At 47.3% G+C, this 54,575-nt stretch carries 53 protein-coding genes and 2 riboswitches; of the genes, 14 read left to right on the plus strand and 39 right to left on the minus strand.

What is annotated here, in order from left to right:
- Window positions 1-48: 48 nt before the first annotated feature.
- The 3 genes from ODZ53_RS28210 to ODZ53_RS28220 all read right to left on the minus strand — a co-directional run bounded on the left by ODZ53_RS28210 (window position 49) and on the right by ODZ53_RS28220 (window position 3,654).
- The gene (locus ODZ53_RS28210) at window positions 49-1,590 is read right to left on the minus strand and encodes a flotillin lipid rafts scaffold protein FloT (RefSeq protein ID WP_015893079.1); all 1,542 of its coding nucleotides are present in this window, start codon (window positions 1,588-1,590) and stop codon (window positions 49-51) included.
- Window positions 1,590-2,129 (minus strand): NfeD family membrane protein, encoded by a 540-nt coding sequence (locus ODZ53_RS28215; RefSeq protein WP_372681628.1) that lies wholly within the window; start codon window positions 2,127-2,129, stop codon window positions 1,590-1,592. Before ODZ53_RS28215 ends, ODZ53_RS28210 begins: the two co-directional genes overlap by 1 nt.
- 91 nt (window positions 2,130-2,220) lie before the next feature.
- Window positions 2,221-3,654, minus strand: a complete 1,434-nt coding sequence (locus tag ODZ53_RS28220; RefSeq protein WP_372681630.1) for an aminotransferase-like domain-containing protein — start codon at window positions 3,652-3,654, stop codon at window positions 2,221-2,223.
- Window positions 3,655-3,806: 152 nt separating this feature from the next.
- Here ODZ53_RS28220 and ODZ53_RS28225 point away from each other — a divergent pair, with 152 nt between their 5' ends.
- Complete coding sequence (locus tag ODZ53_RS28225) at window positions 3,807-4,748, plus strand: DMT family transporter (protein WP_372681632.1); 942 nt, start codon at window positions 3,807-3,809, stop codon at window positions 4,746-4,748.
- Window positions 4,749-4,800: 52 nt separating this feature from the next.
- On the opposite strand, the gene ODZ53_RS28230 is transcribed toward ODZ53_RS28225, so the two are convergent.
- From ODZ53_RS28230 to ODZ53_RS28255, 6 genes are all read right to left on the minus strand, one after another.
- Window positions 4,801-5,265 (minus strand): NUDIX domain-containing protein, encoded by a 465-nt coding sequence (locus ODZ53_RS28230; RefSeq protein ID WP_026133939.1) that lies wholly within the window; start codon window positions 5,263-5,265, stop codon window positions 4,801-4,803.
- A 16-nt stretch (window positions 5,266-5,281) separates the two neighbouring features.
- Window positions 5,282-5,818, minus strand: coding sequence for a suppressor of fused domain protein (locus tag ODZ53_RS28235; protein WP_173604856.1), 537 nt, complete (start codon window positions 5,816-5,818; stop codon window positions 5,282-5,284).
- Window positions 5,819-6,601: 783 nt separating this feature from the next.
- Window positions 6,602-9,199: an FtsX-like permease family protein gene (locus ODZ53_RS28240; RefSeq protein WP_372681635.1), complete on the minus strand. Its 2,598-nt coding sequence runs from the start codon at window positions 9,197-9,199 to the stop codon at window positions 6,602-6,604.
- On the minus strand, window positions 9,196-9,879 hold the full coding sequence (locus tag ODZ53_RS28245) for an ABC transporter ATP-binding protein (RefSeq protein ID WP_016739677.1): 684 nt from the start codon (window positions 9,877-9,879) through the stop codon (window positions 9,196-9,198). The genes ODZ53_RS28240 and ODZ53_RS28245 overlap by 4 nt, the downstream gene beginning before the upstream one ends.
- Window positions 9,880-9,964: 85 nt before the next feature.
- Complete coding sequence (locus ODZ53_RS28250) at window positions 9,965-10,966, minus strand: sensor histidine kinase (protein ID WP_372681637.1); 1,002 nt, start codon at window positions 10,964-10,966, stop codon at window positions 9,965-9,967.
- Window positions 10,959-11,645, minus strand: coding sequence for a response regulator transcription factor (locus ODZ53_RS28255; protein ID WP_087343427.1), 687 nt, complete (start codon window positions 11,643-11,645; stop codon window positions 10,959-10,961). The genes ODZ53_RS28250 and ODZ53_RS28255 overlap by 8 nt, the downstream gene beginning before the upstream one ends.
- A 297-nt stretch (window positions 11,646-11,942) precedes the next feature.
- Here ODZ53_RS28255 and ODZ53_RS28260 point away from each other — a divergent pair, with 297 nt between their 5' ends.
- Window positions 11,943-12,260, plus strand: a complete 318-nt coding sequence (locus ODZ53_RS28260) for a hypothetical protein (RefSeq protein WP_199926659.1) — start codon at window positions 11,943-11,945, stop codon at window positions 12,258-12,260.
- Between the two features lie 50 nt (window positions 12,261-12,310).
- On the opposite strand, the gene ODZ53_RS28265 is transcribed toward ODZ53_RS28260, so the two are convergent.
- Both ODZ53_RS28265 and ODZ53_RS28270 read right to left on the minus strand, forming a co-directional pair.
- Complete coding sequence (locus ODZ53_RS28265) at window positions 12,311-12,646, minus strand: hypothetical protein (RefSeq protein ID WP_372681640.1); 336 nt, start codon at window positions 12,644-12,646, stop codon at window positions 12,311-12,313.
- Between the two features lie 229 nt (window positions 12,647-12,875).
- Window positions 12,876-13,340: a hypothetical protein gene (locus tag ODZ53_RS28270; protein ID WP_372681642.1), complete on the minus strand. Its 465-nt coding sequence runs from the start codon at window positions 13,338-13,340 to the stop codon at window positions 12,876-12,878.
- A gap of 78 nt (window positions 13,341-13,418) precedes the next feature.
- Between ODZ53_RS28270 and ODZ53_RS28275 the strand changes: the two genes are divergently transcribed.
- The gene (locus ODZ53_RS28275; RefSeq protein WP_372681644.1) at window positions 13,419-13,838 is read left to right on the plus strand and encodes a hypothetical protein; all 420 of its coding nucleotides are present in this window, start codon (window positions 13,419-13,421) and stop codon (window positions 13,836-13,838) included.
- A 319-nt stretch (window positions 13,839-14,157) separates the two neighbouring features.
- Here ODZ53_RS28275 and sufB read toward each other — a convergent pair whose 3' ends face one another.
- The 10 genes from sufB to ODZ53_RS28325 form a co-directional block, all read right to left on the minus strand.
- Window positions 14,158-15,555 (minus strand): Fe-S cluster assembly protein SufB, encoded by a 1,398-nt coding sequence (sufB, locus tag ODZ53_RS28280; RefSeq protein WP_015893091.1) that lies wholly within the window; start codon window positions 15,553-15,555, stop codon window positions 14,158-14,160.
- 39 nt (window positions 15,556-15,594) lie between these two features.
- Window positions 15,595-16,032 (minus strand): Fe-S cluster assembly sulfur transfer protein SufU, encoded by a 438-nt coding sequence (gene sufU, locus ODZ53_RS28285; RefSeq protein ID WP_007726380.1) that lies wholly within the window; start codon window positions 16,030-16,032, stop codon window positions 15,595-15,597.
- A complete protein-coding gene (locus ODZ53_RS28290) occupies window positions 16,019-17,245 on the minus strand; it encodes a cysteine desulfurase (RefSeq protein ID WP_007726378.1) in 1,227 nt (408 codons plus the stop codon). Before ODZ53_RS28290 ends, sufU begins: the two co-directional genes overlap by 14 nt.
- Entirely contained in the window at window positions 17,245-18,543 is a 1,299-nt protein-coding gene (gene sufD, locus ODZ53_RS28295; RefSeq protein WP_372681647.1) for a Fe-S cluster assembly protein SufD, read from the minus strand. The genes ODZ53_RS28290 and sufD overlap by 1 nt, the downstream gene beginning before the upstream one ends.
- Window positions 18,544-18,564: 21 nt before the next feature.
- Window positions 18,565-19,353 carry a Fe-S cluster assembly ATPase SufC gene (gene sufC / locus ODZ53_RS28300; RefSeq protein ID WP_017251436.1) on the minus strand — a complete coding sequence of 263 codons (789 nt, stop codon included), beginning with the start codon at window positions 19,351-19,353 and terminating at the stop codon, window positions 18,565-18,567.
- A gap of 469 nt (window positions 19,354-19,822) precedes the next feature.
- Entirely contained in the window at window positions 19,823-21,406 is a 1,584-nt protein-coding gene (gene pckA, locus ODZ53_RS28305) for a phosphoenolpyruvate carboxykinase (ATP) (RefSeq protein WP_372681650.1), read from the minus strand.
- Window positions 21,407-21,697: 291 nt separating this feature from the next.
- On the minus strand, window positions 21,698-22,840 hold the full coding sequence (locus tag ODZ53_RS28310) for a M20 peptidase aminoacylase family protein (RefSeq protein ID WP_372681652.1): 1,143 nt from the start codon (window positions 22,838-22,840) through the stop codon (window positions 21,698-21,700).
- Window positions 22,841-22,898: 58 nt separating this feature from the next.
- A complete protein-coding gene (locus ODZ53_RS28315; protein WP_087343449.1) occupies window positions 22,899-23,240 on the minus strand; it encodes an SCP2 sterol-binding domain-containing protein in 342 nt (113 codons plus the stop codon).
- A 445-nt stretch (window positions 23,241-23,685) separates the two neighbouring features.
- Window positions 23,686-24,078, minus strand: coding sequence for a VOC family protein (locus tag ODZ53_RS28320; protein ID WP_007726371.1), 393 nt, complete (start codon window positions 24,076-24,078; stop codon window positions 23,686-23,688).
- 22 nt (window positions 24,079-24,100) lie between these two features.
- The gene (locus tag ODZ53_RS28325; protein WP_007726368.1) at window positions 24,101-24,541 is read right to left on the minus strand and encodes a hypothetical protein; all 441 of its coding nucleotides are present in this window, start codon (window positions 24,539-24,541) and stop codon (window positions 24,101-24,103) included.
- 304 nt (window positions 24,542-24,845) lie between these two features.
- Here ODZ53_RS28325 and ODZ53_RS28330 point away from each other — a divergent pair, with 304 nt between their 5' ends.
- Window positions 24,846-26,900 (plus strand): methyl-accepting chemotaxis protein, encoded by a 2,055-nt coding sequence (locus ODZ53_RS28330; RefSeq protein WP_372681655.1) that lies wholly within the window; start codon window positions 24,846-24,848, stop codon window positions 26,898-26,900.
- Between the two features lie 54 nt (window positions 26,901-26,954).
- Here the strand turns inward: ODZ53_RS28330 and gcvH are convergent, their stop codons facing one another.
- From gcvH to ODZ53_RS28365, 7 genes are all read right to left on the minus strand, one after another.
- Window positions 26,955-27,335, minus strand: coding sequence for a glycine cleavage system protein GcvH (gcvH, locus tag ODZ53_RS28335; RefSeq protein WP_007726364.1), 381 nt, complete (start codon window positions 27,333-27,335; stop codon window positions 26,955-26,957).
- Between the two features lie 59 nt (window positions 27,336-27,394).
- Window positions 27,395-27,847 (minus strand): redoxin domain-containing protein, encoded by a 453-nt coding sequence (locus ODZ53_RS28340; protein WP_064201510.1) that lies wholly within the window; start codon window positions 27,845-27,847, stop codon window positions 27,395-27,397.
- 33 nt (window positions 27,848-27,880) lie between these two features.
- On the minus strand, window positions 27,881-29,071 hold the full coding sequence (locus tag ODZ53_RS28345; protein ID WP_041749626.1) for an aminotransferase class I/II-fold pyridoxal phosphate-dependent enzyme: 1,191 nt from the start codon (window positions 29,069-29,071) through the stop codon (window positions 27,881-27,883).
- Window positions 29,068-29,433 (minus strand): arsenate reductase family protein, encoded by a 366-nt coding sequence (locus ODZ53_RS28350; RefSeq protein ID WP_372681658.1) that lies wholly within the window; start codon window positions 29,431-29,433, stop codon window positions 29,068-29,070. Before ODZ53_RS28350 ends, ODZ53_RS28345 begins: the two co-directional genes overlap by 4 nt.
- A gap of 123 nt (window positions 29,434-29,556) precedes the next feature.
- The gene (locus ODZ53_RS28355) at window positions 29,557-30,339 is read right to left on the minus strand and encodes a hypothetical protein (protein ID WP_372681660.1); all 783 of its coding nucleotides are present in this window, start codon (window positions 30,337-30,339) and stop codon (window positions 29,557-29,559) included.
- 83 nt (window positions 30,340-30,422) lie between these two features.
- Complete coding sequence (locus tag ODZ53_RS28360; RefSeq protein ID WP_372681662.1) at window positions 30,423-30,614, minus strand: hypothetical protein; 192 nt, start codon at window positions 30,612-30,614, stop codon at window positions 30,423-30,425.
- Between the two features lie 46 nt (window positions 30,615-30,660).
- Window positions 30,661-31,473, minus strand: coding sequence for a DUF2797 domain-containing protein (locus ODZ53_RS28365; protein WP_372681664.1), 813 nt, complete (start codon window positions 31,471-31,473; stop codon window positions 30,661-30,663).
- A gap of 141 nt (window positions 31,474-31,614) precedes the next feature.
- Here ODZ53_RS28365 and ODZ53_RS28370 point away from each other — a divergent pair, with 141 nt between their 5' ends.
- Complete coding sequence (locus tag ODZ53_RS28370; RefSeq protein WP_372681666.1) at window positions 31,615-32,316, plus strand: polysaccharide deacetylase family protein; 702 nt, start codon at window positions 31,615-31,617, stop codon at window positions 32,314-32,316.
- A gap of 59 nt (window positions 32,317-32,375) precedes the next feature.
- Here ODZ53_RS28370 and ODZ53_RS28375 read toward each other — a convergent pair whose 3' ends face one another.
- The gene (locus ODZ53_RS28375) at window positions 32,376-33,104 is read right to left on the minus strand and encodes an amino acid ABC transporter ATP-binding protein (RefSeq protein ID WP_372681668.1); all 729 of its coding nucleotides are present in this window, start codon (window positions 33,102-33,104) and stop codon (window positions 32,376-32,378) included.
- A 207-nt stretch (window positions 33,105-33,311) separates the two neighbouring features.
- On the opposite strand from ODZ53_RS28375, the gene sppA reads away from it, so the two are divergent.
- From sppA to ODZ53_RS28400, 5 genes are all read left to right on the plus strand, one after another.
- The gene (gene sppA / locus ODZ53_RS28380; protein ID WP_064201516.1) at window positions 33,312-34,277 is read left to right on the plus strand and encodes a signal peptide peptidase SppA; all 966 of its coding nucleotides are present in this window, start codon (window positions 33,312-33,314) and stop codon (window positions 34,275-34,277) included.
- A gap of 29 nt (window positions 34,278-34,306) precedes the next feature.
- Window positions 34,307-34,798, plus strand: a complete 492-nt coding sequence (locus tag ODZ53_RS28385; protein ID WP_372681670.1) for an RDD family protein — start codon at window positions 34,307-34,309, stop codon at window positions 34,796-34,798.
- A gap of 117 nt (window positions 34,799-34,915) precedes the next feature.
- Complete coding sequence (locus ODZ53_RS28390) at window positions 34,916-35,926, plus strand: CAP domain-containing protein (RefSeq protein ID WP_372681672.1); 1,011 nt, start codon at window positions 34,916-34,918, stop codon at window positions 35,924-35,926.
- A 270-nt stretch (window positions 35,927-36,196) separates the two neighbouring features.
- Window positions 36,197-37,423 (plus strand): DUF4280 domain-containing protein, encoded by a 1,227-nt coding sequence (locus tag ODZ53_RS28395; RefSeq protein ID WP_372681674.1) that lies wholly within the window; start codon window positions 36,197-36,199, stop codon window positions 37,421-37,423.
- 15 nt (window positions 37,424-37,438) lie between these two features.
- Window positions 37,439-37,948 (plus strand): DNA polymerase III, encoded by a 510-nt coding sequence (locus tag ODZ53_RS28400; protein WP_372681676.1) that lies wholly within the window; start codon window positions 37,439-37,441, stop codon window positions 37,946-37,948.
- Between the two features lie 467 nt (window positions 37,949-38,415).
- Here the strand turns inward: ODZ53_RS28400 and ODZ53_RS28405 are convergent, their stop codons facing one another.
- The 7 genes from ODZ53_RS28405 to ODZ53_RS28435 all read right to left on the minus strand — a co-directional run bounded on the left by ODZ53_RS28405 (window position 38,416) and on the right by ODZ53_RS28435 (window position 47,135).
- Window positions 38,416-39,600 (minus strand): MFS transporter, encoded by a 1,185-nt coding sequence (locus ODZ53_RS28405; protein WP_372681678.1) that lies wholly within the window; start codon window positions 39,598-39,600, stop codon window positions 38,416-38,418.
- A gap of 28 nt (window positions 39,601-39,628) precedes the next feature.
- Window positions 39,629-41,713 (minus strand): ABC transporter ATP-binding protein, encoded by a 2,085-nt coding sequence (locus ODZ53_RS28410; RefSeq protein WP_372681680.1) that lies wholly within the window; start codon window positions 41,711-41,713, stop codon window positions 39,629-39,631.
- Window positions 41,714-41,732: 19 nt separating this feature from the next.
- Complete coding sequence (locus ODZ53_RS28415) at window positions 41,733-43,475, minus strand: ABC transporter ATP-binding protein (RefSeq protein ID WP_372681682.1); 1,743 nt, start codon at window positions 43,473-43,475, stop codon at window positions 41,733-41,735.
- Window positions 43,476-43,610: 135 nt separating this feature from the next.
- The gene (locus tag ODZ53_RS28420; RefSeq protein WP_372681684.1) at window positions 43,611-44,186 is read right to left on the minus strand and encodes a GNAT family N-acetyltransferase; all 576 of its coding nucleotides are present in this window, start codon (window positions 44,184-44,186) and stop codon (window positions 43,611-43,613) included.
- 98 nt (window positions 44,187-44,284) lie between these two features.
- Complete coding sequence (gene mtnA / locus ODZ53_RS28425; RefSeq protein ID WP_064201524.1) at window positions 44,285-45,325, minus strand: S-methyl-5-thioribose-1-phosphate isomerase; 1,041 nt, start codon at window positions 45,323-45,325, stop codon at window positions 44,285-44,287.
- The gene (gene mtnK, locus ODZ53_RS28430; protein ID WP_372681687.1) at window positions 45,322-46,551 is read right to left on the minus strand and encodes an S-methyl-5-thioribose kinase; all 1,230 of its coding nucleotides are present in this window, start codon (window positions 46,549-46,551) and stop codon (window positions 45,322-45,324) included. The genes mtnA and mtnK overlap by 4 nt, the downstream gene beginning before the upstream one ends.
- 183 nt (window positions 46,552-46,734) lie before the next feature.
- Window positions 46,735-46,880, minus strand: a riboswitch (SAM riboswitch).
- 96 nt (window positions 46,881-46,976) lie between these two features.
- Entirely contained in the window at window positions 46,977-47,135 is a 159-nt protein-coding gene (locus ODZ53_RS28435) for a hypothetical protein (protein WP_372681689.1), read from the minus strand.
- Between the two features lie 140 nt (window positions 47,136-47,275).
- A riboswitch (SAM riboswitch) is annotated at window positions 47,276-47,452 on the plus strand.
- An 86-nt stretch (window positions 47,453-47,538) separates the two neighbouring features.
- Between ODZ53_RS28435 and ODZ53_RS28440 the strand changes: the two genes are divergently transcribed.
- Genes ODZ53_RS28440 through ODZ53_RS28455 form a run of 4 tightly spaced genes read left to right on the plus strand, consistent with a single transcriptional unit; the run spans window position 47,539 to window position 50,604 of the window.
- On the plus strand, window positions 47,539-48,753 hold the full coding sequence (locus tag ODZ53_RS28440) for a 2,3-diketo-5-methylthiopentyl-1-phosphate enolase (RefSeq protein ID WP_372681691.1): 1,215 nt from the start codon (window positions 47,539-47,541) through the stop codon (window positions 48,751-48,753).
- Window positions 48,750-49,418, plus strand: coding sequence for a 2-hydroxy-3-keto-5-methylthiopentenyl-1-phosphate phosphatase (locus ODZ53_RS28445; RefSeq protein WP_372681693.1), 669 nt, complete (start codon window positions 48,750-48,752; stop codon window positions 49,416-49,418). Before ODZ53_RS28440 ends, ODZ53_RS28445 begins: the two co-directional genes overlap by 4 nt.
- 3 nt (window positions 49,419-49,421) lie before the next feature.
- Complete coding sequence (locus tag ODZ53_RS28450; RefSeq protein ID WP_372681695.1) at window positions 49,422-50,078, plus strand: methylthioribulose 1-phosphate dehydratase; 657 nt, start codon at window positions 49,422-49,424, stop codon at window positions 50,076-50,078.
- Between the two features lie 13 nt (window positions 50,079-50,091).
- On the plus strand, window positions 50,092-50,604 hold the full coding sequence (locus ODZ53_RS28455; protein WP_015893125.1) for a 1,2-dihydroxy-3-keto-5-methylthiopentene dioxygenase: 513 nt from the start codon (window positions 50,092-50,094) through the stop codon (window positions 50,602-50,604).
- A 53-nt stretch (window positions 50,605-50,657) separates the two neighbouring features.
- On the opposite strand, the gene ODZ53_RS28460 is transcribed toward ODZ53_RS28455, so the two are convergent.
- Genes ODZ53_RS28460 through ODZ53_RS28470 form a run of 3 tightly spaced genes read right to left on the minus strand, consistent with a single transcriptional unit; the run spans window position 50,658 to window position 54,417 of the window.
- Entirely contained in the window at window positions 50,658-51,776 is a 1,119-nt protein-coding gene (locus ODZ53_RS28460) for a Ger(x)C family spore germination protein (RefSeq protein WP_372681697.1), read from the minus strand.
- Window positions 51,773-52,873: a GerAB/ArcD/ProY family transporter gene (locus tag ODZ53_RS28465; protein WP_372681699.1), complete on the minus strand. Its 1,101-nt coding sequence runs from the start codon at window positions 52,871-52,873 to the stop codon at window positions 51,773-51,775. Before ODZ53_RS28465 ends, ODZ53_RS28460 begins: the two co-directional genes overlap by 4 nt.
- Complete coding sequence (locus tag ODZ53_RS28470; protein WP_372681701.1) at window positions 52,873-54,417, minus strand: spore germination protein; 1,545 nt, start codon at window positions 54,415-54,417, stop codon at window positions 52,873-52,875. Before ODZ53_RS28470 ends, ODZ53_RS28465 begins: the two co-directional genes overlap by 1 nt.
- Between the last annotated feature and the right edge of the window lie 158 nt (window positions 54,418-54,575).

Raw genomic sequence — 54,575 nt, forward strand, 5'->3', positions numbered from 1 at the left:
AAAAAGTGCCCCTCGCAATAAGGGGCACTTCTTCTCCGATCGATTTGATTATTTCGTTTCGTTCTCCAAAATTGAATCCGTCTCTACCTGAACTTTCACGGGTACAGGCTGTTGCTTCGCAGGCACGGTATCATCCTTTTTCATAAAATCTGCGATCATTTTGTTCATATCCAATCCGGATACGTCTTTCAGCATCTCAGGAAGTTGGGCCATCAGCTTCGTAACATTCCCGCTCAGACGATTGACGCCATCTCCCTGACCGCCTCCCGCATCCACGATCGTTACTTTGTCGATTGCCTTCATCGGCTCGGCAATTTTCTCAGCCAGCTCAGGGAGCATTTTCGCAATAATATCGAGAACAGCCGCATGGCCGAATTTTTCAAATGCTTCAGCCAGCTTCTCTTTCCCTTCCGCTTCGGCTTCGAGCTTGAGTCGCGTGACTTCTGCCTCAGCGCTACCACGGGCTCTTTCAGCCTCGGCAATCGCCAAGCCCTCCAGGCGCTTCTGCTCGGCATTTGCTTTTGCCTCAGCTTCAATGCGGTACTTGATCGCGTCTGCTTCTCTCAGCTTCTTCGCCTTTTCCGCTTCTGCCGCCTGTTCCACTGAGTAGCGGTCGGCGTCGGCCTTTTTCTTCACTTCCGCATCATATTGCTTTTCGCGGCGAAGAATTTCTTTTTCCTCCAGCTCGATTTCCTTCTGCTTGCGGACGAGATCGACCTTCATCTCTTCTTCTGTCACCTGCTGCTTGGCGACAGCTTCTTGCAGCTTGTAGGCTTGGTCCGCACTCGCCTTCGCTTTGTCCTGCTCTTGCTTAAACGCCGCTACCTTCAGCTCTTTTTCCTTTTCAGCTTCGGCAATGTTCGTTTCCTTCAGCAGCTCTGCCTTGCGTGCCTCTTCCTCTGCCTGTGCCTGCTTGATCCGCGCTTCTTTGTCCGCATCTGCCTGTGAAATGGTCGCATCGCGCTTCACTGCAGCGATTTGCGGTATTCCAAGCGCAGCTAAGTAGCCGTTTTTGTCCCGGACATCCTTGATGGTGAAGCTGACAACGGACAGCCCCATTTTTTTCAAATCCTTTGTTGCTACAGCTTGCACCTCTTGTGCGAATCGCTCACGGTTCTTGTAAATTTCCTCTACCGTCATACTGCCGAGGATTGCCCGCAAATATCCTTCGAGGACCTCCTGTGCTTCTCCGCGCAGCGCCTCGTCACTCTTACCCATAAATTGCTCGGATGCGGTCGCGATATCTTCAATCGAGCCGCCTACCTTGATGATTGCAACGCCATCTGCCATGACAGGAACGCCCTGCTCGGTGTACACCTCAGGAGTCGATACGTCCAGCTTATGAGACAGAAGACTCAGAAAGTTTGCTTGTTGAAAAATAGGGAGGATAAATGCGCCGCCTCCGCGGACGATCTTCATTTTGCGCCCAGATTCGTCACTGAGTACGTTTTTCGAGCCGAGATAGCTACCCGTCACGATCATGGCTTCATCTGCACCCACTGTTTTGTAACGGGCCCAAAAAGCAATACCCAACACGAGAAAGACTGCGACGACAACACCTACTATGGTCAAAACGCCAGGATCTAACATCATTTCCCATCTCCTTCGCCAGATTCAGTGTAAAAGGGGATCACATACAAGACATGGTCACGGACCTCGACTACGACGACACGGGCTCCTTGCGGGATAATCTGGCCCTCAAGACTCGCTGCCATATGGTAAGTGGTTCCACTAATCATCGGCAGCAGAACCTCTCCCAGGCCTTCTGCAGGGATCGTCGTCCCGACTTCTCCCAGCTTCCCTCCTAGTTGATTCATGGAATAGCTCGTGGAATTTTCCGCATGGCTCATCGGCTTTACCCACAGGAAGTAAGAAACAAGAGCCAAAGCGATACCAATGACAGCTGCCAGCATCAACACGACAAACGTACCGAGAGAAGTGTACCGAGATAACAGATACCCCGCTCCGCCAAAGGCAGTCATGCCGCTGACCAACAAAATAGGCTGTGCAAAAGGCAGATGCAGATGTCCCAGCCAATCCGAGAGCGCATCGCCAAACAACAGTGAGATGAGCGCGTAGAGTAGACCAAGTACAAGGCAGACTATGTAGACGGTTTCAAGTACGCCCACGACTGTCCCCCCCTTTCTAAAATTGCCTCTATAGTGCATACGAGTGAGGTGGAAAATAGTTTCATAAATAAGGAATTAATCCCTTTTCTTATCACCTTTTCTGCTGAAGAACTCTTTGGATGCGTCGAACTCCTTCCTCGATGTTCGCCGGGCATTCCCACGAATAGGTCAGGCGCAGCCACCCCGCTTCCGCTCCATAGACGCTGCCGGGTGTAAAAACAACGCCCTCTCTGATCGCATCATCCAGCAATTCTTTTTCGTCCCTGAGAGCAAGCAACCGACACCAAATATGATAGCTGCCACCCGGCTCATTCCATACCGCGTAATCGGAGAGATGCTTGTGCATAGCGCGTACCATCGTTTGTTGTTGCTCCAACAAGTAACGAGACATCCGCTCCTGCTGATTGTTCCAGCTCTTTCGCTCAACAAATCGCCGGGCGAATTGCTGGGAGACGCTGCTCGTGCCAAAATCCATTTGCTGCTTGGCATCGGCTAGTCTTTCTACGACAGATCTTGGTCCCACCAGCCAGCCAATTCGCAAGCCTGGCGCAATCGTTTTCGAAAGACTCCCGACGTACAGAACAGCCCCCGTCTTATCGATGGCTTTGATCGGCTTGGGTGGTTTAGGGCTTCCAGCCAGTGTAAGTGCCCCGTAAGCGTCGTCCTCCACGAGTGGCAGGCGCAGCTCCTGACAAATATCGAGTAGCTCGGATCGCCGTGCCTTGCTTAAAATCGTCCCGGTTGGATTATGATAGGTCGGGTTCACGAAAACCATGCGAATGCGATGCTCCCGATGCAATTCGTAGACAGCCTCGGGTACAATTCCGTTCTCATCCATCGGCAAGCGAAATAAACGCAGGCCAGCTGAACTAAATAAAGGCAAGGAATACGAATAAGAGGGTCCCTCCATTGCGATTGCATCTCCAGGATTCAAAAGACATAGTGTAATGAGATGCAATGCCTGCTGCGCCCCTGACGTCACCAAAATTTCATCAGGGGAAGCGTGAATGCCGTAGTTTTCTTGCAGATGCACAGCCAGTGCCTCACGCAGACGCGGCTCCCCCTTTGGATGCGCGTAGCCCAGCTCAAGCCTGATCTCGTTTTCTTCCCCCGGCGTCGTTGGTATCAAAGACGGGATCATCGTCGTTGCCAATTCTGCCTTTGCCAGATTGATGATCGAGGTATCGAAGCATGCATCCTGAATGCGTTTCGCGAGTGGATAGGCTGGCAAGAATGCCCCGCCATTCGTGTAGGTGTACCAGTTTGGCATTTGTTTGACGCCCCACAGATCACGACTGACCCAAGTCCCGCTCCCTTGCCACGATTGTAAAATACCTTTTGCCCGCAATTCTTCGTACGCTGCCGATACCGTCCCACGATTGACGCCAAAGCGTCGTGCCAACACTCTTTCCGGCGGTAGAGATGTACCCGGGGACAGCACTCCTTGCACAATCTGTCGTTCCAGCTCTTTGGCGATTTGTATATAGATCGGAACTCCCGCATCTTTGTCCGGCTTCCATTCCATCCTGATCCGTCCTCCACACTTCCTGTTTTCATTTTCCTCCCTTTCGACAAATTGGCTTACTGCTCCTGCTACCAATTGGCTCTAGCGTTTATACTCGGTCGCCTCTAAGATGAAACAACACAAACTTTTAATCGACAAAGGATGGGATTCGGATGAGCACACAGCTTCCTATCGAGAAGCAAGTCCTACAAAAAGAGCAGCCAATCACTCCTGACCAGCTGCATACAGAGAAAATGGGCTTGCTGTATGGCTTCATCGGGGTGATTAGCTTCAGCTTGACCTTGCCTGTAACGAAGATGGTTGTTACCGTGCTCTCTCCCCTCTCGGCAGGGCTGGGACGAGCGTTGATCGCGGCTGTACTGGCTGCTTTGGTGCTCCTACTAAAACGAGTACCGTTTCCTACCTGGCAAGAGACCAAGAAACTGTTTCTCGTATCCACCGGAGTAGTAGCAGGCTTCCCGTTTTTCTCGTCGTGGGCGATGGAGAGAGTACCCGCTACGCATGGCGCAGTCATCATCGCCCTATTGCCATTGGCCACAGCTGGCGCAGCGATATTTTTTTCAGGAGAACGCCCTACCCGGAAGTATTGGATTTCTAGTGTGATCGCCTGCGTGACGATTCTCGCCTACGCGATCAGCTCTGGCTTTGGTGCCCTCCAATGGGCGGATCTCGCCTTGCTCGGGGCGGTCATCAGTGCGGCTATCGGATACGCTGTCGGCGGTGAGCTCTCCAAGACAATGGGTGGTTGGCAGGTCATCAGTTGGTCGTTGATCTTTGCCTTTCCTTTTCTCGTCGTTCCGCTCACAGGTCCTCTACTCACTGACTTAAAACAAGCCACTTGGCCTGTCTGGATCGGTTTTGGCTATATAAGCGTAATCAGTATGTTTCTCGGTTTTTTCGCCTGGTATCACGGCCTGGCAATCGGCGGCGTCTCCAAGGTCAGTCAAATTCAATACCTTCAACCCTTTTTATCAATCATCGCAGCCTGGCTCCTCCTATCAGAGCCATTGACACCCGGCGCTGTTCTCTCCGCTGTCATCGTCGTGTTGGCTGTCGCAAAAGGAAGAAAAGCTTCCGTACAGCAAAAAGCGTAAGAAAAAGAAACACCGCTCCTCTTCACTAGGAAAAGGGCGGTGTCTCTTGTTTTTATTCTGCTCGGCTCAGCATATTTCCCAAGTACATCGGTTGATAAGTGGGATCAGACAAGACTTGCTTGACTTGATCCGGGCGTGTTTTGTGGTCGTTCGGCAGTTGCTTCCACTCGTCTAGCGTGACCCAGCCAGCCCATTCGATCTCTTCATCGACAATACCACCTGGCGTTGGGTTTGTCTCTTCACCGACGAGCTTCGCCAGAACTCCTACTCCGACTGTATGCTTTCCGTTCCCTTCCTGATCGATCCGATCGTCTATCCAGATCAATCGCTCCATTTCCACGAGGAGTCCGGTCTCTTCCATCACTTCTCTTTTCGCCGCGTCTGGAATCGCTTCTAAATATTCTACGATTCCCCCTGGCAGGTTGTAAAAGATGCCTCGTTGTGTCTGCTCACGGATGAGGAGGACTTTCCCTTCGTGTTCAACTACTACGGTGACTCTCAAGCGAATCGCTGACATTTCGCTCGCTCCCTTCTCAGATGGCAGGCGTACGCGTAACATTCAGGGAATCGACACCGGAGTGCGCTAACCATTCCTGTAATGCTATAAGTCCATATTGTTCCAAAAACTTTGCTTCAGAATCCGCGATGGCATGAAGCATCATGAACCTGATTACGTCCTTGCCGTTTGTATAATATTCAAGTCCAGCCTCTTCATAATAGGCAGGGGTCAGTACCATATGATTCAAAACCGATTTTTCCACGATTGTATCCCCGAGCGAAAAGACGCTCCCAGACTCCAAGCGGGTAGATTGACTCTCCCACTGACGAATTACCTGGGCTGCTATTCTTGCCAAATGCGTGATCATTCTCTGCTCAAACTGATAGGAATAGGCGAGGTACTCTGTAGCCCCCATCTCGTGCAGCTCAAGCGTGGCGTACGTCCACCATCCTCGCTTGCGCGTAGCCGGATAGACGGCAATCAGGATATCCGCATCCTCGGATTGATACAGATCACCTTGACTCCCAAAAAAGCGGTGGCAATGATCCATTAATTGCTTTACCACTATCATATGTGCAACCCCGCTCCAGTAAGTATGAAAACCTTTACAGCTACCTATTCAAAGAAGAGCAACAGCGCATTTGTAAAAGGTTTGTGCTCGCCCGAAAAAAGCATGCCTGGATACGTAGGCATACTTCGTTGATGGTAGGCAGCTTTATCTTGTATATACGAACATTTTATCATTGTGTGGGGTGAATGTACATGTTTGAACACGCACAAAAAAGCCCCCGGTTATCCCGAGGGCATTGTTCTTGTTTATTTCGTGACTTTCACCAAAACCGTCATGCTTTTTCCTTGGTACTTCACCTTGAGCTTCGTTGCCATCGACGTAAATCTCATACAGCTTAAAGTAGAATGTCTATTCATTCGTCGTCTAACTAAAGTTAATGGCGGGTAACCAATATTACCCATTTACGTAATAAAACGTGAAGGAGTGAATTCCGCATGTCTGACTTCGTATCAATCCTACTGATAGCACTGCCCCTAATTAGTTGGGGTTTTATCGTAAATTCCCAGTCCCTTCGTAAAAGATGGCTGTATGTATTGTTCACATTCATCATTTTTTGGGGGATTGTCGGATTAGATTATTACTTTGACCCCCCATCCCCTCACTATGAGTAATCTATGAACTACGGTGCGATTTTCCCATAGTAAAACAGCGCCATAAGTGAAACTGACTCGATCATTACGACTAGTTAATAAAAAATACGTATCTGAACGAATCAGACACGTATTTACACGTTACAAAACAATTATCCGATAGAACCTTCTATCTCGAACTTGCATTCTTCGATCAAATGTTTTCGTTCTTCAACGAGTTAACGATACTGTATTCTTTGTATTTTCTATTTGCATAAAAGATCGTCGTCCCCACAATAAAAAACACACCTACCCCTGCAATGATAAGATCCGCCCAAGGCACTGTAAAAGCGAATTCAAAATTACGGCTAAGGCTCTTGTAGATGAAAAACATTACGCATAAACTAATCGGTAAACCGTAAATAAGCGACTTCATTCCATAAAAAAATCCTTCGAAGCGTAGCATTTTCTTCATGCCCTTTGGCGTCATACCAATGGAAGCCAACATCGCAAATTCACGTTTTCTCAAGGCCATCCCTGTCGAAATCGTGTTGATAATATTTGCCATACAAATGAGTCCGATGAGAACCACAAACCCATAAAGGAATACGGATGTGACTGTGGCGCGATTCATTGCATCCTGACGCTCCTCAATCAGATTGTTCGTATAGACATGTACATCTGGATATTTGTTAATAATCGGGTTTATTTCATTTTCCAATGCCGCAGACTGCTCTGTTGTAAATTGAACTTCGCTGGTAACTTGCTCAGACAGCATAGCATTACCTCGTTCTCGGAACTTGTCAAAGCCTCGTTCAGAAACAACAAATGTAACCGTAAAAGCATATTCCTGGTATCGTAGCATAAAAGGTGGACGTTTATCCGTGATAGAAGCAATTCGGACTTTAGCGCCTTCATTCAAAGTGAGAGGTAGTTCTGATCCCTCTTGGACTGTTAGTTGAGAGATATCTGTAAAATTATGTTCTTCCTTCAAGGTGAATCGATTGACAAGTATTGCAGAAATCTCGTCACCTTCCAATTTCTTTGCATCAATCCCCGCGGATTGCAGGTACGCTGCAAAAGAGGCCTCATCAAGAGAAACAATGTCTGCAGACATGAAGTATTTCCCATCAGGATTAAGAGTATGGCGACTGGAGATGTCTGTGGTAACCTCGTTTTCGTTGAGGATTAGATCAGCACCGATAAGTTGGGTCTTCACTTTTGTTGTTGCGTTCTTGACGGACATCAATTCATTTGTTAATGACCTTACCCTTTCCAGATCGGCTCCCCTTGCGTTTACTGACAAATCATAGGGTAGCGGTGCTTGTGCCATATTATAGGACTTATCCATATACAACGAAAAAGAAGAAGCTGCTAGGTACAGGATTACACTGATCGCAAGAGAAAAGACAGTTGAGCGATAGTGATGTTTATTCCTTTTCAGATTTTTTAATCCTAGTTCCGCTTCAAATCCAAACAACTTCCGGGTCATATTGGATGTACGAACATCTTTTCCTTTTATCTCGATATCCTTTGTCTGGCGGATTGCAGTTATCGGTGTAATTTTCGATGCCCTCACTGCTGGTAACCATGCAGAAATGAGCAATGTCAAAATGGAAAACAAAACGACCGCAATCATACTGTACGGCTCTATCACCAATCGTATCGGTTCACTAACAAAAAGCATTTTTTGAATGAATGGACTGAGCAAATGGAAAGTAACACCAATGCCAATGGACCCAAAAAACAACCCAGCTGGAATCGCTATGACCCCGATCACAGCAGCTTCAAAAAATACGGAAGCCCTTTTTTGTTTTTTGGTTGCCCCTACGCTAGATAACATCCCTAAAGTACGACTACGCTCAGAAAGCGAGATCGCAAACGCGTTGTAGATGAGTGAGACAGATCCAATCAGAATGATAATTCCAACGGAAAGAACTGCCAGGTACATCGTGTTAAGAAAGTGGGAATCGTTCGAAATCCCGGAATAAAGCAACAGGTCCCGATTGTACTTGATTTTTACTCCATTCGATTTAACTTGATCCTTTACTCCGCTTACCTTACTCGCAATCGTGTTACTCGTTTCGTAAATGTCATTCCCTAAACCTTTAAAATCCTTATATTCAACACTTACCGTGTAGGGAGAACCCTCCTCTAAATCACCCTCGGAAAGACCGCTAAATGCACGGTATGCAGCCATTACTTCCTGCTCTTTAGCTGGTGCTTGAACAATCCCGGTAATCGTGTATGTTTTCGTATTTGTAGGCGTAAAGACTTCCTTTGATTGGTAGACATCATTGTCGCCCAACGTCTCGCTCTGCCCATCTACATTCAAGCTACGATCACCAAAATTTAAAGTGACTACATCTCCAACCTTCAAGCTTACACCTGCGGTTCGAATATACTCCGATGAAAGTGCCAGTTCATTTTCATTCTGAGGCAACCGCCCATCAAGTAGGCTCACCCCTACTACATCGTGATTACTGTGTCCCGTAATAAACAAATAGGGCTTCACGCTGTTTGGAGAGTTAGAAAGTCGTGCAAATCCAAGTCTCTGGTCAATATCGTATCTTTCAATGGCTTCCGTATTTGTAATAACCGCAACATCTTCTCCTGTAACATTGAGAAAAGCTGCCTGCCACTTACCAGAGTAGGTAATCGCGTTTCTTTGCATCATATCCATGAAAGAACTACTAATCGAAAATACTGCTGTAAGCATTGCGACAGAAATGACAACCCCAATGATTGTCACAAGGGTACGGCTCTTATTCTTCTTCATGTAACGTAAGGTGAGCTGATTTACGATATTCATCGCCGGATCACCTCATCTCTAGAAATCCTGCCATCCGATATGCCAATGATACGGTCCGCTTGCAAGGCAATGTTTTCGTCATGTGTAATAACAATCAGAGTTTGATGCCGTTCTTTGTGTAATTTTTTCAAGAGCTTCACAATCTCAGCACTGTTTTTGCTGTCCAGATTCCCCGTAGGCTCGTCAGCCAATACAATGGCGGGACTGCTAATCAAGGCACGGCCAATAGATGCACGCTGCTGCTGTCCTCCAGAAAGCTGGTTTGGCAGATGCTTTAATCGCTGTTGAAGACCTAGAGTCTCTACGATACCGGAAAAGATATCTTGATTTACTTCTCTACCGTCCAACAGCAATGGCAGGGTAATATTTTCTTCCACAGTAAGGACAGGGATCAAATTGTAGAATTGATAGATAAGCCCAATCTGTCTGCGTCTGAAGATGGCTAGTGCCGTTTCATCCATCGCATACATATCAGTTTGGTCAACGATCACTTTACCGGATGTGGGCGTATCAACGCCCCCCAAAATATGCAAAAGGGTAGACTTACCTGAACCAGAAGGTCCAATGATCGCCACAAACTCCCCCTTTTGTACGGAAAATGAGATATCGTTCAGTGCAGTAACAGCTGTTTCGCCATCACCGTACGTTTTTGACAGGTTCTCTACTCGCAAAATCTCCATCATGATCCTCCCAGATAAGTTATTACGTTTAGAATAGCTGCCAAACATGTCTCGTCGGTGACATTCATTCTTACAATTTTGTCATCTAAATGATTTGCTTGTAAAATTTGATTTTGAATGTTGTTCCTACACCCATCTGGCTTTCCATAAACACATCGGCGTTTTGACTTTGCAAGATTGTTTTAGACATGGCTAGCCCTATTCCAATACTATCCGCTCCAGCATTCTTCCCTTTATAAAATCGTTCAAAAATGTGTGGAGCATCGTCAGGGCTAATCCCCTCGCCACTGTCGGAAATGACAATTTGTGTATACAAGGGTGTTTCCTCACACGAAATGGCAATACGTCCCCCAACTGGCGTATGCTCAATCCCGTTTTTCATTACGTTCAAAATGGCTTCTACGGTCCAGTTTTCATCTCCATACACAAAAAGGTCTTCTTTACAGGAAAAAGAAAGCTCCTGATTTTTTAATTCCATCGGGACAAGGAGTGGTTCTAATGCCTTGTTTATCATTTTTTTGACAGATACGAGTTCCTTCTTGAAAATAACGCTCTGCACTTCGATTTTAGAAAGCTTGAGCAATGAAGTCACGAGCCATTCAATACGCTTCAACTGATTGATAATCTTGCCCAAGAACTCCTCCCTCTTATCTTTTGGCAGACTCGGGTTGTTTAACAAATCAGCCATGACAAACATGGAGGTAAGTGGCGTTTTTAGTTGATGGGAGATGTTCGAAAGAGTATCTGCCAAGTACTGTTTTTCCTTTTTCAGATGAGTAGACTGCTCGGACAATGTTAATGTGACTTTATAAATATCATTTTTCAAAATGCTCAATTCACCCTCAACGTTATCCCTAATATCCATCGTAGGTTGGCCTGAATAGACAGAAGCCAAATAATAAGCGAGCTTACTGATGTCCTGATAACGTTTGCGGGTAAACACGAAAAAAGTGGAAAGGAGCAGAAATACCATAGCAACTCCCACAATCCCCGCTTTCCAGTCGATCATCCAAAGAATTGCGATCCCCATGATGGAAATAACCATGCTATACAGACATAGCTTCTGTATTTCTTTATTTTTAAACATGACTTCCACTCATTCGATAGCCAAGACCGCGAACGGTTTCTATCACTTTGGGATTCTGGCTATCATCCTCCAACTTTTCTCGAAGCCGCTTAATGTAAACCGATAGGGTATTATCATTGATAAAGTTACCATCTAGATCCCAAATACCCTCTAACAACTGATTTCTGGACAGAACTTGCCCTCTATTATTTATGAATGCCAACAGTAAACGGTATTCTAAAGCAGTCAGCATCACTTCCTCAGTTCCTTTGTACACTTTAGCCAGCTTTGTATTTACGACTACATTTCCAATCCTCACTTTGTCAGACAGGTTGGGCTCTTTTTGGTAATGTCGAAGGGATGACTTCATTCGGCTAATCAGCTCCCGGATACGAAACGGCTTTGTGATATAGTCGTCTGCTCCCATATCTAACCCCCGAACCACATTGATTTCATCATCACACGCCGTCAAGAAGATGACAGGGGCATCCTGATTTTCTTTTACATATTCGCAAATCTCATAGCCATTACCATCTGGCAAAGTCAGATCGAGTAAATATAGATCAAAACGTTGCTGTTTAATTGCTTTGAGTGCAGTTTGTTTTCCTTCGCAAAGAACTACTTCATAGCCCTCACTGGAAAGCGAATAGTGCAAACCCTCTGCAATGGTCTTGTCATCTTCTACTACTAATACCTTCATGGTTCATCCTCCCTCTATCAGCTATAACTATTGCGATCAGCAACTCTCGTATTTCCCCGGTCATTATTGTCGGTGTTTATTGCTAACATGATTGGTATTAGCTTAATTTACTTAATTGGTAAGGTATTTTGCAAGTTGGACGAACAGAATAACATGAAAATGATAACAAGCAAAAAACCCGCCTTCTAATGGGAGGACGGGTGACCTTGATATCTGTCCAATTGTTATTGTTACTTTTTCTATCTCCTCTCGTCTTGTTTATTAGTAATTCCACTTTTTAGGAGGAACCAGGCACTTATGAAAAACAAGACAGCTTGTCTCGTCCTTTCTATTAGCCAAAGCATCTATGCCATTTTCTTATTGGCTTGGGCAATTTCTGTTTTTTTTACCATTGTGCTTTTACCTGAAGATGAATATGATACGGGAGCGCCAGGGGTGTTCTATACGATCCTATCGTATCCGCTTGTACTACTTGCCTCAGCGTTGGGCAGCTGGTACTACTATCACAAGTTGAAATTCAAAACGAGTTACGCACTCAATGCCATTCCTTTACTTTGGGTCATTCCGATGGCGTTATTTATGATCTTATTATGGAAGTTCGGTTTGTCCTCGTAAAAACAGCCCTCTGGCGGATTACCATCAGAGGACTCATGCGTTTTCCCTTATCAAGCAAGGGCACAAAAAAATACGTGTCTGATGTTGACCGCGTCTCCAGACTCCCAATAGTTCTTTGCATCTGCTTCTGTCATTCCGGTTTCAGGTTTAGCCTTTTTCAAAGTTGCGAAGTCTGCATAGATGATTACAGCCTCGTTTTGGTTAACAATCTCTGCCTCTGTAATAAATGGCCCATCCTTTAAGTTCGGAGCGTACTCCTTAAATCTACTCACTTCCTCGGCAGACATAGCTTTCTGTTCAGGAGTTGGGGCTGGTGCAGATGAGGTAGTTGTGGCTGCTGGAGTTGGCGTGTTATTCTCTAGCGTTGTACCGCAACAACTTATCACGATTCCTAAAGACAATGCAAGAATTGATGTTCTTTATGCTGGTAAAATCCCCCCTCTATTGTATGTTTCACCCTCGCTCTCGTTTCTTTCTTTTCATTAATCCCAAGCGAAACACTGAGACTTCACGGGTCACTGTGCATACGATTGTATAACACTGAAACGGTTTTTAATCAAGAAAACCCGTCTCCTCAAAATAGGGACAGGCCAACATTTTTTTGCTTAATCTATTCTAGTCAACCACTTTATATGCATAAATTGTACCTTCTACAGAACCCTTAACACTTATTCGGTAGTCTACACTTTGTTCAAGATCAGAAAAATAGGCGTGATCCCTACCTGCCTCAAACTCGCGTGTCTCAACAGGTGTCCACCCTTCCAAAGCTTCACTAAATTCTTCAATAGATACATCATAGTAATCGCTTATCCCAGTTGCGGTTACATCTGCTTCAACTTTTATCCCTCTCTCTTTGTATGTAAGCCTGATAGTTTTTGGAATGAGATAATAACTACCAACATCAACTTCCCTAGACCACAAAAACTTATCAGTCATCATTGGCTGTACTTTTTCATTCTCCGAAGAAATCTCTTGTGATTGTTTCTTTTCTCCTTGAGCAGTTGCATTTAATGGCATCACTAATGCAACCACAGATAATGAAGTTAAGGCAGCCATTTTTACTTTTTTTGAAAGAAGCATAGCAACATCTCTATTTTAATGTAAAATGTTTACAGGTAGATTATACAGCATTTAGGAGGAAAAGGAAGTGAGTATTATATGAATTCAGAAAAAACTATATCTTCGTTCAAAAGCCGTAAAGTCTTAGTTTCAGTGCTGCTCACGCTAGTTGTTGCAGTTACGTTATGTACCTATTATTTTTGGTACAATACACCTGATAAAACTCTAGAACGATATCTAACCCTAGTCATAAACAAACAGGGAGATCAAGCATACGATTATGTATACAAAGATGACAGCAGTTATTACCCTGAACTTGAAAAATTCTTACAATCAGCAACAAGAACAAAATTAATAGATTTTAAAATGTTAGGATATACTCCTGTGGATGATTCAAAAACTGACGTTAAGGTATTACTTAAATTTGAAGACAAAATCGAAAAAGAAAAGACTTTTCTGTTGAAAAAAGCATCCGGCAATTGGAAAATTGTTCTAAGAGGTGCTAACGGAAACTCTTAAGCCGTTAATAAACATGGCTACAGCCGTTTCAAACTGTTGACTTACAACACACAAAAAAGCCCTCCCCGGATTATCCGAAGGAGGGTTTTTACAGATTCTGTTTTACTTAGTTGAGAGTAAGGGAACGAGAGCCATATTAACTAATAGTATTATAAGCTAAAACCCTCTTAGGGAATGGGGTTAATTGCCTAAATGTAATTGACGTAACGGAATAAAGCCCTCCACCGTTACAGGGCTTATGCGTTTTCCCTCATAAAGCAAGGGCACAAAAAAACGTGTCTGAACGAATCAGACACGTTTTTACTCGTTATCGAAACAATTATCCGATAGAACCTTCCATCTCAAACTTAATGAGACGGTTCATCTCTACCGCGTACTCCATTGGCAATTCTTTTGTGAATGGCTCGATGAAGCCCATTACGATCATCTCAGTTGCTTCTGCTTCTGACAAACCGCGGCTCATCAGGTAGAAGAGTTGATCCTCGGATACCTTGGATACAGTCGCCTCGTGCTCAAGCGTGATGCTGTCGTTCATGATCTCGTTGTACGGGATCGTGTCGGACGTGGACAGTTTATCCAGAATCAGCGTATCGCACTTGATGTTGGACTTGGAGCCTTCCGACTTGCGTCCAAACTGCGACAGACCACGGTAGGTTACTTTTCCGCCATCACGGGAAATCGACTTGGAAATGATCGTCGATGTGCAATCTGGCGCCAGGTGAATCATTTTCGCACCTGCGTCTTGGTGTTGTCCTTTTCCTGCTACTGCAATGGAAAGAACGGTACCTTTCGCGCGAGGTCCTTTCATGATAACAGCTGGGTATTTCATCGTCAGCTTGGAACCGATGTTACCATCGATCCATTCCATGTTCGCATCCGCGTATGCAACCGCACGTTTCGTAACGAGGTTGTATACGTTGTTGGACCAGTTTTGGATCGTGGTGTAACGGCAGCGAGCGCGTTCTTTTACGATGATTTCTACAACAGCGGAGTGCAAGGAATCCGTGCTGTAGATTGGAGCTGTACAGCCCTCTACATAGTGAACAAAGGAATCTTCATCGGCGATGATCAGCGTACGCTCGAATTGACCCATGTTCTCGGAGTTGATGCGAAAGTATGCTTGCAGTGGAGTTTCTACTTTTACGCCTTTTGGAACGTAAATGAAGGAACCACCGGACCATACTGCCGAGTTCAGTGCAGAAAACTTGTTGTCTGCTGGAGGAATCACTGTCGCGAAGTATTCTTTCACGATTTCTGGGTGAAGCTTCACCGCAGAATCCATGTCGCAGAAGAGAACGCCTAGTTTTTCCAGGTCTTCCTGCATGTTGTGGTAAACTACCTCAGATTCATACTGGGCAGATACACCTGCGAGGAACTTTTGCTCTGCTTCTGGAATACCCAGCTTGTCAAAGGTTGCCTTGATTTCTTCCGGCACCTCATCCCAGCTACGGCCTTGCTTTTCAGAAGGCTTTACGTAGTAGGTGATGCTGTCAAAATCGAGGTCGTCTAGATCGCCGCCCCATTTTGGCATCGGCATGCTGTTGAAGATGTCCAATGCTTTTAGACGGAATTCCAGCATCCATGCTGGCTCATCCTTGATCTTCGAAATTTCTTCGACGATCTCGCGAGTCAAACCCTTTTTGGTACGGAATACAGAAACGTCCTTATCGTGAAAGCCGTACTGATACTCCTGTATTTCTGGGCCTTTAACAGCCATCGTTGCTCACTCCTTCGTGTTCATGTCCCTTACCTATCCCTATTCCTGCTCCGCCTGTTTGACACCTTGCTCCAATGCTTTCCAAGCCAATGTCGCGCACTTGATTCGCGCTGGGAACTTGGCTACGCCAGACAAAGCTTCGATATCACCAAGATCAATCGAGTCATCGATTTCTTTGCCTTGCATCATATCGGAGAATTTTTGCGACAGCTCCAGTGCTTCTGCTACTGGCTTGCCTTTGACAGCATCCGTCATCATGGATGCAGATGACATACTGATTGAGCAGCCTTCACCCAGAAACTTTGCGTCCACCACTTTGCCGTCCTCCACTTTCAAGGAGAGCGAGATGCTGTCGCCACAGGTCGGGTTATTCAAATTCACAATGAGTCCGTCGGATTCTTCCAGCTTACCGCGGTTGCGCGGTTTCTGGTAGTGATCCATAATGACGCGGCGGTATAAATCATCAAGAGAAGACATTGCCGAAATACTCCTTCGTCTTCTTCAAGCCCGCGATCAGCACATCTACTTCTTCTTCTGTGTTGTACAGGTAGAAGCTTGCCCGAGCGGTAGCCGTCACATTCAGCCAACGCATCAGCGGTTGTGCGCAGTGATGACCGGCACGAACTGCGATTCCGTAACTGTCCAGCACGGTCGCCAGGTCATGCGGATGTACTGTATCCAGGTTGAATGTAATTAAACAGCTGCGGTCCTGCTGTGGGCCGTAAATCTTCAATCCTTCTATCTCGCGCATTTGTTCCATCGCGTACTTGACGAGATGTTTTTCATGACGCTCGATATTGTCCATACCGATCTCTTCCAAAAAGTCGATCGCTGCTCCCAATCCGATAGCTCCTGCGATGATCGGAGTTCCTCCTTCAAATTTCCAAGGAAGCTCCTTCCACGTGGAATCGTACATATCCACGTAGTCGATCATTTCTCCGCCGAACTCCATCGGCTCCACACGCTCTAGCACCTCACGCTTGCCGTACAGGACACCTACACCTGTCGGACCTGCCATCTTGTGGGCTGAAAACGTATAAAAATCGCAATCCAAATCCTGGACGTCGATTTTCTTGTGTGGAGCACCCTGCGCTCCATCAACAAACAAAAGTGCGCCATGCTGATGAGCGATTTGGGCAATTTCCTTGATTGGAGTAGTATCCCCCAATACATTGGAAACATGGTGAATCGCAACGAGTTTGGTATTGTCCGTAATCGTTTCCTTGACCGCTTCCAGAGTAACGGTTCCGTCCTCTGCCAGCGGAATGAACTTAAAGGTCGCTCCGGTCGCCTTGGCTGCCTGCTGCCATGGAATGAAATTGGCGTGATGCTCCACCAATGTGGTCACGATTTCATCTCCCGGCCCCAGGTACTTGCGAGCATAGCCGTACGCTACCGTATTACAAGCAGAGGTCGTACCACGCGTAAAGACGATTTCTGCGGCTTCACGGGCGTTGATGAAGGCGCGTACTTTTTCACGCGCGCCTTCGTACCCGTCTGTCGCTATGTTACCCAAGGTGTGCACGCCACGGTGCACATTGGAGTTATACTCCCTGTAGTATTTATCCATCGCCTCGATAACCTGAATCGGTTTTTGAGAGGTTGCACCATTATCCAAATAAACGAGCGGATGTCCGTTTACTTCTTGGTGTAGGATGGGAAAATATTTCCGAAGCTCCTTGGCGTTCATTAGCCTAACTTCCTTTCAAGCGCCTGACGGAGTCTGTTTTTCACTTCTTCTACTGGAATCTCAGCAACAACTGGCTCCAGGAAGCCGAGAATGATCAGACGTTCTGCACCTTGACGGGAAATACCACGAGACATCAAGTAGAAGATAGACTCTTCACTAAAACGTCCTACCGAAGCTGCGTGACCCGCTTTAACGTCATCCTCGTCGATCAACAGGATCGGGTTGGCATCACCGCGAGATTTATCGCTCAGCATCAGGATGTTTTCCGCCTGTACGCCGTTTGCCTTTTCAGCGCCTTTTTCGATTTTCGTGATACCGTTTAGGATACTCACTGCTTCATCCGTCATAACAGCCTTGCTCACCATATCAGACTCTGTGTGCGTGCCGATATGCTGAACTTGGGAAGTGAGGTTTTGGCGTTGGGAACCAGTACCTACAGAAATGGATTTGGTCTCTGCAATAGAAGCAGTTCCCTTGAGGATGGTAGTGTTGTTGGCAACCGTGTTGCCATCGTTCATCTCACCCAAAATCCATTCCATTTTTCCATCGCGCTCAACAGTTGCACGACGGAAGCTGTAGTCGTGAACGTCTACAGACAGAGAACGTACAGAAGCTACTTGCACAGATGCGCCCGCGCCTACATATACTTCAACTAGGCTGTTCGCAACCATGCTTTTGCCTTCGCCAGATACATAAGTATCCACGTAGGTTACTTTGCTGTTCGCTTCTGCCACGATCAAAACATGTGGAGCCAACAGAGCGTTGTCGCCTGCGATTTCATACACAGCTTGCAGGGGAACATCTACTTCCACGTTTTTCGGAACGTAGAGGAAAACGCCACCATTCACTACTGCCGTATGCAGCGCAGTCAGCTTGTGCTCATCAAGTTCGATCACGTTCAGCAAATACTTTTGCACGAGATCGCCATGTGTTTGCAAAGCATCAGCAAAGGTCGTGAAGATCACGCCTTGCGCCTTCAACTCATCGGATACTGCTTGAAAAACAGTAGAAGCATTTTTTTGTACCAACAGGTTTTTCACGCTGTCGACATCGATTTGTGCTTTTACCAAATCGCTGAGTTCATTCGCCGCTGCCACCTTCACAGTGGTTTGGAACGGATCAAAATCAACGGTATTCCATTTATCAATCTTCGTTTTCTCCAAGGCAGGGAGCGCCAGCTCTCCCGCCGCCTTCAGTCCAGCGAGGCGCTTTTCCAGGAACCAGGCAGGCTCCTGATTAGCTTTGGAGTACTGGGTGATCGCCTCGGAATCGAAGCGTAGCTGTACATCCACACTCATTTCACTGCTGCCTCCTTCATCCTACACGTTGGCGTTTACGGTTTCGTCCTCGATGCCGAGCTCTTCCTTGATCCAATCGTAGCCTTCTGCCTCGAGGCGTTCAGCCAGCTCAGGACCACCGGACTTCACGATACGACCTTGCATCATGACGTGTACGAAGTCAGGCTTTACATAGTTCAGCAAACGCTGGTAGTGCGTAATAATCAAGAATCCGCGGTCTGCGGAGCGCATTTCGTTTACACCAGCTGCAACGATTTTCAATGCGTCGATGTCCAAACCGGAGTCGATCTCATCCAGAATACAGATAGCTGGCTCCAAGAGCATCATTTGCAGAATCTCGTTACGCTTTTTCTCACCACCGGAGAAACCTTCATTCAGGTAACGATGGGAGAAAGACTCATCCATTTCCAGCGTGTTCATCTTTTTGTCCATCTCACGGATGAATTTCATCAGGGAGATTTCGTTTCCTTCACCACGGCGCGCGTTGATTGCGGAACGCAGGAAGTCAGAGTTGGTTACACCGCTGATTTCGGACGGGTATTGCATCGCCAGGAACAGACCTGCACGTGCGCGCTCGTCTACTGCCATTTCCAACAAGTCTTCGTCATTGATCAGCACTTCGCCATCGGTTACCTCATATTTTGGGTGACCCATCAGCGTGGATGCCAATGTCGATTTACCGGTACCATTTGGTCCCATGATCGCGTGCACTTCGCCGCCCTTGATCTCCAAATTCAGGCCTTTGAGGATCTCTTTGTCCTCGATCTTGGCGCGAAGGTTTTTTATTTGCAAATGCGGTACTGCTGTCATCTGAATTCCCTCCATACACGTCAAAAGTGAGTTGGTAAATTCTCAATCCATTCTCAATAACTATCTTATAATAAGAATAATTATAAATCAAGGAATGAAACATATCTGTATTTTTTATATCATTATATTTAGAAAGTCTGTTTTTGCGCATAAATCCTTCCTAAATATTCTTGCCTCCGCAGCATTTTTCCCTTTGTTACTTTTGGACATACATTTCCGTCTAAATCGCAGGTGCTTTTTGTAAAAAACACCAATGGATAACTCGAAATGGAAGGGCTCCCTTCGGAAGCTTACCTGACTCTTTTCCGTCAGTCAAATGGAAAAGTTGTACCAATCCATACTTCGAAAGTATTCGATGGCAGTAAGTAACATGAGATAAAAACCGTCGGTCACAGTCTGACGGTTTTTTCTGTTTTCACGAAGAAAAAACGGATAGACCTTATCGTCTACCCGTTTCTTTCCTGTTCGATTACTTTACTTTTGGACCTGCATTTGCAATATCTGCTGCATTCGGGAATTTCTTCTCGAAGTTCTCAATGAAACGTGCAGCCAGATCAGTTGCTTGCTTGTCGTAATCTTCCTTGTTTGCCCATGTATTGCGTGGTTGCAGAACTTCAGCAGGAACGTTCGGGCAAGATGTCGGCACTTGTACCCCGAAAATCTCATCAGCTACATAGTCTACCTTTTCCAACTCACCGTTCAATGCTGCTGTTACCATTGCACGAGTGTAGGACAGCTTCATACGTTGTCCAACACCTACCGGGCCACCAGTCCAACCAGTGTTCACCAGGTATACTTGAACCTTGCGCTCGTCAATCTTCTTACCGAGCATTTCTGCATATACGACAGGATGCAGTGGCAAGAATGGAGAACCGAAGCAAGTAGAAAACTCTGTTTGCGGAGCAGTTACACCACGCTCTGTACCTGCCATTTTGCTGGTGTAGCCAGACAGGAAGTGGTACATAGCTTGCTCTTTATTCAGCTTGGAGATTGGAGGCAATACACCGAACGAATCGGCTGTCAAAAAGACGATGACATTTGGTTGCCCGCCCACGCCTGGAATCACAGCACCCGGAATTGCTTCCACTGGGTACGCAGCGCGTGTATTCTCTGTATATTTGGTGCTATCGTAGTCAGCTACTCGAGTCGTTTCGTTTACGTCTACATTTTCAAGTACGGTACCGAACTGGATTGCTTTCCAGATTTGCGGTTCGCCTTCTTCAGACAGCTTGACGCATTTTGCATAGCATCCGCCTTCGATATTGAACACGCCATTGTCAGACCAGCCGTGCTCATCATCACCGATCAAGAAACGGTCCGGGTCAGCAGACAGCGTTGTTTTTCCAGTACCGGACAATCCGAAGAACAGGGCAACGTCTCCGTCTTCGCCTACGTTTGCAGAGCAGTGCATCGGGAGTACGTTGCGCTCTGGAAGCAGCATGTTCATTACGCTGAAGATCGACTTTTTCATTTCGCCAGCATACTCAGTGCCACCGATCAACACTGTCTTTTGCTCAAAGCTCAATACGATGAAAGTCTCGGAGTTCGTTCCGTGTACCGCAGGATTTGCCTTGAAATTAGGTGCATAGATAACCGTGAATTCTGATTCGTGCGCAGCCAGTTCTTCTTCGGACGGACGGATGAACAGCTGACGTGCAAACAGGTTATGCCATGCGAATTCGTTCACTACGCGGATTGGTAGGCGATAGGTTGTATCTGCCCCCGCAAAGCCATCGAAGACAAACAATTCATCTTTGGATTGTAAGTATTTGAGCACGTCTTGTTGAAGTGCTTGGAATTTTTCAGTACTGATCGGTTGGTTAACCGGACCCCAGTTGATTTTATCGTGTACGGAAGCTTCGTCCACCACAAATTTGTCCTTTGGCGAACGGCCGGTAAACTTCCCTGTTAGCGCATTGAGCGCCCCCTTATCGGTCAAAATCCCTTCGCCACGCTTTACTGCCATCTCAACAAGATTAGCTACAGGCAAGTTATGATACACTTTCGTAGCTCCAAGAATGTCAGTAAGCTTTTGAACCGTATTGGTTTCCATGTGTGAACGATCTCCTTCCCAAAATGTGTATCATTTATTGTGACTTTCTAATTGTCGCTCGATTTGTAATTAGTATATCACATTTAGCTAAATAAGCTACATAATTTTATAATCTCTCATGGAGAATGTGTGAATAACCCTCCTCATGCGTATTATTCCCCAACAGCAGTATTTTGTCCACAAACCAACCAGTCTATCGACTATTCGTGAGGTACATAGAGACATTTGCCCACAAAAAGAGCAACACCAAGAGTTTACTCTCTTAGTGTTGCTCTCACAAGGCATAAAGATTTACGTATTTTCAAACGTTTTCACAACTGTCTGACACAAAATCGCCACACCCTTTTCCAATGCCGAGCGGTCAAAATGCATCAGCGGATGATGCAGCCCTGGTACCAAATCACATCCGAGAGCCAGCATCGTCGCCTTGATATGAGGACGCTCCACCGTATAATAGTGGAAATCCTCCGCTCCCGGACTGACAGGCGCCGCTCGCAAATTTTCTTGACCGAGCACATCTATAATCGCCTGCTCCATAAATGCCTTTGCTTGCTCGTCGACCTCTGCCGCTACCATGCGAGACCCGGCCTCTATCTCTATCCGTGCCTGAAAAGACATCGCGACTCCGTCGATCATTTGACGAACTCGATTCACCAGGTCATCCATCGCTTGATTCGTCTGCGCTCGCAGATCGAGGGCAAAACGTGCTTTGTCCGGAATAATGTTGTAGCTCTCTCCCCCGGCTTGCAGCATCGTCATTTTGACGGTGGTAGGCACCATCGGATTGATATGTACTTGACCGAGACCTGAAATAATCGCTCCCGCTACTTCAATCGCATTGATCCCGAGATGTGGTCTCGCTCCGTGCGCAGCGACTCCTGTGATTTCCCCGTAGAGAAACATGGCTGCACCGTTGTAGATAGCGGGTCCTGCGGTTCCATTTGCCATCTCCTGAATCGGTCTTAAGTGAACACCGTACAAATAATCGATGTCATCGACGACACCCTTCTCCACCAGCTTCAATGCTCCCGTTCCTTTTTCTTCTGCTGGTTGGAACAAAATTTTTAACGTTCCCGGCGGTTGATATCCAGCGGCAACTAATGCTTCTATCGTTTCCACGATCAACGTCATATGGGCGTCATGGCCGCAGGAATGATTCGCTCGCCACTCACCGTTCACTTCCTGCCACAGAGCATCGATATCTGTGCGCAAGCCAACAACGGGCTTCCCTTCGCCCCATTCAGCCACTAAACCTGTACAATCGTCAAAAGTCGTAACACGCAGTCCCAAGGCACGCATGCGCTCCGCCAAATAACGAGTCGTTTCTACTTCCTTCCAGCTAATCTCCGGATTTTCATGCAGATGACGGAATGTTTCGGCAATAGCATCTTTACGTGCGGCAACCGTCTGTTGTAACGACATAACAGTAGACATCAAAGCGCCTCCTCAAAAACCGTTTCTTCCTATTATATCACAATGCCCATTAGACAGTTCACCGACAGGTCAGTCGCAAAATGGCATCGAGCTTCAATTGGTCGCGCAATGGCCCTGCTATTTGCACCTTTTCTTTGGCTAGAACATAGACGAGCTCATCACCGCCGAACAGCATGTGCATTTGTTTCTCCGCTCCCCTGATAATCAGATCGGCAGGCTGCTCTTCTGTCCATACATCCCAGGATGCAACGCCTTTTGCTATCGTCAATTGCCACTGTGATGGTGAATCATCCACTACAATTCTGATCCTGCGCTCCCATCCTGCTGTAATGAATTGCAGGTGTGCTTTTCCTTGCAGTCTTTCACCCAGTTCAAAAAGCAGTCTGCCCATTCCGATCATCTGCACGCCACCCCTCTCTTCTCAATTGGGTTCGTGGCCTGTTTGGTCGAATCCTTTGGCGAGGCATGAGAGTCACTGTCGGCTGTTGTCAGGGGAGCCATGTTTTTCTCGACATTTTAGAAAGACATTTAGAAAGGTCGTTTGAGTCAACATAGTGGAGGAGAAGAAAAAGCACAGTTCTCTTCGACTCTGACACGCCTGCAAGGGGGATTCACTGGTCGTCTCCACTTAAAAAAGGGGACCGTCGAGCCAAAGCCACCCTACGGGCGGACGTTTCTCAGAGAAGAAGTGTTCGACAACCGGGTCCCCTTTTTTAAGTTCCGACTGGGTAAGCGTTGTCAAGGTCTGCGAGCTCTGCGCTTTTTCTTCTCACCAGCTTTGCTGTTCATTGGTACCTCTAAAACGTAAAAAAGCATCCGCTTTACGCAGATGCTTTTCTCAAATACTACTCATCAAACTCGTCTTTATCGAGTCGCACCTCAAGGTGGTGACCATCGGGTGTCTCAAAATACAAATTATAGCTAGTAGGCTGTGTAATGGGGCCACGATAGCAAATATTCTCTGCCTCCAGCTTATCAACCAGATAGTCCAGCTCAGCACGGCTTTGCACAGAGAAGGCGAGATGATCGACTTGCCCTACGCCGCCTTTCCCAGCTTCCCCGCCATGAGGATGAAGACCGATCCGTGTGTATGTGCCAATTTGAAAGTAGACAGGTGCTCCTTCCGTCATATTCTCTTCCGGGATAGGGACTTCCAAAATGTCCTTAAAAAAACGAGCTACCTTCACAACATCACTACAATTCAATGCGATGTGGTGAACGGCTTTCAAATGAAACATTCACACTGCCTCCCACGTCAACTCAGGTCATGCGCTCTTGTGCGACATTAGCTTTTCTTTTATTGTACTGCTTCAATCGCTCGCTTAACCGTCTTAAACGAATCATCAATGCTTCCCGCCAATCGTCATCCTGCAACTCCTTGGCGATCCCGAGCAGATCCAGCGAAATATCGATCTGCTGCTTTAACACTTCGGCGAAGCTGGCTGCTTCATCCGTCATGGTACAATTCTCAAACAACTCGGATGTATTGTCAACACTCACAAAATCAGCAAAATCCACTTCTGGAGCCTGATCTCCCTGAGCATATTCTACTAAAATTTCGTATTCTCCCTCAATACCGGGATGAACTTCAATTCTGTCACATACAGGACAAAACATGATCGGGACATTGTGTACAAGCGTTTTATAATGACGGACTGAGCCTACGGAACCTACCATTCCAGCACCACAACAAAAACTCATATAGTCTCCCTCCCTATTCACCAAATGAACGTCCATGTCCGTTTTTTGGTCGAAACTTTTGTCTGTATCCGCATTGTAGCTTATATGCCCACTAACACTCCACCCGCAAATGCTACCAATAAATAAACCGAAGTAAGATTTGGTTTATCCATTTTACTCGATTTGCTTAGATTCATGCAACATTTTCTGACTAGTATGAATATTTTCCTTCATTTGCCTAAATCCATCATAAAAGCTAGTCTTAATCTATCCGATAATAAGGAATAATAATCATTTTAGTAAAATTCAAAAGGAGAGCGGTTTCATGCTTCGTTTCAAAAGTCTTCGTGCTCGAACCCTGACCATTACCCTGCCTGTCATTATCTTGACACTTTTGCTTGTCGTGGGCATCGGTTTCTGGTTCTCTGTCGACCAACTGAATCGGGAAATTGAAGACAAACTCAATAATCAGCTAGATATGGTCGGCAGTAATGTAGAAAAGCAATTGGAAGCCCATAGCAAGGTAACGTTGAGTATGGCTCGCTTTATTGAAATGGGTCCTATTACAAATTCGCTGGAGCAGTTAAATTCCCTGCTGTCCAAGACTGTTCTCATTAATGATACGACGGTTGGAATGGGAATTTTCATGGAACCTTACGCTTTAGACCCGAACAAGAAACTCGTTGCTACTTACGGGGCTAAGACAGACGGCAAGGTTAACATTACAGGTGAGTACAGCAGTGATTCTTATAACTATCCAAATCAAGACTGGTACAAGGTCGGTATTTCAACCAAAAAGGAAACCGATTATTCCGAGCCGTACTTTGACGAGGTTTCCAAGGTCTCCATGTTGACGGTAGTCGCGCCTTTTTACACGCCGGATAAAAAGCTTCTGGGTGTGGCCACAGACGATATTACACTCACTGACGTGGAAAAACTCGTCTCCAGTACAAAAGTAGGCGAAACAGGCTGGGCCTTTTTGGTGGATCAAAAAGGGAGATACCTCGCCCATCCTCAAGCAGACAAGCTCATGAATCATTCCGTTCAATCTGACGAGAATGCCTCCTTGGCAGCAATCGGTCCTTCTCTTCTAGAAGAGAAATCAGGAATGAAGACGTTTACCGATGAAAACGGCACCAATCGTGTTTATTTTCAAGAGCTCGGAGATACAAACTGGACAATCGCTCTCGTGATGCCAGAAAAAGAAATTGCCGATCCACTCTATGACTTGTTCTTTCAGCTTTGTACGGTGAGTCTGATCGGTCTGTTGATCATGATTGCTGTCATTTATTACTTCAGCAAATACTTGACCAAACAAATCGATCGCGCCAACCAGCTCGCGCATGCCCTATCCAATGGGGATTTTACCGCTTCCATGGATATTCAGACAGCTGATGAGATGGGGGTTATGGCAAATCGCTTCAACTCCATGACGGCAACCTTGTGCGAAACGCTAGGTCAAGTAAGCTTCAACGCTCAACAGGTTGCTGCTACGTCTGAACAATTGATGGCAAGTGCGGAACAGACGAGCAAAGCAACAGAGCAGATCGCTCAATCCGTTCAAGAAATTGCCTACGGTACGGAGCAGCAGGTGGACGCGACCGTTCAAGGCTATGAGGTTATCAACGAGATTGCCGTCCACATCGAAACGATGGAAAAAGGCATTGAGGATGTAAATCTCTCTACACAAGAAGCGAACCGCCAAGCCACAGATGGCAATCAGATGGCAACCAAAACGGTCGAGCACATGGATGTGATCCATAGCCAGATGGCTAAGACCTCCACCATTGTCAATGCGCTAGGCCAACGCTCCCAAGAGATTGGAGAAATGATCTCACTCATCACGACGATCGCCAATCAAACCAACCTGCTCGCTCTGAACGCCGCTATCGAAGCAGCGCGCGCCGGAGAACAAGGACGAGGCTTTGCGGTTGTAGCCGACGAGGTGCGCAAGCTGGCGGAGCAGTCGAGCTCAGCCGCCGAGCAGGTCGGTCACATCGTCACGGTGATTCAGCAGGACACAGGCTCAGCAATTGCGGCAATGAATCATGGCGCTGCTATTTTGGGAGAAGGCATGACTCTCGTTCGCTCAACAGGAAATGCATTTGAGCAAATTACGGGCTCCACGTCGGAGTTGCTTGTCCGCATGAATGAAGTGACAACGGAAATGAGCAAGATCAGTCAGCAAATGCAATCGATTGTATCCGCCATTACACATATTACACAAATCGCAGAGCAATCAGCCGGTAACTCTCAAACCGTTGCAGCAGCAGCGGAAGAGCAAACCGCTTCCATGGAGGAAATCTCTTCGGCTGCAACGATGCTCGCGAAAATGGCAGAAGAGCTTAATGATGCAGTACGAACATTCAAGTTGGAGTAGTTCGTCCATACACAAAGAAAAGCCGGAGCACAAAAGCCCCGGCTTTTTTGTTTCCTATTCTTTTACCATCGCTTCGTATTTGTCTGCATCCATCAGCTTGTCCAACTCAGCTGTATCAGACAATTCGACGACGATCATCCATGCTTGCTCGTATGGCGAAGAGTTAACCAGTTCAGGTGCGTCTTCCAGTTCGCCATTTACTTCTACTACTTTACCAGTTACAGGAGCGTACAGTTCAGAAACGGTTTTTACCGATTCCACGCTGCCAAACGGCTCATCCTGTTGGATTGTCGCGCCTACCTCAGGCAACTCGACAAACACGATGTCACCCAGCTCTGCTTGAGCAAAAGAAGTGATTCCGATGTACGCCTTGTTTCCTTCTACTCGCACCCACTCATGCTCTTCACTGTAACGTAGATTTTTCGGGAATTCCATCGTTTACATATCCTCCTATCGGGTACAATCCATTACACATACATAATTAGACGAACATTCTAGGATTCCTCTTTGATCCCCAAAATTCTGAACAAGCGTTTTTTTACCAGTTGAAGACCCTTCTCTCCTGCCTGAAAATGACGTAACTGAAGAGTCTGGTCAAACAAATAAAAAGCGGGGACGTATTCATTCTGGAATGCATCGGCTATCTTTCTATCATTATCGATTGCAATAGGGTGTGTCAAATGTTGTTCTGCAATCGCCTTCTTGATCATCTCGATATCTGTATCTTTTTCCGAATGAGGCGTATGAATTCCAATGACCTTCAAACCGTTAGCAGCGTATTGGTCTCGCCATTCATTTATGCTTGGCATCGATTCCTTGCACATGTAACAACTGACGGACCAGATGTGCACCAAAACAGGATTTCCAGCCAAATCAGCTTTGGTTGCTTGCCCGTTGATCCACTCCGTAATCCCAGGAAAGTCAGGCATTTCTTCGCGCAAACGCATGAAAGCTCATCCCCTCTTTTTTGACTTCAACCGTTACACACTTGTTTTCATGCGAAGAATCCCGGATTGATCAATGGCAGCCACCGCCTCTAACAGGATCTCAGGAGGTTGGACGAGGGCAATTCGTACATACCCTTCTCCTTCTTCACCGAAGGCACTTCCCGGAACGACCACGACCCCGGCTTGCTCCAGTAAAGCGAAGGCAAACTCTCGTGACGTCCAGCCGTTTGGTACAGCTGCCCAAACGAACATGGTCGCCTTGGGAGATGGAATGCTCCATCCTGCCTTTGCCAATGCCCCCAGCAGCACATCACGCCGTTCCTGGTAAACGGGCGCGACTGTGTTTTCCCCACCCGATTCCCGATCCTTTCGCAAAGCCTCAATGGCCATTTGTTGTACAGGCAAAAAGACGCCGTAATCGATATTCGATTTTACGATCGCAAGCGGCTTGATGATGTCTGCATTCCCTACAACGTAAGCGATCCGGCAGCCTGCCATGTTGAAGCTCTTGGAGAACGAATTAAATTCAATTCCCACTTCCTTCGCTCCCGGTACTTGCAAAAAGCTCGGCGCTTGGTAGCCGTCAAACACCATCTCCGAATAGGCCAAATCATGAACCACGATAATGTCAAAACGCTTGGCAAAAGCCACGACCTCTTCAAAAAAGGCAAGGGTAGCGACAGCGGAAACCGGATTATTCGGATAGTTCAGAATCATAAACGTTGCACGAGCCGCAATCTCCTCTGGAATGTCTGTCAGCTTTGGCAAAAATTCATTTTCTGCCCGCAGAGGCATTCGGTAAGGTACCGCTCCCGCCAAGTGAAGACTGCCTTCGTAGATCGGATACCCAGGATCAGGTACGAGAACGATATCTCCAGGATCGGTCCATGCCAAAGCAAAGTGAGCCAAACCATCCTGTGAACCCATCAAGGAATGAACCTCCCCATCCGGCGCCAGCTCCACCCCAAAACGATATTGATACCAGCGGGCGACCTCTTCTCGGAAGGCCGCCGTCCCCTCGCTCAACGGATAGCGAAAAGAGTTTGGTTGCCAGATAGCATGGATTAGCGTTTGCAGAAGCTTCTCGTCAGGCTGCTGATCAGGACTGCCGATGCTCAAGTCGTATACCGTTCTTGTTTTGGCAACTTCCCTTTTGCGAGCATCCATTTCTGAAAAAATATCGGCGGAAAGATGGTTCAGTCTTTTGGAAGGTTGGCGCATCATGCCTTCCCTCCCCAAGCCTTCTCCAGTTCTTCTTCTTTGAAACCAAGGGTTACGGTACGATCACTTGCGATCAGAGGCCGTTTGATCAGCTTGCCATTGGAAGCCAACAGCTCAAGCATTTCATCTTCTGACATCGTAGGAAGCTTGTCCTTCAAGCCCAGCTCGCGGTATTGGACTCCACTCACATTGAAAAACTTGCGCAAATCGAGGCCGCTTGTCTGCCAAATTTGGCGTAGCTCTTCTATGGACGGCGGTGCATCTACGATCGGAATTTCTTCGAAGCCAATATTTTGATCCGCTAGCCATTTTTTCGCTTTACGGCATGTATCACATTTGTTGTATAGATAGGCTTTCATCGTCATATTCATTTCCTCGCTTTTGGTTTATGTCGTCGTTTCTTTCATTGTAAAAGAAGTACACCTAGCGGACAACGTTTACCGTATTGTAAAACGTCACGCCAGATTCTGCAGTTTCCGGTACTTCAATCAGCAAGTAATTATTAAGTATGGAACGATCTGCCCCTTCTCCAAATTCATACGTTTGATAACGGACGAGCATTTCTTCCATCCAGATTCTAATTCCCTCAATCTCCACCGAATCTGTTTCGCTCGGGATGTTTTGATCAAGAGATAGGTTTTGCCGTTTAGAGAGGTGTTAAATGACTCGCCCTGACTGTTTTGAATAAGCGGCTTCGCCCACGCTTGGATTTGCAAATCGGCTTCGGCTAGCTCCATCACACGATAGGTTGGATACATATCTTTCGGCAGCAGGTCTTGCCCTTGCTCCACATCCGTCCTATATCCAGCTGTCATGTTGTACCCTTCTACCGTCCACATTTGATGATGATTACTCCTTTTTTTCAACGTCACCTCGTACAGCATGCCGTCTATCGTCGCTACAAGGATTCTCCTGGGATTTAATTGACTGCCTATCGTTTGAAAGCTCTCGATTTCCGTTTTCAACTTACTCTGCACAAAACGGCGGAGAACTTTTTTGTAGCTATAGTTGTCCGGATCTTTTTGCATTTGTAACAGCTCAGCTTCGTTATACTCGAGGCCTACACCCTTGTCGTCTGTCCAATCAAACGCTTCAACAACGGCGTCACGGTCCACCAACTTCTGACTCGCTTGTGTGGAAGTAATCGGCGTTTCAAGTGCTGCTTTTTTCGTATTCATATTTCCGATCTGCTTTGCACCGATTTCGTACATCCCCCACATGCAACCGATTAGCACCATCGCTACCCAAAAAGAATGCAACCAGACTCGCATACGTCTGCCTCCTCACGTATTCACCGTACTAAACAAAAACGACAGCCATCACGTTCCTCTGGCTGTCGTTCATAAGTAAGCTGCTATTTCGGCAAGTTGCTTTCATTGCTCCTGCGATCCGCAGTCTCTTCTGCATTGGTCTGAGCATCCGGATTTACCTGCCACATTTGCGAAAGCGGCGAGAAGGGCACCCCTAGTTGCTTGACATCCTGATTTTCCACTGCCTCAGCCAGTGTCCCGGTTAAAGGCATGGTGTACTCAATGTGCTCATCCATCTGCCATCCTCCTTCACATGTCCTAGTGTGAGGAGTTTGCAGGTCATTATGCAGACGGTTTTGCTTTGATCTCGACTTGGTAGCCAGCGTGCTTTCTTACCTGGAATACACCCGTTTCAAAAATCAAATACTGTGCTTTCACACCGATCAATCGCCCGCCGAGTTGTTCTTCTTTATCGAGCGTCTTGGAATTAATTTTATCCAGTGACTCCAAGATCGGATAAGCAATGTCTACCCATTCGTCCTCACGATATTGGAATGCTTTAAACTGTTCAGGAAAATGACCGTACACTTCGTCACGCATGGCGAGCAAGTCGATTTCCTTCACATCTCCCTTGAGCATTTTGCGCCAGTTGGTCTTGTCCGGCAAAAACTGACTCAAGTGGAATTCAAGCTCCCCAGCCATCCGACGAGTAGGAACCTCTGCAATCGGAATCGCGCGAATTGCGCCTTGATCCACCCAGCGTCTTAATTCATTATGCTTGCGAGTCAATCCTACCTTTATATCACTCGACACTGCCAGATAGACAAAATGCGGAATCATGCAATATTTTTCGCCGAAGCTCTCGTCCCGGCAAGTCCCCAAGTCAAAATGACATTCATGCGGCTTGACGATGCATAAGTCATTTTCCGGCAGCTTGGTAAAACAGGGATAGCAATACCCGCTGTTAAACGTCTTGTTTGTTTTGCGGCCACAGGCAATGCAATTTTTTTCGCCTAAAAACGAAATCGTCAATTCACTGCCCAGCCATTCATTAAGCGGAAGGCGATACCCGCCGATATTCAAATAGTAATCTACCGGCTTGTCCCCTCCATGGTACTCGTGTGTTAGTCCTTGCAAAATACCGCGGAGTTCCACCAAACTCTCTCCTCTCCTATGTACGGTTCTTCCATTTTAACATAACCGCCACCTACTCTGACCGCTGTTTTCTTTTGGTAGCATGTTTTCCCTAGCAGGAGGTGAACCTAATCACATCCCAGAAGAAGGAGGCGATTGTTCATGCGCAACTACATACGATACGCCTTGCTACTCGTCTGCCTTCTTGGCTACGGCACCCTACCTGCTTTTGCCCAGCAAACACTGCCTTCATATGAGCCGATCCACAGAATCGACACAGAGAAAAAGGTCGTCGCTCTCACTTTTGATGATGGGCCGGATGCTATCTATACGCCCAAAATTCTTGAGGTGCTGCATCAGTACAACGTTCGGGCTACGTTTTTTGTCCTTGGCTCCCAAGTGGACAAGCATCCAAAGGTTTTGCAGTGGATTTACAAGGCTGGGCACGAAATCGGAAACCACGGCTACCACCATTTTGATCTGAACAAGCTGACCGAGCATGAAGTGTACGAAGAAATCAAGCATGCAGAACGCTCTATTTTGAAGACGACCGGCATTTTGGCGCAATACTACCGTCCACCCTACGGCATCCTGACACATGACGTCATGAGTGCGGTTCAATCCAGTGGCTACGACATCATTCACTGGTCGATTGATCCTCGTGATTGGTCTTTGGCACGTACGGCTAATGTCATTGCCAAAAGCGTCAAGAGCAATGTCTCCTCAGGGGATATCATCCTGTTTCATGACGGGGGCTTAAACCAACGGCAAACAGTCGCCGCTCTCCGGGAACTCATCACGGATTTGCGTTCGCAGGGGTATCGATTTGTTACGGTCAGTCAATTATTGGATGCAGCAAAATAATACGGCACCAGTGCCTCGTTTTTCCTGATACGAAACGAAGCAGCTGGTGCCTTTCTTTTTCACGCCAATACCTTGCCCAAGAATGAACGCAAGCGGTCGTTGGCGTTATTGCCAAAAACCTCACTGGGATGACCTTCTGCCATAATGATACCTTGATCCATAAAAATGATTCGGTCGCCCACTTCCTTGGCAAAATTCATTTCATGCGTCACGATCACCATTGTCATGCCTTCTTTGGCTAAATTTTTGATGACGGCAAGGACCTCTCCTACCAGCTCTGGGTCCAAGGCGGATGTCGGCTCGTCAAACAGCATAACCTTTGGATTCATCGCGAGCGCCCTTGCGATTGCTACTCGTTGCATTTGCCCCCCAGAAAGCCGCTCGGGATACACATCGGCCTTGTCCTGAAGCCCTACCTTCTGCAAGAGAGCCAAGCCTTGCTTGCGGGCTTCTTCCTGAGACATCTTCTTTACTTTTACAGGGGCCAGCATGACGTTTTCCAGCACCGTTTTATGCGGAAAGAGATTAAAGCGCTGAAAGACCATCCCGACCTCTTCTCTTACTTTATTTATATCGATCTTGGGGTCTGACAGATCATGTCCGTTGATGACAATCTTTCCGCTGCTCATTTCCTCCAGCTGATTCAAGCAACGTAGAAACGTGCTTTTTCCTGAGCCTGACGGGCCAATGACACAGACTACTTCCTTTTCTGCTACCTGAGTCGTAATGCCCTTCAACACTTTCAGATCGCCGTAGTTCTTCGTCAAATTCGACACCTGTATAATCATTTGTCTGTCCCCCTATTGCGATAAAACAAGCTTGATTGTGGTTCATCCCCTTTCATTTTACCTCAATAGTCTAAATATTGCATGAATTTACTATTCGGTGGGTGAATGCCAGCCTCATAGACGATCAACTCCATCCCATTTTTTCCAGTGCTTGTCGCATGCGTAACTATGCTCCCGACGGCTCATGCTAAGTGTGAGGTGGTTTTCATGCATCGAAAAAAATGGGTCGCTCTTGTAATCGTACTGGCCGTTTTTCTATTGGGGCTTCTGGTGGAAGGTATTTACGGGACTTATACAGATCTCGTCGACCATCCTGGGTTCGCTTGGGAAGAAAATGTGGTATCCGGTTATGGCAACAGCAAAATTGTGCAGCTGTTTGTGAACGGCACTATTTCGGGGCAACAGAATAGCGCTGGGGTGCCTTCGATGACGGAGCTATTGACTGAACAGCTACGCCGAATTGAAGAGGATGAGCTGGTGAAAGCCGTGGTCCTTCGCATTGATAGTCCAGGTGGAGAGGTGGTCGCCACTGATGAATTACACAGACGCTTGCTACGGCTCAAGCAGGTTCGTAATCTTCCCATCGTTGTCAGCATGGGTTCCACAGCAGCCTCTGGCGGCTATTACCTGGCCACGACAGGCGATGCGATTTTTGCCAATCCCAACACACTAACTGGCAGTCTGGGCGTGATTTTCAATCTGTTTAACTATAGTGAAGCTGCGAACAAGCTGGGTGTGCATCAATACGCGATCAAAAGCGGACGCTTCAAAGACATCGGCAGTCCATCTCGGCCACTGACGGACCCAGAACGACACATTTTCCAAACACTCGTCAACGAAAGCTACAACAATTTCGTCGATGTCATCGTCAAGGGCCGCAACCTCTCCCGTCAACGCGTACTGGAAATCGCTGACGGCCGTGTCTATTCCGGTGAGCAAGCAAAACGCCTGGGACTCATCGATGAATTCGGCGATTTGGAGGAAGCGACACGCTACGCGCTCTCTTTGTCTGGAGAAAAAGAAGCCATGGTCATCCGCTATGCAGACCAGCTCTCCATCAGCAAGCTGTTATTCAGCATGAAGCAGTACTGGTCGAATCCTGATCCGCTTGGTCTCAATCGAATATGGGACCGCCAAAGCTCACCTCGCCTCCTGTATCAGTTCATGCCTTAGCCTGTTAAAAAGGAAAGGAGTGGCTTCTCATGAACCAGCTTCCCGACGATGAAAAAGCACATGATCCTATATCCCATGAGCCCTATCATGAAGCCCATCCACAGCATTCGTATGCAGGCTTCTGGATTCGTGTCGTAGCCTCGCTCCTTGATTCGATGTTCTTGATCGGGATTAGCTACCTCGTTTTCAATCCGTTACGGCGTGTTTTTTCTGTTCCTTACGCCTCTTTTCACTTCATCGATTTGGTAGAGGTTTTGTTTGATCTCCTCTATATGATCTTGTTGACTTGGTGGACCGGACAAACCTTGGGAAAGCTGATCACAGGCATCCGTGTCATCAGTGCCAAGCAGGTGCGAGGCAATCTGACAGGCGGACAAGTATTTTTACGAGAAGTCATCGGCAAATTCGTTGCTTCACTTGTGTTCGGACTGGGCTATCTATGGGTTGCCTGGCATCCACGCAAGCAAGGCTGGCATGATTTGATCGCCAAAACGTATGTCATCCGGGATCGTCGCCCGTAACCTCCGCTCTATAGCGGGGGTTTTATTTTTGCTTCCTTGGTCCCTATTTTTGTAGATGCTTCCTGCCGATACCATTACCAACAAGGCAGATTCTATCTCAACCGAGGAGGAAGATACATGCGTAAACACAAAGTAACCAGCATCCTCGCCCTGAGCCTTTCGCTGGCTCTGCTCGGCCACGTTGCCCCTGTCCTTCCTGTTTCAGCTGCAACGGCTGCCCCTCAAGCAGCAGCCGTTAAAACGAATAACGTCTATAATCTTCAACTAGGAATGAGCACAGCGCAGGTCGAACAAACATTAGGCAAGCCTGCCCGCATTGATCCTAGTCATACGGGTGTGGAATGGTGGATTTACAATCAAGATTTGAACAACTACATTCAAGTCGGTATGCAAAACGGCAAAGTTGTGACGTTGTTTACCAATGGAGCCAAGCTGAATTTGAAAGGCATCACGATTGGATCTACTACTAAAGACCTACAAAATAGCTGGGGTGCCCCGCAAGACACGCTGACGATCATGCCGAGTTTGCGTATCCAAAAGAATACCCTTGCTCATCCCACCTATATCCAAAACAATCAAGCAATCACCTTCTCTATCGATCAGCTGGGTGGAAACAAAGTCGCAGGGGTACGCATCTCTACTCCTGAGCATTTTGCCACTATTGCGATTGGCTTGATGTATCCCATTTCCTATACGACATTACCGGAACTGCCGAAACTGACAGACGTACAGATGAAGCAGGCAACGCTCGCATACGAGAAACAAAATTTGGACTTGCTCAACGTGGCGAGACAACGTGCCAAACTGCCTGTTATCACTTGGGATGAACAAGTGGCAGCAGTAGCTAGAGCACACAGCCAAGACATGGGCCAGCATAACTTTTTCAACCATACCTCCCCTTCGACGGGAAGTCCGTTTGATCGTTTGAAGCAAGCTGGCATTCGTTACAGCTCAGCTGGAGAAAATATTGCCTACGGACAGCTAGATGGAGTCGAAGCCCATATGAGCTGGATGAACTCCGCAGGCCATCGTCAAAACTTGCTCAATCCAAAATTCAAGCAGCTCGGTGTCGGCATCGTTATGAAAGATGGCCGCCCTTATTTCACGCAAAATTTTGTTACTCGGTAAGTTTTGCGTAACTGATTCAAAAGACGACCCTGTTCTCACATTTTTGGGATAGGGTCGTTTTTTGTATGTTCCATCAAAATTATATCCAAGTACCTATAGGTGCTTATTACACTCAAGACTTTCTACCTATCATTTGTGACCACTTCACATCCGATATCTCAGCGTATGGGCATTTTTCCCTTTATTTATATAGATTGGATATCAGTCATTCATCTTTCAACACAAGCATCTTCCATCTGTATAGGAATCTGCCTGAGAGGAGGAGACTGCATGCCCAATATTGAAGATATCACCGTCCAAAAATCGAATGCGGAACGCAAGAGTTACGTGGTTGTTGGTGCCATTCTATCATGTAGCAACGGCAGTAAGGTAAGTCGGTTAAAAATGCCGTTCAGTCATGGTGTTTTTGTAAAAGGGAAGCCCCAAATGAATATCATGGATTTTATCCCCAACATAAACGTCATGCCCTTTGGAAATTGCAGTAGCTTGAAAAACCCCACAGTCGCTTCTGCCACAGCATCCAACAATGGTGTACTTACACCTATGCCGTGCACACCTCTGACGACAATGCCATGGATCGATGGCAAAGCGGACAAGATGGTCGGGGATTATCCGGCATTATTGAACAAATCAACCAATATGTGCTTCCATTGTGGACTGATCAAGATTGAAGATGACGGGCAAGATTTGGGTGGGGTAACGCTAGGAGTTCAGTCGCTAGTACAAAGTGGGCCGACAGAATCCGGTTTTGGACAAGGACCAGCTTGCGAGAAGCCACAGGAAAAGCCAACCATGTGGGATAACTTCGTAAAAGGAATTTCCAAGTTGGGAGACGTTCCTGCTGCGATGCAAAAGGCTACAAGTGAGCTGCCGGGCGCTTTGGAGAAAGCCGCAAATGGTTTTCCGAAAGGTTTGCAGAAGGCGGCTGAGGATTTGCCCAAGGGCGTCAATCTGTTTGTCCAAGAAGGCTTCATAGAACCAATACAGGAAGATTTAGATACGTTGCAGGATGAGGATATCAACCTTGAGGATGCGCTTGCAATCAGCGGGCTTGCCATGCAAGCTCTGACTTTGGGAAGAAGTAAATCCATTAAGGATTTAGTGAGTGCTTTAAGAAAGGGAAAAAAGGCAACGGGTAAACCTCCAGTTCCTACAAAAACCGGTGGGGGGAGCGATCCAAATAATTTTGTAAATGAGCATGCGAAAAAACATATATACGATCCTAGTAAACCTTCCACAAAGAATAGATCCCAGTATGGTCAGGATGTTGATGTAAAAGAATTGAGAAGGGAAACCACGACCAATCCAGATAAAGCTTATACAAATTGGCCCAATCCTAATAATCCAAATCCAAATAAAATAACGAAATATTATAAGGAATTTGACGGAAATATAAGTACACCTGACACACCGACAGGAAGTCACAGGGTCTTCGAAAATTTAGATAATCCGAAAAACAGTTCCCATTTTCCTCATGTTCCTAGAAATAAAGAATAGAAAGCAGGTACACAAATGGCTATGTTTCTATATCATGCAATATTGCCTGAAGATCATGATCACCATGTTTCAATCGAAGAAATTATGGGTCGAGGGATAGACTATTCAACAAAATCTAATAACTGGTATGGGAATGGTGGGGAGATTAAATCTCAGATAGCTGATATGTTAAAACCTCTTAATACTCCTATCTGGGTGAACTTTCAGACAGCTATAGGAGTAAACTTAGAGCCTCACAAGCCGAAATCGTTTTACTTTCCTATCTTTACTGATAAAATTCTAGTTTTTGATGGGAATATTACAATGAATATATATGACCAATCATTCTATGAAGATAATAAATTCACCTTTGAAGATGCGTTGGATTTTGATACTGGTGAATCTCTTGAGCATTGGATCAAATTGTATTGGAATAGTATGATGACACTTGAAGAGTACTTGTTAAAAAAACCTTATCTAAAACCAGAAGTGTTGGTTTTTGAGTCAATACCTAAAGAGATCATAGGCGTATGTGAAAATTCGTAAATATGTGCACCTGCATGCTCTTCAATCTATAGGAGTTTTTGAAAAAAGGCTTATCGAATACCAAATAACAAATAAGCTCAATCGCATTTTTTGTAAAGAAAAAGGTACAGTCCCCCTCATCTTTTGTGAGTGACTGTACCTTTCTCAGATCAACGGTCTTTTTTGTAGCCTCTTTGTCAGTTGCTATGGCTGCGAAGTTACATTTGTAGTAGCAGGTGCAGGTGCAGACGGTTTCGGAGCCTGACCGTCATCTGAGAAAAACGGGATGATTACCAGACTGAGCACGAAAAATAAGATCCAGGCAATGCCTCTTCTGAAAATGCAAGGTGTCAGCATTGGGTAACCCCTTCCAATCATGCTGTTCTACTTACTATTCATACGCTTCCCTCCTTGATGCCCGTTTATGCTTTTTTGGGCAAAAAATAAAAGCCTCGCCAAAAACTTGGCGAAGCTTATCCACATTGTTTTTACCCCTGTTTTTGCAACGGCATTGAATACGTCTGTTCCTGGGTTGCTTTTTGCTTGAAAAACAGGCAAGCTGCCGCGAAAACAATGAGCAGCGATCCCATCAGCCAAAAGATCGTCCACGGCTCCCACACGTCCATCAGCAGACCATTCACATTCGGAGCCAAAATACTGGCGACACCAAAATTGACGCCCGCGATAATTCCTGCGGTAGGAACCATCGAGGCTGGTAATATATCTGCCGAAAAAGCCAAGCCCAGCGAGTAAAAGGAACCGACAGCCGCTCCTGCTATGGCCAACAACAGCATCATCAGCCATACGTTTTCGCCTGCAAACGGGAACAGGAAGAAAGCCAATCCCCCTACAAGCGCACACACGAGCATGACCTGCTTGCGTCCGACTCGGTCACTCAATGCCCCCAGCGGCATCTGCAAGATAATACTTCCCACGACAAACGACGGAAGGATCAAGGAAACCCATTCAACGGACAAGCCGGTACGCAAGGCGTAAACGGGAAAACTGCCGTTGAGTGACGTCTCCATGAATCCGTACAAAAACGAAGGAATCAGCGCCAGCCAGGCAAGTCGCAATACAAATGCATATTTGTTTTGCTTCTTTTCCGTTTGTTCAATCTGTGCGGGGAATTCATTTTTGATCCGGGATAATAATAAGAAGGCAATCAGATACAGAACGAGCAAGCCGCCAAAAGGTACCCAAATCCCCAAATGCAGCACGCTTAAGCCTAGTGGACCAACACTAAAGCCCACTCCATAAGCCAACCCGTAAATGGAAAGATCACGTCCACGATTCTCGGGAGCTGCGATCTTGGTCACCCACATTTGGCTTGCGTAATGTAAACCGCTATCGCCCACACCCATCAATAAACGTAATACGAACCAGACTGCCAAATGACTGAACATCGGGATGAGTGCTGTTGCAATCGTCACTAACAGCAATCCCCATAATATCGTGGCCCGGTATCCAATGCGCCGCAGTGGGATTTCTAAAAATGGATTGACCATGACCATCCCAATATACAAGGCAGCAGCATTGAGCCCGTTCATCATGGATGAAACCCCTTGTTTTTCCAATAAAACCGTCAGCATCGGGATCGTCAAGCCTTGGCTTACCCCCGCAATACCGACAGCCAAAATCAACACCCAAAAGGTGTATCGTGACTGTGACATGGTGTTGTTTCTCCTCCCTAGCCTCCTATTAAGCACTCTCTACGGAAGCACTCCCCTGCTGAAGCTGATACATTTTTTGATAAAGACCATTTTGCGCCATGAGTTCATCATGGGTACCTCGTTCCATGATTTCTCCTCGGGACAAGACAAGAATCTGGTCCGCGTGTTGAATCGTCGACAAGCGATGTGCAATGATGAATGTCGTCCTACCTTTTGATAGTACATGCAACGCTTCCTGAATGGCTAGCTCTGTTTCACTGTCAATGCTTGCCGTTGCTTCATCCAAGATCAGCATCGCGGGATCAGCTGCCAATGCACGTGCAAAAGAGATCAATTGGCGTTGACCTGCGGATAGTGTCATGCCTCGCTCGACGACTGGTTCGTCATATGCGCCCGGCAGCTTGGAGATGAATTCGTCAGCACGTACCGCTTTTGCAGCCCGCTTCACTTCTTCATCCGAAATCGTATCCTTGTACATACGAATATTGAATCCAATGCTTCCCGTAAACAAGAACGGGTCCTGCAAAACGAGGCCGACATGACTGCGCAACGAGTGCGTATCAATCTGTCTCATATCTTGTCCGTCGATTAAAATGCTCCCTTTCGTCACCGGATAGAACCCGAGCAGCAAATTCATCAAAGAGCTTTTTCCCGATCCGGTGTGCCCTACCAGCGCAATCGTTTGACCAGGCTGCGCCGTAAAGGAGACGTTTTTCAAAACGTAATCATCACCCTGATAGGCGAAAGAAACGTTATCAAAGATAACCTCACCACGCGGGCGCTCGATTTGCGCACCAGCTTCTTTTTTCTCCGGCAGCTCATCCATAATTTCAAAGACGCGTCCCGCCGAAATAGTCGCCTGCTGCATTTGCGACAACCGATTCATGATCATATTGATCGGTTCGAAAAAACGCCCCATATAATCGACAAATGCAAAAAGCGCACCGAAGGAAATCGCACTGTGGAAAGATGTAGAACCGTAATACCAGACGATCAGGGTCAAGGAAACTTTCCAGATCAAATCTACCGCTGGGCGCAAAAGCAAGGATTCCAGATTGATTTCTTTCATCCGCACCTTGAAGTAGTCTTCGTTTACATCAGCAAACTCTTTTTGTACACCTTTCTCCCGACGAAAAGCCTGCACAATCGTCATGTTCTGGATCATTTCATTGATCGTTGTGTTCATATCACCGAGCTTCGCGCGAATCACTGCATAGTAACGAGAGCTGTACCTTTGATACACGTAGACTAACAGTACGAGCACTGGCACCGTCAAAAAGCAGAAGAGGGCGAGCTCAGGCTGTAAGAGGTAGAGTGCGATCAAGATTCCAATCAAATAAAGACCGTTCTGTACAAATGTGGCGAGCACACTTACATACAGCTCACGGATGGCTTCTGTATCATTGCTCACACGGGAGACAAGCGCACCTACTGGCGTTTTGTCAAAAAAGGCAACCGGGAGCTTTTGCAAATGGATAAACAGCTTCATCCGCATTTGCTGAATGATGCGCTGTGCGATTTTTTGTAGCCACAAAATCTGGACGTAATTGAATCCAGCTGAGAGCAAGATCAGTGCCCCATAACCTACGGACAGCCAGACAATAGGCAGAACATCCCCTTGGTACATCGCCTTGACTTCCTCTGCGGTTAGCCGAATCCCTGTGGAGGACATCTTTTGACCTGATTGATCCTTCGTTGTTACCTCGAAGAGTTCCCTGCCGTTTTCTGGCGCAATCAGGGTGAATTTCTTCTCCGTATTCGGATTCACCTTGCCAGAAACCAAGTAATAAGTCGTGCCTTCTGTCAGCACAGTTACTTCTTTTGGATTGCTCCTGTCCAAAGCAAGACCTGTCTTTGCAGCGACATCTTCACGAATATAGTTCGTACCGTTCACTGAGGCGACTTGCCCCGCTGCTTGTGGTGGTACTTCGTCCAGCTGATACCAAGGCTTTTGGATCGCCAGGATGTGATTATCAATCATGACCTTGGCTAAAAAAGGCCCCGCCAGCTCTGCACTCGTTCCCAGCAAGAGCAGGAACAATGCGCCTAGTATTTGCTTTTGAAATGGCCTGGCGTACTCGGTCAAACGCCCCCATACATTTTGTTTGCTCATGAAACGTTTTCCCCCTCTCTCAACCAGCCACATCCTGCTCCATTTGCTGACGACGGTACTGCTCTGCATACCAGCCGTTGCGCTGCATCAGCTCGTCATGTGTCCCCTGCTCGACGATCTGCCCCTCATCCAGCACGAGAATCAGCTGTGCGTGCTGTACGGCAGACAGACGATGAGCAGTAATAATGGTCGTTTTATCCGCGCGCTCCTGTCGCAGATGACGAAGGATACTCTCCTCCGTCCGCGCGTCCACAGCCGATAGTGAATCATCGAGAATCAGAATACCCGCATCCATTAAGAGAGCGCGTGCAATGGAAATGCGCTGTTTTTGCCCCCCGGAGAGGGTGACCCCCTTCTCTCCAACCATGGTTTGCAATCCCTCTCTGAATTGGGCCAAATCTCTCTTCATCTCCGCAAGCTCCAGCGCATGCATCACTTCCTCGGTCATCGCTTGTGGTTTCCCGAATGCAACATTTTCGGCAATCGTCCGTGAGAACAGCAAATGCTCCTGAGGCACGTAGCCGATTTTTTCCCGCAGCGTATCAAAAGCGAGTCCTTCGATTGGGATGCCCCCGATAAACAGGACTTGTTCCTTCATCTGATATTGATGCAACAAGGCACGGCACAACGTCGACTTGCCGCTTCCCGTCCTCCCGACAATCCCAAGCGTCTCTCCTTCACCCAAACGAAACGAGATGTCGGTGAGTGCTGGCTTGTCAGTGCCCGGATACGTAAAGGAAAAATGGCGTGCTTCTACGGTATTGGCGATTTGGCTCGTGACTGGATTCGTTGCTTCCGTCACATCTGGCTGCTCCACCATTAGCTCTGTAAAGCGTTTGTGGGATGCGCCACCGCGTTGCAACACATTAACCAGCCAACCAAAAGCGAACATCGGCCAAATTAAAAGTCCCAGGTACAAATTGAACGCAACCAAATCTCCTAAGGAGATAGCACTAGTGAACACCAAATACGTGCCATAGCCCAGCCCGATCAAAAAGCTGAAGCCAATAATAATCGCGATCGTCGGCTCGAACAGGGCGTCGATCCGCGAAACGCTCACATTTCGCTCCAACGTTTTTTCACTGACCCGGCGATATGCCTCAATATCGGCCTTTTCCTGAACAAATGCTCTCAATACCCGAACGCCCGATACGGATTGTTGAACATGATCATTCATCTCTCCGAAAGCTTCCTGTGCCAAGTAAAAGCGATCATGCAGCAACTTTCCATAGTACGCCGTTGACCAAGCCAAAAACGGCATCGGGATCAGCGCAGCCAGCGTCAGCTTCCACTCAATCGCGGTCACCATGACGCCTAGCGTCAACACGGTCATGAACAACGCATCGACAAGCGTAAGCACCCCTGTACTCGCCGTTTGTTCAATGGCAGGAATGTCGTTGGTAGCCACGGCCATCAGATCACCACTGCGTTTGCGATGAAAAAACGACGGGGTCATTCTGGTCAAATGGGCAAACAGTCGCTCACGTAGCGTTCTTTCCAGAATCAAGGCTCCCCCATTTAACAAGTACCGCCAAAGAAACCGCAACCCATACAAGCTCACACCCAATACGAGCAAGATGACCACTGTTTGCGTCAAGTCAGCGTCCGTCAGGGAGCTGTTGCGAATCGAATCCACCGTATCCCCGATTAATTTCGGCGGCCATAGCATGAGGACATCGATGACAAACAGCACAGAGATTCCAATGACGTATCGCTTCCAATAGGCACGAAAAAACCAAGATAATTGCCGAAGTGTCTGCATGTAAATCACCTCTATTTATTTAGACCTAACAGCACGACTAAAAAAGGGCTTGCGAATCACGCGCAGCCCTCTTGATCTGTCTTCACCATCGTAATTTACAGAATTTTCATTGTCAATCAATGCATACAGTTCAATCTAAGATTTTTTATCGGTTTTCCAGTCAAGCCATTCCTCTTTTAGCAGGCTGTAAGTGGCATGATCCACGTAATGATCGTAAAGGAATTCATTCCGGCGCAGTATCCCTTCCAGTTGAAACCCTAATCGTTCCGGGATCGATCTGCTCTTGTAGTTTTCCGTAGCAGCCTGAATCGTTACTTTTTCCAAATCCCATGACCCGAAGATCAACACGTCCAAGTAGGTCGCCACTGCTTCTGTCATCAGGCCCTTTCCCTGAAATTGCGTACCCAGCCAATAGCCAATGGACGTCTTTTTGTTGATCCAATCCACCGTATGTACGCCGACTGTGCCAGCCAGACGTCCTTGGTACCAAATACCATAGTGGATGCCGCGATTATCGTTGTACTGATGAATCGTCGCTTGGATGAATTGGCGAGAATCCTCTACCTTCTTCGTATAATTCAGCCACGGCAGCCATTCCATAAGTTTCTCCCGGTTCGAATCCGTAAGCAAAAATAACTCCTCAGCATCAGCTACTTCTAATTGTTTCAGGTACGTATCTTCATTGGTGGCTATCTGTTGGATCGTTTGCATACGAATCTCCCCTTTTCTTGGATATTTTACTGGAAAACGCCAAAATGAGCAAAAAGCGCCCGCCAGCAACAATAGGCGAACGCATATAAAAATGTCTTTTACTTTTTGCTATTGCCGATCTCTTCCGGCTTGAAAATGCCTGTCTCCGTAACGATCGCTGTAATGTACTTCGCAGGCGTTACATCGAACGCAGGATTGTACACCTTGATATCGTCTGGAGCTACCTGTTTGCCCAAACCATGGGTAATTTCCTCGGCTGGACGCTCTTCAATCGGAATATCTGCGCCTGTCGGTGTGTCCAAATCGACGGAGGACAAGGGAGCTGCCACGTAAAAAGGAATGCCGTGAGCTTTTGCCAATACCGCTACCCCATACGTACCGATTTTGTTGGCGACATCGCCGTTCGCTGCTACGCGGTCTGTCCCTACGATGACAGCCTCTACTTTTCCTTGGGACATGACCATCGCCGCCATGTTGTCGCAGATCAGCGTTACATCAATCCCTGCTTGCTGCAATTCGAATGCAGTAAGACGAGCTCCTTGTAGAACAGGACGGGTTTCATCCGCGTACACCTTCAGGTTCCAACCGCGTTCCTTTGCCAAATAAAAGGGAGCAGTAGCCGTACCGTACGCTGCTGTAGCCAATGCCCCTGGATTACAGTGCGTGAGAATTCCCATACCGTCATGCAACAGAGTGAGCAGATGCTCCCCGATGGTCCGGCATACTTCAGCGTCTTCCTTTTGAATCGCCAATGCTTCATCGAGTACTGCCGCCTTCAACTCGGCAATCGACGCACCGCTTGCTTTTTCAACACGAGCCTTAATGCGATCCAATGCCCAGAACAGATTCACTGCTGTCGGACGGGACGAGCCCAGGTAGTCTGCCTGCTGGTTCAATTCCTGCCAAAAATCGTCGTAGTTACTCGCTTCACTGCCACGAATGCCCAGGTAGAGCCCGTAAGCTGCCGCCATGCCAATGGCTGGTGCGCCACGTACTTCCAAGCGTCGGATGGAACCCCATACTTGCTCGGAGGTGGTCAAGTTCAAATAGATCGTTTCTACTGGCAGACGCGTCTGGTCAAGCAAGACCAATGCGTCATTCTCCCACTTTACAGGTGCCAATTGAGTGCTGGTTGTCATACTGCTGTAGCCTCCTGGTAGTAGCGTTCAGTTATTGTGCGTACGATGTCCGTGATATCTGTCGATTCCTCGATGCCGCCGCGACCGAGAATCAGCGCTTCTCCAATCGTGAGTGCCAGACGCTCTGCTTCTGCGCGAGTCTGGTCGTCTTCGATGGCATTCAGGTCCGCTACGCCTGCCAAGCCAATGACACGACGCAAGATTTTGCATCCGGCATAGCCTGCTGTATCCTGAATCAGGCGCTTCACGTAGCTTTGCCACAGTCCTTCGACATGGGCGCTGCGCTCTTTGGCGTGCTTGTGCCAGAGTTGAACGAATTGCGAAACGAATTCATTCCAGACATCCTCGACTGTTTCCAGTAAGTATTCGCGGTACGCTTCCCGTTCTCCTTGATCTTTTTGCAGACCGTGCTGTCCTGCGTAGTTGAGCAGCAGATTGGCTATAATCGCCCCAATGTCAAAGCCGATTGGGCCGTAGTAAGCGAACTCTGGATCGATTGCTTTTAGGCTGTTTTCCGTGATGAAAATACTTCCGGTATGCAAGTCACCATGCAGCAGTGCCTCCGAGCGCGTAAGGAAATCGTATTTCAGCTTGGCGATTTCCAGCTTCAGCGGCCTGTTGTTCCAGATCGCCTCGACTTCGCGGCGGATCAACGGGTTGAAGTCGTTAGTAGGCGCATTTTCATACGGATCGGTAAAGACGAGATCTTCTGTGATTTTGCATAATTCTGGATTTATGAATGTTCCGACTAGCGTTTTTTTATCGTATGGATGTGCGCCCAGATCGGATGTGAAGAACAACGTTTGCGCGAGAAAACGGCCAATTTGTTTCGCGAATAGCGGATACCGCTTTCCTTCGATCAACCCTTTACGCATGATGATGTGGTCCCCGACGTTTTCCATGACGGTCAACGCAAGTTCCCCATCGAAATGATACACCTGTGGCACCAAGTCCGGAACGTATTTGTGCTGAATCCGGAGTGCCTCGCTCTCGATGCGAGCCCGATCAATCGTAAGCGGCCAAGATTCCCCCACAACGCGGGCAAAAGGCAGTGCTTGCTTAACAATGACGCTCTTACCCGTTGCTGGCTCTTGAATGTCAAAAACCAGATTGAGGTTGCCATCCCCGATTTCTCGGCTGGTCAGCTCTGCTCCTTCGCTAAAAAGACTCGGTATTCCCTTTACGTACTCTACTGCTTCCTGTTCAGTCAATGCGCGATATGCCATGATTCCAAAACTCCCCTCTACGTATTTTTCCTCTATCTCTACTTGTTTTGTTTGTGTCCCAAGAGTATTAGAAAACTGGGCTTCGCCAAGCTTTTTGGTGAAGCCTTCGTTGCACGAAAAAAGACCTCTTTTCCCGAAGAAAAGAGGTCGCTGTCGTCACGTGTAAGAACCGTGTTGATGTCCCCCTTATCTTCCAGACCACTTTTGTTTCTGCAGGAATTAGCACCGTGCATGTCGCCTGTTAATCAGTCGCTTTCTCGCGTCTGAATGGCGTCATGTCGGTTGCCGGGTATCATCGGGCCAGTCCCTCCACCTTCTCTGGATAAGGTATCCAAAACGTATTCGGTTTTTGATTTAGTTTGAATCATACAACCAACGCTTCCACGATGTCAACACCCTTTTGTGCAAAAATTCGCACCTTGCTATCAATAGCTGTATGGTGTTCCGGATGCCGCAGGTCGCTCCCAATTCCACCAGTCTACCTTCCCTAAAAACGCTGCTGTTATCGACTTTTCTGCCTTGAGCTTCAGCAGTTCTTTCGTAGGTCCGGTGAGTCCTCCAGACCACTTTCCCAAGCCCTTCACACCCTTTCACCCCTTGCCACGAAGGAATTGTAAAAAAGTTTCATCTTCGTCTCATTTTTCTAATAATCTCCTGCACATTCTCTGCAAAAACAAGGATTGACTCCTGACAATGAACGTCATATCATGGGGGAAACGAATAACTCTTATCGCGAGCTGGCTGAGGGACTGGCCCTATGATGCCCGGCAACCGGCGCTATACCATGAATCGTACGCTCATCATGCGTACCTTGGATAGCGAAACGGTGCTAATTCCAACGGATAAGAGTCGAGATCGAGCAATTTGGGCTCGTTTCGGCTACTGACCCGAGAGATGAGAGGAGACGAGACGCTTTCATAGTCGACAACCGCCTCCCCGCTCAATGGGGAGGCTTTTTTTATTAATTCAAGGAGGATTTGACGTACCATGAGTGAACAACGTATCCTCGTCACCTATCTCACACAAGCAAAAGACTTGAACAAAAAAGCGCAAGCCATTGCTGTCGGCATGACAGTCGGTTCCTGGACGGACCTGCCGCTTGCCAAGCAAGCTGAACTAGCGCCATATCTCGGTGAAGCTGTGAGCGCGACACCGATTACGACACTGGAAAACGGAGAAACACGCGGTCTGATTACCGTTAGCTATCCGACTCGCAATTTTACAGCGGACATTCCATCCTTGTTAACCGGAATATTCGGCAAACTATCGATGGATGGCAAAATCAAGCTCATCGACATCGTTTTCCCTGAATCATTCCTACAGGCTTTTCCTGGACCGAAGTTCGGCATTGATGGTCTGCGCGAACGTTTAGGGGCACATAACCGTCCGCTCTTGATGAGCATTTTCAAATCGTGCCTAGGTCTTCCTTTCGACGATCTGAAGACGCAATTCCGAGCACAAGCCTTGGGCGGAGTCGATCTCGTGAAAGATGACGAAATCTTCTTTGCAGATGACCGTGCTCCTTTTATCGAACGGATCAAAGCGTTCAAGCAGATCGCACAGGAGACCGAAGCTGAAACTGGCAAGCCCGTCCTCTATGCAGCCAACCTGACTGGACCTGTGCATGAGCTGAACGAAAAAGCGAAGCGTGCGGTAGAGGCGGGTGCTGACTGCCTCTTGTTCAACGTGCTGGCCTTTGGCTTCGATGCCCTGCACCGTTTGGCAGCCGATCCTGACCTACACGTACCAATCATGGCGCATCCAGCATTGGCAGGCGCCTACTATCCATCACCTGATTACGGCATCGCCACCCCGCTTCTACTCGGTACGTTGATGCGTGTAGCTGGGGCAGATTTGGTGCTCTTCCCATCCCCATATGGCAATGTCGCTCTGGACAAAACAGAAGCGTTGCAGCTCGCGAAGCATTTGACAGATCCATTGAATGGTGTACGCCGTTCCTTCCCGGTTCCGTCTGCCGGCATTCATCCGGGGCTGGTTCCACAGCTTTATCAAGACTTCGGACTCGATCAAATCGTCAATGCAGGAGGCGGAATCCACGGTCATCCCGGTGGAGCAACCGCAGGAGCGAAAGCATTCGTTGCTGCGATTGATGCAGTCACCGCAGGCCGAACATTGGAAGAAGCCTCCTCGGAATCACAAGAACTGGCGGTCGCCCTGGAAAAGTGGGGTGGCGCGCGATGAGTAAGAAGCTCGTCCTGTTCTGCGATTTCGACGGAACGATTACCGAAAAAGACAACATTGTAGCGATTGTCCGCAAGTTCGCTCCCCCTGAGTGGGAAGCCTTGACGGAGCAAATCCTTTCGCAAAAAATAAGCGTTCAGGAAGGGGTTGGCAAGCTGTTTCAGCTCTTGCCCTCCTCCTTGCGCCAGGACATTATTGATTTTATTGTCCATGAAGCGACCATTCGCCCGGGATTTGCTGAATTTGTGAGCTATTGCCGCGAAGAAGGCATCGAGCTGTTGATCACGAGTGGCGGCATCGACTTTTTCCTGGAGCCTATCCTGGCACCCTTCGATCTTACCGATGTACCGATCTACTGCAATGGCAGTGATTTCAGCGGAGAGCGCATCACCATTACGTGGCCAAACGCTTGCGATGAACATTGCACGAACGGCTGCGGCATGTGCAAGACGACCATCATCCGCCGTTACGATCCAGCAACCCATTTCCGCATCGTCATCGGCGACTCCATCACTGATTTGGCTGGAGCCAAAATCGCTGATTATGTGATTGCCCGTTCCTTCCTTGCTGACAAGGCAGAAGAGCTGCAATTGCCGCATAGCAAGTTTGCCACATTCCACGATGTGATTCGTATTTTACAGCAAATCCAACAGGAGGTCGTCTAATTCATGATTGCAACACTCGAACAACGTCTGGATGCCTTTCGCCGTCTGGATGACGCCAAGCTGACATTTGCCCGCCGGGACTGGTTTCCCGGCACCAGTGGCAATCTCTCTATTAAAATACAAAACGATCCCTTGCAATTTGCCGTAACGGCAAGCGGCAAAGACAAAACAAAGCTGTCCCCCGAAGACTATCTGGTCGTGGATCAAGACTCGCGTCCAGTGGATGAAACTGCTCTCAAGCCTTCCGCGGAAACGCTCATCCACGCCGTCGTCTACAAAACGTTCCCGAAGGCAGGGGCATGCTTCCACGTCCATACCGTATGGAATAATCTCATTTCCGAGCTGTACTTTGGACAACGCGCTTTTTCCATCCAAGGACAAGAGCTGATCAAGGGACTCGGAATCTGGGAAGAAAACGCGCGCATTACTGTTCCGATTGTTGAGAACTTTGCCGATATTCCGACCTTGGCTGCCGCCATTGAAAAAGTAATCACACCAGAAGTTCCCGGCGTACTCATCCGTAACCACGGTATCTACACGTGGGGCGGCAATGACTTCGAGGCCAAGCGCCATCTGGAAGCTTTTGAATTCCTATTCGAGTATCACGCCCGCTGGCTGCAATTGCGCCAAGCAGTCGTGTCCACTACAACCACCAATTAAGGAGGAATAAACGATGGCACAAATTCGTTTTCACGACAACAATGAGTACATCTCCGCACCCGAGGAAGTTGTCTCCTTCCTGGATACCCAAGAGATCATTTACGAAAAATGGGGCGTGGATCGCCTTGATCCAAAGCACCGTGATAACTACAGCCCAACAGACGAGGAAAAACAAGAGATTCTCGACACCTTTAAGCCGGAAATCGATGCGATCAGCCAACGTCGCGGTTACTTGACAGCAGACATTATCGTCCTCTCTGACAAAACGCCTAACCTCGACGAGCTGTTGGTAAAATTCAAGGGCGAGCATCACCACACCGACGATGAGTGCCGCTTCTGCGTCGATGGTCACGGTATTTTCGCCATCAAAGGGAAAGATGGTCGCTACTTCGACGTTGAGCTGGAGCCAGGCGATCTAATCTCCGTACCACCGAACTACCGCCACTACTTCACCCTGATGGACGACCGCAAAATCAAGGCGATTCGCCTGTTTGTCACTCCTGCAGGCTGGGAAGCGATCTATTAATAACGAACCCCCTTGGCATTTACTAATCGCCAGGGGGTTTTGTCTTTCACCCTTCACTTTATGACGCCATTTCCCTTGATCGATACGTCTGGCTTGATTTCAACTTTAGCATTGGAAAATGCCTTCGCCCAATCATCCTCTACCTTTTTGTACTCCTTATATTCATAGGCCCGAGCATAGAGACCGAACCCAAACGGGTCTACACCGATTTCCTGGCATTTCTTGATTAGTCTCATGTACTCCTTCTGTAACTCGTCACCGATCATTCGCTCCATCTTTTTGTAGTCCTTTTGCATGTCGTACGGAAACATTCGCTCTGATATGGACACTCGCAGCCTGAAATGAACGTCAAAATGAAACCGACCGTTCTGATAGGATGTTTTTACTTTTTTTTGGACGCCTTTGATAAAAAAGCTGATCCTGTCTTTCGTAATTTGATTTTGATCGTTCGGCTCTTTAATCGGGATGGTGACGGATAATTCCCCTTGTTTTTCATAGAGCAGCGTTTGCAAAAGAATCGTATCCCGGGGTTCTATCGTGCTTGCGTACGTTCCATTATTTTTTAACAAAGCCGTCCCCGTTACCTTGACCGCCCGCTTTTCTTTCTTCAACTCAGTCAAGCTAGGTGTCATCCCTTTTTCATACACTTGCCGATGGAGCTCCTGCGCCCTCGTCTTTACCGTCAGATTTCTTTTATTGGCTGTGTCAATTAGCGTTGTTACATGAATGGACAGACGAGGCTTGTCCTTTGGTTTATAATCAAACAGCTCATGCAACGGACCATCAAGCATAGCCATGCGGGCGTTGACACTGAACTTTGCATCCCGAAAAACGACATCCAGCAACCGAAACCAGTCCGGGTGAGCCAGCAGCTTTTTCCCAAACACAAGCACCTGGATTTTGCCTGCTTGGGTCAAGCCTGTTACTCGCTCGTCAAAGCCCATTCTCGACTCTCTAATCGTCGATGACCGGATACCGTATTCCTCAGATTTTTCCTTTGCCTCCCGACTGAACACAGGGCTTGAGATATAGTAGAGAAGCTCGTTTTTTTCGCTCAAATCAATTCCGACCATGAGCGATAAAGTGGCATCCTCCAAATTGATTTGATCCCTGCAACCTGCCAACACGGTTACGAGCAAGCTCAATAACAGAATCTGAGCAAATGCCTTCATGCTTTCCCCCCCCCTTCTGCTCTTTTCGATAGCCTGATCGGCCCCCAAGCCAGTAAAGGAAGCGCGTAAGCAAAGCCCAAGCCTGCATAGCTCCAAATTTCTGTCGATTTCTTCAGATCGATAAAGGAGGGCGTATAAAACCATAGCACTACCGGAACCAGAAGAAGGAACAGACGCAAATGCTTACGGTGATCCTTCATGCCGAACAACTGACTGGATGAAAAAACACAGAAGTAGATGTACGGCACTGCAGTCGTTGTCAATATAAACATATACGTAGAGAGAAAAAGAATATCGACACGTTCCAAAAACCGGAACTCAATGGCTTTCCATAAATTGAGCGTAGGCCATGTATACTGCGTGATTTCATCGGGGCTAAAGTAAGCAAAGCAAACGATAACGACAGACATATACACGAGCAACGTCATTGTATTCGCAATGACAATGCCGATAGACGCATATTGCTTTTTTTGAAGAAAAGGGTAAGCGAAGTATCCAAACTCAAATCCAAGAAAGGAAAGTACCGTGGTTTTACTCGCTTCCCATATCGGGTGCCAGCCCTCCTTGATTACGGGCAGCAAGTTTAACCAATGAACCTCTCGATAAGCCGTCGTGAGAACAAAAGGTATCCAAAGTGTAAGGTAGAATACAAGCTCGGCGTACCTGCCAATGGCGCGAACTCCTCCCTGGAGAACAAAATAAGTCGGCAGCGCAAAAAGGAATACGACGACATATGCCGGCGTCTGAGACAAAAGCCACACATTAATGATTGCCGTGGCATTTATCAGCAAAACGAACGCTGCAATCCCGCAATAAATGAACATGAAAACAATAGCGACACGACCGAGCCACTTGCCCAGGATCAATGGAAATATATCGATGATCGTCTTCTCCGGGTACTGCTTCATCATGTTCGTGATGACGAGACTGACTAGCGTTGCCGCAAGCCATCCGATCAAAAGAGATATCCACCCATCGGTGCTCGCTTTCTCCGCCAATTCTCTGGGAATCGTCAATACTCCGATCCCTACTTGTGCCCCATGAATGAGGAGAATGTACTGAAGGACGCTCAATTGGTTGTATGTATACTTTTTCATCACCCGTCCTCCCTCGGCCGATTATCTCCTTGTCTTTGGTCCTCAATCGTGTGGGCTGACAAGGGACGATCTTTCATTTTCCATAGTGGCAGGCGGATAAACAAATCTTTCCAGTCCCCAAAGCGCACAGGGGCAAGAGGACTTCCATAAGGAACACCTAATGATTCCAGCGTAATCAAATGGCCGATCAATGCCATCAGCCCGACAATAATGCCGACAAAACCAAACATCGCAGCGAGGATCATCATGAGAAATCGAATAAGCCTGACGGCCGAGGCCATATCGTAGTTCGGAATAATAAAGGATGAGATCGCTGTAAATGCAACGACGATCACCATAATATTGCTCACAATCCCTGCTTGCACCACTGCTTGACCAATCACGATACCTCCCACGATACCAACTGTTTGTCCAATTGGAGCCGGCAAGCGAATTCCCGATTCCCGTAGCATTTCCAGTGTGAGCTCCATAATGAATGCTTCTAGCAAAGGAGGAAACGGAACCTTTTCTCGGGATTCCCCTACCGATAAAATCAAATCCAGCGGGATGACCTCATAATTGAAAGAAATCAAAGCGATATAGATTGCAGGTAAAAAAGTAGCAATTAAGAATGCTAAATATCGAAGCAAACGAATAAATGTGGCAACTGGCCAGCGAGTACCATAATCATCAACACTTTGAAAAAAAGAAGCGAAAGTAGCTGGACCGATCAATACGCTTGGAGAGCGATCGACAACGACAGCAATCTTTCCTTGCAAGATATGAGAGGCGACTGTATCTGGTCGTTCCGAAGTCAAGAACTGCGGAAACAGTGAGTACGGATTATCCTCGATATACTCCTCCAGTTCAGATGCATTGAGAATCGAATCAACCTTGATCATCTTGAGTCGTTCTTCCAGCTCCTGTAATACTTCCGGATTCGCTACATCAGCCAAGTACATGATCGAGAGCTTTGCAAGGCCTCGTTCTCCCAACCATATTTCTTTTATTTTTAATTCGCGGGTGGGAATATAACGGCGAATGAGGGCAATGTTCATCGAGTCCGTTTCGACAAACCCTTGGTGTCCTCCCTTTAGCGCAGCCTCCAACTGTGGGTCTTCTATCGCCCGCTGTGGCCATCCATTCGTTTGAATCACAAGCACTTCTTTTCGACCCTCAATAAACAAAAGACTACTCCCAAGCAAAATTTCGCTTTCTACTTTCCGAAAGTCGTAGACAACGGATACCCTTCCGACAGATAACAGGTCCAAAATACTCGATTTCTCACCCTCTGGTTGTGACAAAAGCGGACGAAGCACATTGTTGTTAATCGAGTTTTTATCAACCAAGCCATTCAGGTAGACGAGGGTAACCATGCCCTCTATATGCTGGCACGCAAACGTCCGAATGACCAAATCGGGTGTCAGCGTAAATATTGCATTCAGCTCCGCAAGGTTATCACTTAATCGCTCACTGATCTCACGGACACGGATAGGCTCACTTGAGTGGCTCATCCTGTCTTTGACAGATGTCTTTTTTCTTCTCAGCCACCCTCTCATCGCCATCTTCTACAGCTCCCGCCCTTTTCCGAAGTATCTTCCATTAGCGTTCGTGAGAGCTTCCCAAAATATGCATGGAACTTGGCACATTCTGCCGCTGAATCGAATAAATCCCAAAGCCTTCGCAAATCGCAAATATCCGCAAGAATGGAAACGTGCCTAAA

It is taken from the genome of Brevibacillus sp. BD137, assembly GCF_041644655.1.
Lineage (GTDB): Bacteria > Bacillota > Bacilli > Brevibacillales > Brevibacillaceae > Brevibacillus > Brevibacillus brevis_D.

Coding starts and splice junctions, on each gene's coding strand:
- ODZ53_RS28250 (WP_372681637.1), bottom strand. CDS start 10,966: ATGTTTAAAAATAAAGAAATACAGAAGCTATGTCTGTATAGCATGGTT.
- ODZ53_RS28405 (WP_372681678.1), bottom strand. CDS start 39,600: ATGTCACAGTCACGATACACCTTTTGGGTGTTGATTTTGGCTGTCGGT.
- ODZ53_RS28455 (WP_015893125.1), top strand. CDS start 50,092: ATGGCACAAATTCGTTTTCACGACAACAATGAGTACATCTCCGCACCC.
- ODZ53_RS28460 (WP_372681697.1), bottom strand. CDS start 51,776: ATGAAGGCATTTGCTCAGATTCTGTTATTGAGCTTGCTCGTAACCGTG.
- ODZ53_RS28360 (WP_372681662.1), bottom strand. CDS start 30,614: ATGGATGAGCACATTGAGTACACCATGCCTTTAACCGGGACACTGGCT.
- ODZ53_RS28385 (WP_372681670.1), top strand. CDS start 34,307: ATGAACCAGCTTCCCGACGATGAAAAAGCACATGATCCTATATCCCAT.
- ODZ53_RS28465 (WP_372681699.1), bottom strand. CDS start 52,873: ATGAAAAAGTATACATACAACCAATTGAGCGTCCTTCAGTACATTCTC.
- ODZ53_RS28240 (WP_372681635.1), bottom strand. CDS start 9,199: ATGAATATCGTAAATCAGCTCACCTTACGTTACATGAAGAAGAATAAG.
- ODZ53_RS28450 (WP_372681695.1), top strand. CDS start 49,422: ATGATTGCAACACTCGAACAACGTCTGGATGCCTTTCGCCGTCTGGAT.
- ODZ53_RS28440 (WP_372681691.1), top strand. CDS start 47,539: ATGAGTGAACAACGTATCCTCGTCACCTATCTCACACAAGCAAAAGAC.
- ODZ53_RS28390 (WP_372681672.1), top strand. CDS start 34,916: ATGCGTAAACACAAAGTAACCAGCATCCTCGCCCTGAGCCTTTCGCTG.
- ODZ53_RS28410 (WP_372681680.1), bottom strand. CDS start 41,713: ATGAGCAAACAAAATGTATGGGGGCGTTTGACCGAGTACGCCAGGCCA.
- ODZ53_RS28350 (WP_372681658.1), bottom strand. CDS start 29,433: ATGACGATGAAAGCCTATCTATACAACAAATGTGATACATGCCGTAAA.
- ODZ53_RS28370 (WP_372681666.1), top strand. CDS start 31,615: ATGCGCAACTACATACGATACGCCTTGCTACTCGTCTGCCTTCTTGGC.
- ODZ53_RS28345 (WP_041749626.1), bottom strand. CDS start 29,071: ATGATGCGCCAACCTTCCAAAAGACTGAACCATCTTTCCGCCGATATT.
- ODZ53_RS28325 (WP_007726368.1), bottom strand. CDS start 24,541: ATGAGTTTTTGTTGTGGTGCTGGAATGGTAGGTTCCGTAGGCTCAGTC.
- ODZ53_RS28225 (WP_372681632.1), top strand. CDS start 3,807: ATGAGCACACAGCTTCCTATCGAGAAGCAAGTCCTACAAAAAGAGCAG.
- sufD (WP_372681647.1), bottom strand. CDS start 18,543: ATGAGTGTGGATGTACAGCTACGCTTCGATTCCGAGGCGATCACCCAG.
- sufC (WP_017251436.1), bottom strand. CDS start 19,353: ATGACAGCAGTACCGCATTTGCAAATAAAAAACCTTCGCGCCAAGATC.
- ODZ53_RS28290 (WP_007726378.1), bottom strand. CDS start 17,245: ATGAACGCCAAGGAGCTTCGGAAATATTTTCCCATCCTACACCAAGAA.
- ODZ53_RS28375 (WP_372681668.1), bottom strand. CDS start 33,104: ATGATTATACAGGTGTCGAATTTGACGAAGAACTACGGCGATCTGAAA.
- ODZ53_RS28330 (WP_372681655.1), top strand. CDS start 24,846: ATGCTTCGTTTCAAAAGTCTTCGTGCTCGAACCCTGACCATTACCCTG.
- ODZ53_RS28420 (WP_372681684.1), bottom strand. CDS start 44,186: ATGCAAACGATCCAACAGATAGCCACCAATGAAGATACGTACCTGAAA.
- gcvH (WP_007726364.1), bottom strand. CDS start 27,335: ATGGAATTCCCGAAAAATCTACGTTACAGTGAAGAGCATGAGTGGGTG.
- ODZ53_RS28260 (WP_199926659.1), top strand. CDS start 11,943: ATGAAAAACAAGACAGCTTGTCTCGTCCTTTCTATTAGCCAAAGCATC.
- sufU (WP_007726380.1), bottom strand. CDS start 16,032: ATGTCTTCTCTTGATGATTTATACCGCCGCGTCATTATGGATCACTAC.
- ODZ53_RS28275 (WP_372681644.1), top strand. CDS start 13,419: ATGAATTCAGAAAAAACTATATCTTCGTTCAAAAGCCGTAAAGTCTTA.
- mtnK (WP_372681687.1), bottom strand. CDS start 46,551: ATGGCATATCGCGCATTGACTGAACAGGAAGCAGTAGAGTACGTAAAG.
- ODZ53_RS28340 (WP_064201510.1), bottom strand. CDS start 27,847: ATGCGTTTGCGCGAAGAAATGCCTGACTTTCCTGGGATTACGGAGTGG.
- ODZ53_RS28355 (WP_372681660.1), bottom strand. CDS start 30,339: ATGCGAGTCTGGTTGCATTCTTTTTGGGTAGCGATGGTGCTAATCGGT.
- ODZ53_RS28255 (WP_087343427.1), bottom strand. CDS start 11,645: ATGAAGGTATTAGTAGTAGAAGATGACAAGACCATTGCAGAGGGTTTG.
- pckA (WP_372681650.1), bottom strand. CDS start 21,406: ATGGAAACCAATACGGTTCAAAAGCTTACTGACATTCTTGGAGCTACG.
- ODZ53_RS28400 (WP_372681676.1), top strand. CDS start 37,439: ATGGCTATGTTTCTATATCATGCAATATTGCCTGAAGATCATGATCAC.
- ODZ53_RS28395 (WP_372681674.1), top strand. CDS start 36,197: ATGCCCAATATTGAAGATATCACCGTCCAAAAATCGAATGCGGAACGC.
- ODZ53_RS28245 (WP_016739677.1), bottom strand. CDS start 9,879: ATGGAGATTTTGCGAGTAGAGAACCTGTCAAAAACGTACGGTGATGGC.
- ODZ53_RS28235 (WP_173604856.1), bottom strand. CDS start 5,818: ATGATAGTGGTAAAGCAATTAATGGATCATTGCCACCGCTTTTTTGGG.
- mtnA (WP_064201524.1), bottom strand. CDS start 45,325: ATGACAACCAGCACTCAATTGGCACCTGTAAAGTGGGAGAATGACGCA.
- ODZ53_RS28230 (WP_026133939.1), bottom strand. CDS start 5,265: ATGTCAGCGATTCGCTTGAGAGTCACCGTAGTAGTTGAACACGAAGGG.
- sufB (WP_015893091.1), bottom strand. CDS start 15,555: ATGGCTGTTAAAGGCCCAGAAATACAGGAGTATCAGTACGGCTTTCAC.
- ODZ53_RS28210 (WP_015893079.1), bottom strand. CDS start 1,590: ATGTTAGATCCTGGCGTTTTGACCATAGTAGGTGTTGTCGTCGCAGTC.
- ODZ53_RS28445 (WP_372681693.1), top strand. CDS start 48,750: ATGAGTAAGAAGCTCGTCCTGTTCTGCGATTTCGACGGAACGATTACC.
- sppA (WP_064201516.1), top strand. CDS start 33,312: ATGCATCGAAAAAAATGGGTCGCTCTTGTAATCGTACTGGCCGTTTTT.
- ODZ53_RS28270 (WP_372681642.1), bottom strand. CDS start 13,340: ATGCTTCTTTCAAAAAAAGTAAAAATGGCTGCCTTAACTTCATTATCT.
- ODZ53_RS28320 (WP_007726371.1), bottom strand. CDS start 24,078: ATGTTTCATTTGAAAGCCGTTCACCACATCGCATTGAATTGTAGTGAT.
- ODZ53_RS28220 (WP_372681630.1), bottom strand. CDS start 3,654: ATGGAATGGAAGCCGGACAAAGATGCGGGAGTTCCGATCTATATACAA.
- ODZ53_RS28470 (WP_372681701.1), bottom strand. CDS start 54,417: ATGGCGATGAGAGGGTGGCTGAGAAGAAAAAAGACATCTGTCAAAGAC.
- ODZ53_RS28310 (WP_372681652.1), bottom strand. CDS start 22,840: ATGTCTACTGTTATGTCGTTACAACAGACGGTTGCCGCACGTAAAGAT.
- ODZ53_RS28315 (WP_087343449.1), bottom strand. CDS start 23,240: ATGATCGGAATGGGCAGACTGCTTTTTGAACTGGGTGAAAGACTGCAA.
- ODZ53_RS28415 (WP_372681682.1), bottom strand. CDS start 43,475: ATGCAGACACTTCGGCAATTATCTTGGTTTTTTCGTGCCTATTGGAAG.